Origin of the sequence: Azorhizobium sp. AG788, assembly GCF_004364705.1 — a bacterium.
In the GTDB taxonomy this organism is placed as follows: domain Bacteria; phylum Pseudomonadota; class Alphaproteobacteria; order Rhizobiales; family Xanthobacteraceae; genus Azorhizobium; species Azorhizobium caulinodans.
In genome coordinates, this window is the sequence record NZ_SOBM01000002.1 from 731,751 (window position 1) to 783,244 (window position 51,494).

Consider the following 51,494-nt stretch of genomic DNA (forward strand, 5'->3'; position numbering starts at 1 on the left):
GCTTCAAGCTGCGCCTCGACTGGCTGCCCCTCGGCGAAGCCAACCTGCGGGCGGCGGAGTTCATCAAGCAGTCGCTCCAGCGGGTGGGCATCGACATCACCATCCGCTCCTCCGACCTGCCGACTTACCTCAAGACGATCTATGGCGATTATGATTACGACCTAAACGTCTTCCTCTATGCGCCCATCTTCGACCCCTCCATGGGCCTCCAACGCTTCTACTGGTCGAAGGCGGCGAAGCCGGGCTCACCCTTCGTGATCGCCAGCGGCTATTCCAGCCCGGAGATGGACAAGATTCTGGAGAGCGCCTCGACCGAGATGGACCCGGCGAAGCGCAAGGCGCTGTTCCACGACTTCCAGCGCCTCGCCATGACCGACCTCCCCGTGCTGCCGCTGCTCGATCTCGATTACACCGCGATCATCAGCAAGCGGGTGCATGGCGTCATGGACATGCCGGAGGGCATCCGCGGCAGCTTCGAGAACGTCTGGCTCTCGGCCTGAGGACGTTTCCCGGACGGGATGCGCCAGCGCGTATCCCGTCGGGCCGCCTAAGAGGCCGCGGGAAAATCTAACCGCGGACCCGTGCCCGGCGTGGTGCCGCCGCATCGCTCCTTGCGGCCGCCGGAAGGCTCTGAACGGTGGGCATGCCCGGGCCGGCAAACCCCGCCGCAATGAAAGCAACGAGCTCGCGGACGATGGCTTCATCGTCCTGCGTGTCGCAAAGCCCGTCGGACTGGCGCTTGAGGCGCAGGGAGGTGGGATCGGCGTCGGTCAGGACCTGCATCACCGCGCCGATGGAGAAATTGTAGCGCCAGTAGATGTCCACCCGCGACAGATGCGGGGCGGCATCCTGAATGACCCGGACAAAGCGGTGCACCAGCGGGTCCACCCGGTCCACGAAGACGCGGATCGTGTCCTCGCTCGGTCGCGCGCGGACCTGCAACAGCAAGCGGATGAGCGAGCGTCCGCCATTGTCATCGCGGCTCAGTTCGACGATGGGCCGGACCATCACCTCAATGATCTCGGCGATCTTCAGCGCCTTTCCGCCAGCTGCCGCGACCAGCGCCTCGAGCGCGGCGGCGCGGGCGGCGGTATAGGGGGTCATGCGCCGGTCGAGGACCTGCCTGACGAGCTCATCCTTGGAGCTGAAATAATAGTTCACTGCGGCGATGTTCACGCCCGCGGCTTCTGTGATCTCGCGCAGGGTGGCGGCATCGAATCCGCGCGTGGCGAACACGGCTTCGGCGGCGGCGAGAATGCGCAGCCTCGGTTCCCCGTCGCGTTCCTCGCGTGGAGCGGCGGCAGCGCGACGTGGCTTCGGCAGGCGCGGCCGGGCGACCTCGCTCTTCTGCTCCGCCGGATCGGACGCGCTCATCCCTTCCTCGCTGATGCCCTCGCTTGCAAGGACTTAAGCAGGATCATCCGGTTGGGGCAACCGACACGGCGTCCTCCGCGGCCGCCTCGCCGATAACGCCCGGCGGCTGTGCGGCTTCCCCACCCCCGCGTGAGGGGATTGCGGAACGCACTCAGGCAAGATGCCGGGTGAAAAAGGCCTGCAGCGTCCTGCTGGACATGTCGTACATGCGAGGTTCAGGCGAGCGAGCACATTAATTCGATAAATTTGATTGATTAAATCTTAGAGACTGGCAAACTCCCTCTCCCGCGCCGATCCGCTCGTGATCGCCAGGGCCAAGGAAGCGTTCGCCATGCCTCACCCTCTGTTCGCCCTCGATGCCGCAAACCCTCACCTCGCCAAGGCCATCGCGCTGCGCGAGATCTTCGCGCGCGATGCGGTGGAGCGCGATCAGGAGGGCGGGCGGCCGGAGGCGCAGATTCGCCTGCTGAAGGAGAGCGGCCTGCTCAACGCGCTGATTCCGAAGGAATATGGCGGCGCTGGCGAGCCCTGGTCCACGGCGCTGAAGATCGCCCGGGAATTTGCCAAGGTGGATGGCTCGCTGGGCCACATCTATGCCTACCACTTCAACTCCGTGCACGCCGCCTATGTGCGCGGCACGCCGGAGCAGGCGGCCGATTTCTATCGCCGCTCGGCCGCAGGCAACTGGTTCTGGGGCAATACGGCCAACAGCTTCTCCCGCAGCCTGTTCGGGCGGCGGGATGGGGCGGACTGGATCCTCGACGGCTATCGTCCCTTCACCTCCGGCTCCCATGTGGCCGATTACATTCAGGTGGCCTTCGAGGACGAGGCCACCAACGAACGCCACTTCGCCGCCATCCCCTCAAACAGGGAGGGGCTGACCATCGAGAATGACTGGAACGGCATCGGCCAGCGCCAGACCGGCAGCGGGCGCGTGACCTATACCGGCGTGCGCATCCGGGCGGATGAGATCTTCGATTTCCGCGCCAATGAGGCCAGGCCCTTCCAGACGCTGACGCCGTTCCAGCAGCAGAGCGTGCTGCTCAACGTCTTCGTCGGCAGCGCGCAGGGTGCGCTCATCGCGGCGCGGGACTATACGCGCGAGAATTCCCGCCCCTGGCTGCATTCCGGCGTCGAGCGCCACATCGACGATCCGTGGGTGAAGCGGGTCTATGGGGATCTCTACATCAAAACCAAGGCGGCGACCGCCCTCGCCGATGAAGCCGCCGAGGCGCTCGATGCGGTGTGGGCGCGTGGCCGTGACCTGACCGAGGAAGAGCGCGGCGCCGCCGCCGTGAAGATCGCGGCCGCCAACGTCTATGCCGGCAATGTGGCGCTGGAAGTCACAAGCCAGATCTTCGAGGTGATGGGCGCGCGCTCAGCCACCACCGCTCACGGGTTCGACCGGTTCTGGCGCAACGTGCGCACCCACACGCTGCACAATCCGGGGGAATACAAGACCCGCAACGTGGGCGCCTGGGTGCTCACCGGCGAGCCGCCGGCCCCCAGCACGTTCCAATAGGCCGCAGTTCCGGCCCCGCTCCACTCTCCCCCAGCCTTATCCGAGGAAATTCACCGCCATGTCGGGTCCCTTTGTCGACCGCCGTTCTTTCTCCCTCGGCCTTGCCGCTTCCCTTGGCCTCGCACCCCTCGCTGGCCGTGCCGCGTTCGCGGCCGGCGCGGATGCAGGCGGCACGCCTGTGCGTGGCGGGGTGCTGCGCTTTCTCGTGGAGCAGGAACCGACGACGCTCGTCACCATCGCCCACACCGCCGGCCCCTCCACCCGCGTCTCGCCCAAGGTGACGGAGGGCCTGCTGCAATATGGATTCGACTATGAGCCGAAACCCCAGCTCGCAACCGAGTGGAGCGTGAGCCCGGACGGCCTCACCTATGTCTTCAAGCTGCGTCCCAACGTGAAATGGCATGACGGCAAGGATTTCACCTCCGCCGACGTCGCCTATTCCATCAAGCTGCTCAAGGAAAACCACCCGCGCGGGCGCGCCACCTTCTCGTCCGTCACCGTGGTGGAGACGCCCGATCCGCTCACCGCCATCATCCGCCTGTCGAAGCCGGCGCCCTATCTGCTGGTAGCGCTCGATGCCTCCGAATCCCCCATCGTGCCCAAGCACCTTTATGAGGGCACCGATCCGCTGACCAACAGGAACGCCAGCGCCCCCGTGGGCACAGGGCCGTTCGTGTTCCGTGAATGGGTGAAGGGCAGCCACATCATTCTCGACCGCAATCCCAATTACTGGGACCCCGGCAAGCCATATCTCGACCGCGTCGTGGTCCGCTTCATCGCCGACCAGAGCGCCCGTTCGGCCGCCTTCGAGACCGGCGAACTGGATCTCGGCGGCGGGCCGCCGGTGCCGCGTTCCGATCTCGCCCGCATTCAGGCCCTGCCGAACATCGGTTCGGACACCCGGGGCTATGAATACAACGGCAACATGACCCAACTCTTCTTCAACTTCGACACGCCGGTGCTGAAGGACAAGAAGGTGCGCCTCGCCATCGCCAAGGCCATCGACCACAAGAAACTGCTGGACGTGGTGTATTTCGGCTACGGCACCATCGCGCCCTCGCCGCTCGGCGTCGATGTGAAGAAGTTCATCGACCCGAACATCAAGACCTACGGCTTCGATCTGGCCGCCGCCAACAAGCTGCTGGACGAGGCCGGCTATCCGCGCAAGGCCGATGACACGCGCTTTCCGCTGCGCCTCTATGCCAACCCCTACAACTCCCAGGCCTCCGGCGATTTCGTGAAGCAGGCGCTGGCGCGTATCGGCATTCCGGTGGATTTCCAGTTCTTCGATTTCTCCACCTATCTTCAGAAGGCCTACACGGCCCGCGACTTCGACCTGACGCTGGAAGCCCTCTCCACCACCTTCGACCCGACGCCCGGCGTGCAGCGCGTCTACTGGTCCAAGAACTTCAAGATCGGCCTGCCCTTCTCCAACGCCTCCCATTACGACAATCCGGAGGTGGATGCCCTGCTGGAAGCCGCCGCCGTGGAAGCGGACGAGGAGAAGCGCATCGCCATCTGGCGCAAGTTCCAGCAGGTGACCCATGACGACGTGGCGGCCGTGAACCTCATCTCGCCGGCGGGCGTCACCCTCTTCAGCAAGAAGGTGAAGAACCACACGCTGGGCGTGACGGGCGTGAACGCCAGCTTCGCCGACGTCTATATCGAGAAGTGATCCGGCTTTCAGGAGAGACATCCATGTCCGGATCGCTGCGCGTCGCAAAGGCGCTCCGCCGCACCGCCCTCCAGGCGGTGCCGACGGTCCTCATCATCGTCATCCTGAATTTCTTCCTGCTGCGCCTCGCCCCCGGCGACGCAGCGGAGGTGATGGCGGGGGAGGCGGGCTCGGCCACCGCCGAGACGCTTGCCGCCCTGCGCAACCGCTTCGGACTCGATCTGCCGGTGCTGCAGCAACTGGCGGATTATCTCTGGACGCTCGCCCATTTCAGCCTCGGGGACTCCCCGCGCTACAACATGCCGGTGGCCGCCCTCATCGGCCAGCGGCTGCCCAACACGCTGGCGCTCATGGCGCTGGCGCTGGGCCTCGCGCTCGTCATCGGCATCGCGCTGGGCGCCCTCATGGCGAGCTTCGTCGGCCGCCTGCCGGACCGCGTGCTCTCGGTGCTGGCGCTGCTCTTCTATTCCATCCCCAGCTTCTGGATCGGCCTCATGCTGATCGTGCTGTTCTCCGTGAAGCTCGGCTGGCTGCCCAGCGGCGGGGCGGAAAGCATCGGCGCCGGCTATACGGGCTGGGAGGCCTTCGTTGATCGCCTGCGTTTCATGGTGCTGCCGGGCCTGTCGCTGGCCCTGTTCTATGTGGCCATCTATGCCCGCCTGACGCGCGGCGACATGCTGGAGGTGCGGGCGCAGGATTATGTGCGCACCGCGCAGGCCAAGGGCCTGCCGCCCTTCGCCGTCACCACCCGCCATGTCCTGCGTAATGCGCTGCTGCCCGTCACAACCATGGCCGGCATCCATCTCGGCGGCCTCATGGGCGGCGCAGTGGTGGTGGAGACGGTCTATAGCTGGCCGGGCCTCGGCCGCCTCGCCTATGAGGCGGTGATGGGCCGCGACTTCAACGTGCTGCTCGGCATCCTCCTCCTCTCGTCCCTGCTGGTGGTCGCGGTCAATGCGTCGATCGACCTCTTCCAGGCCTGGCTCGACCCGCGGATCGAGGTGCGCTGATGACCAAGAGCCAGGCCCTGCCCGCCCCCGCCACACTGGAGCATCCGTCCTCCGGCCCCGCCACTCTCCCGGCGGCCGGCACCGGCGATCTCGCCAACTGGCCCAATGTGCACGCTCCCGATGCGGCACGGGCCACCGAACAGGCGGTGGAGCGGCTCCCCCCCTCCGGCCGCCACCGCGCCCTTCGGGCCTTTCTCACCAATCCCAACGCCGTGGCGGGCAGCCTCATTCTCCTTGCCGTGCTGGCCGCAGCGCTGGCTGCCCCCATTCTCTATCCGGACGATCCGCTGGAGATGGCGGGCCGTCCGCTGATCTGGCCGGGGCAGTCGCCGGAGTTTCCCCTCGGCACCGATGCCCTCGGGCGTGACGTGGCGGCCGGGGTGTTCCATGGCGCGCGGGTGAGCCTGCTCGTGGGCGCGGCGGCAACCATCGTCAGCCTGCTGGCGGGCACGCTGGTGGGGGCGCTCGCCGGCTATTTCGGCGGCCGGACGGATGATGTGCTGGTGAAGCTCATCGAGGTCTTCCAGACCATTCCGGGCTTCATCCTGCTCATCGTGCTGGTGGCCATCGCCCAGCCCTCCATTCCCGCCATCACGCTGGCCATCGGCCTCGTCTCCTGGCCCTCGGTGGCCCGGCTCGTGCGGGCGCAGTTCCGCTCGCTGCGGGAGAAGGAATTCGTCATGGCCGCGCGTGGGCTCGGCTACGGCCACGGGCGCATCATCTTTCGCGAAATCCTGCCCAACGCCCTGCCGCCGGTCATCGTCATGGCCTCGGTGACGGTGGCCACCGCCATCCTCATGGAAAGCGCCCTCTCCTTCATGGGGCTGGGCGATCCGAACGTGGTGAGCTGGGGCTCCATGATCGGCGCCGGGCGCGAGATGCTGCGCACCGCCTGGTATCTCAGCGCCGTGCCGGGGCTTGCCATCGTCTTCACCGTGCTCTCGCTCAACCTCATCGGCGACGGGCTCAACGACGCGCTGAACCCGCGCCTGTCCGGGGAGCGCCGCTGATGGCCCCGCTGCTCGACGTGCGCGATCTCTCCATCGCATTCCCGCGCGCCACGCCCGTGCGCGGCCTCTCGCTCACAGTAGAGGAAGGCGAAACCGTGGCGCTGGTGGGCGAGAGCGGCTCAGGAAAGTCGCTCACCGCGCTGGCGCTGCTGCGCCTTCTGCCGGCGGGCGCCCGCATCGCCAGCGGCGAGGTGCGCTTCCGGGGCGAGGTGCTCTCCAGCCTGTCACCCCGCGCCCTGCGGCAGGTGCGCGGGCGCGACATCGCCATGATCTTTCAGGAGCCGATGACCTCGCTCAATCCGGTGGTCACCGTGGGCCAGCAGATCATCGAGGTAGTGCGCCTGCATCAGGGCCTCGGCCGGGCGGCGGCGCGGGCGCGGGCCATCGAACTGCTGGATCTGGTGCGCATTCCGGAACCCCAACGGCGGGTGGACGAATATCCCCATCAGCTCTCCGGCGGGATGCGCCAGCGGGTGATGATCGCCATCGCGGTGGCCTGTTCCCCGAAGCTGCTCATCGCGGACGAACCCACCACGGCCCTGGACGTGACCATTCAGGCGCAGGTGCTGGACCTGCTGGACCGGCTGCGCCGCGAGCTCAACATGGCGCTCCTCCTCATCACCCATGACCTCGGCGTGGTGGCCGAGTGGGCGGACCGGGTGGTGGTCATGTATGCCGGCCGCAAGGTGGAGGAGGCGCCCTTCGAGACGCTGTTCGGCACGCCGCTCCATCCCTATACGCGCGGCCTGCTCCACGCCTCGCCGCGCCTTGAGACCGGCCTGCACTACACCTCCGGCCGGCTCACCGAGATCCCCGGCAGCATCACAACGGCCGCTGGCGAGACCGGCTGCGCCTTCGCGCCCCGCTGCGCGCTGGCACGGCCCTCCTGCCGGGTCGTGCCGCCGGATATCCGGCCCGTCGCTGCCGGCCATCTCGTCGCCTGCCCCGTCACCACATCGCGCGAGGTGGATCATGCCGCTGCTGTCGGTTGATGACCTGAAGACCCATTACGACGCCGGCGGCGGCCTGCTGAAGGCGGTGGACGGCGTGTCCTTCGCCATCGCTCCGGGCGAGACGGTCGGCCTCGTGGGCGAGAGCGGCTGCGGCAAGTCCACTCTGGGCAAGACGCTGCTGCGCCTCGTGCAGCCCACCTCGGGACGCATCGTCTTCGACGGGGTGGACGTGGGCGCGCTAGGGCAGCAGGAACTTCGCGCCTATCGCCGCAAGGTGCAGATGGTGTTTCAGGACCCCTTCGGCTCGCTCAATCCGCGCCATACGGTGGAGGAGATCCTCTCCGGGCCCCTCGCCGTTCACGGCATCGGCAACCGGGTGGACCGGCGGCAGCGGGTGCTGGAGGCGTTGGAAGGCGTCGGCCTGCCGCGCGATGCCCTGAAGCGCTATCCGCACGAATTCTCAGGCGGCCAGCGCCAGCGCCTCGGCATCGCCCGCGCGCTCATTCTTGAACCGCGCCTCATCATCTGCGACGAGCCGGTCTCGGCGCTCGATCTGTCCATCCAGGCGCAGATCCTGAACCTGCTGGCGGACACGAAGGCGCGGCTCGGCCTCTCCTTCCTGTTCATCTCCCATGACCTGTCGGTGGTGCGCTATTTCGCGGACCGGGTGCTGGTCATGTATCTCGGCCGCATCGTGGAAAGCGGCTCCTGGCAGAGCCTTTGGGAGCGCCCGCTGCATCCCTACACGCGGGCGCTGATGGAGGCGGTGCCGACCCCCGGCCGGCGGCGCCATGCGCCTTCCCTCGGCGGCGACCTGCCGAGCCCGCGCAACGTCCCTACCGGCTGCCGCTTCCATCCACGCTGCCCGCTCGCCAGCGCCCGCTGCGTGGCGGAGGAGCCGGCCCTGCGCGCCGCATCCTCCGGCCATGCGGTGGCCTGCCACCACGCGGACGTGCCCCCGCTTCACTGATCCCTCAAGGAGACCCCATGGTCCAGTATCGCTATCTCGGCCGCAGTGCCCTCAAGGTGTCCCCGCTCGCGCTGGGCACCATGATGTTCGGCGGCCCCACTGACGAGCCCACCGCCCACCGCATCATCGCCAAGGCGAAGGATCAGGGCTTCAATTTCATCGACACCGCCGATGGCTACCAGAAGGGACAGTCGGAAGTGGTGGTGGGCAATGCCATCCGATCAGACCGCGATTACTGGGTGCTGGCCACCAAGTTCGCCAACAACCACGGCATCGGCCCGAACCGGGGCGGCATCTCGCGCAAGTGGATCACCGAGACGGTGGAGAACAGCCTGCGCCGGCTCGGTACGGACTATATCGACATCCTCTATTTTCACCGCTCGCCCTTCGAGCAGCCGCTGGGCGAAGCGGTGCGCGCCATCGCCGACCTGATCCGCGCCGGCAAGCTGCGCTATTTCGGCGTGTCCAACTTCCGCGGCTGGCGCATCGCGGAAGTGGCCAATCTGGCGGATGAATTCGGCATCGACCGCCCGGTGGCGAGCCAGCCGCTCTACAATATCGTCAACCGCTCGGCGGAAGCCGAGGAACTGCCCGCCGCCGCCCATTATGGCCTCGGCATCGTGCCCTATTCGCCGCTGGCGCGGGGCGTGCTTACCGGCAAATACGCCCCTGACGCCGCCCCGGACGCCGACAGCCGCGCCGGGCGGAACGACAAGCGCATCTATGAGACCGAATGGCGGCCGGAATCGCTGGCCGTCGCCGCCGAGATCAGGCGCCATGCGGAAGCGCGAGGGATTTCTGCCGCGGATTTCGCCCTTGCGTGGGTGCTCAACAACAAGCTGGTGACCGCGCCCATCGCCGGCCCGCGCACCGAAGCGCACTGGAACAACTACGTCCGCGCCCTCGACTATCGCTTCACCGCCGAGGACGAGGCGCTGGTGGATCGCCTCGTGCGCGAGGGTCATCCCTCGACGCCCGGTTTCACCGACCCGAGCCATCCCATCGAAGGCCGCGTGCCCTGGACAGGCGGCGTTCCTGCCGCCGCCAAGGTCGAGGCACGCGCGCCCGTGGTGCTGGCGAAGGCCGGCTGAAAGCCGCCGCCGGCATGAACCGGGGGCAATTGCCGGCAGCGGCCCCCTTTCCCCGATCCCGTCCGTTTCAAAGGAATGCCGTCATGAGCCTCGTCCTAACCGAAAGGCCGGAGGTCACACCCGATGCGCTGGTGCTGCGGGGGCCGCTCGACTTTCCCGACAGCCCCCTCTCCCGCTCAACGCGGCAGCCTCTGATGCTCGGCCTGTTCCTGAATCTCCAGGACATCCGCATCTCCAGCCTGCCCACGTCCAACAGCTGGACCTATGACTACAACGTGGAGATCGTGAAGAAGGCGGATGCGCTCGGTTTTGATCTCGCCTTCAGCCGCACCCAGTGGCTGCCCAAGGGCGGATATGACGGGGAAGCTTCCCTCGACAGCTTCGTGGCGCTGGGGGCGATGGCGGCGGTAACGCAGAACATCCTGCTCGTCTCCACCCTGCATGTGCTCTACGGTCCCTGGCACCCGCTGCACATCGCCAAGATCGGCTCGACCTTCGACCATATCGCCAAGGGCCGCTGGGGCATCAACATCGTCACCGGCCACCGGGCCATCGAGCATGAGATGTTCGGCTGGAACCGCATCGAGCACGACCAGCGCTATGAGATGACGGCCGAGCTGTTCGAGGTGCTGCACCGCCTGTGGACGGACACGGAGAACTATTCCCATGTCGGCCGCCTCAATCCGTGGCGGGTGCACAATGGCTATATCACGCCCAAGCCCTCCTACGGCCGTCCCATCCTCGTCACCGCCACGGGCTCGCCCGCCGGTATCGACTTCGCCGCGAACCATTCGGACCTGCTGTTCGTCACCTCACCGGGCGGAGCGCATATCGACAGCGCGCTGGAAACGCTGCCGGCCCACATCGCCACCATCAAGGCCCGCGCCCGGGCGCTCGGCCGTGAGGTGAAAACCATCATCAATCCCGTGGTGGTGAGCCGCGCGACCGAACAGGCAAGCTGGGCGCATGCGCGCGCCATCGCCGAGAACAAGCCCGGCACCGACCGGGCGCAGTTCTTCCAGAACAACAATTACGACAGCGATGCCGTGGCCTGGCAGGGCCGGAAGGACGCCCGCAACAAGCAGGGACTGGGGCTCGGCGGCAATATCGAGGTGATCGGCACGCCGGAACAGGTGGTGGAGCAGTTCGCCGCCCTGAAAGTCGCCGGCATCGACGGCGTGCAGTTGAGCTTCTATGACTTCCGCGAGGATTTCGACCACTTCACCCGCGAGATCCTGCCCCTGCTCAAGGAGGCCGGCCTGCGACTTTGAACCGGCTGGCGATTGCATCACGCCCCCGGTCGCCCTTCGCGATCGGGGCCACTCCATGTGACCCACGGTTGAGATGGCAGCGCCCCCCGGGCGCCACTGTCATCTCACGCCTCGGCGACGGACGACAAACCGCCGCCCGACCGGCCACGGGTTGGTCTCAGGCGAACATGACATCCTGATAGGTGGCGTGGATGCTGATCACCACGTCCTGGAAATCGTTATCGGCGATGGCGCTCGGCAGATCCTCGAAGCCGATCTCAAGAATGTCGCCGCCGGTTTCCGTCCCCGAGAGCACATGGATGTCATGGCCCGGATTCAGTTCGTCGTAGGAGTGGAAGACCGTGGCGCCCGTCAGAACGCCGCGGCTGGCGCTGACGAGGATGGGCGCCGCACCTGAATCCACATTCGCGACGCCCGAGCCGGCGGCCGAGACGAACATCAGGTCGTCGGGCAGATCGCCGAAGATATTGTGCCCGTTCTGCACGAGGAAGAAGCCGATGTGCTGATCCGGCCCCGGCGTGCCAAGGGCGATGGCCTTCTGGGCGTTTCCAGACGCAAGGGTATTCGTATAGGCGAGATGGACGTTGGAGATCCTGCCGTCGTCGCCGACGAAATAGTAACCCAGCGTATTGGCATAGGCCGAGCCGGCGCTTTCCATGTGCATGGTGAAGGACGCGTCGCCATCGCCCATGAGGAAATCCTCGTCCGCGATGCCGTTGACGGCGCCCTTGGCCACCGGCGAGCCCTCGGACAGCGACGGCGTATAATTGACGAAGCTGATGTCCATGTGCGTGGTTCCACCCACCTTGCGCACCGGGGACATGAAGTCACCGCCCGTATAGTCGCCCTTCAGCTCGAAAGACACGCTGCCGATGGTCAGCATCGCGCCATCCGCCGTCTTGGTGGAATGGACGGCCGCGGGGTCGTAGCGGGCATCCAGAATGTCGAGCGTGCCAGTCTTGCCGAAGCCATAGACGGTGTCGCCCTGCAGATCGGCGAGCTTGTCGCGCAGGATGTTTCGGCCGGAGCCGAAGATGATCGTATCGGCACCGGCGCCGCCGCTGATGATGTCGTTGCCGTTGCCGCCGCTGATCCAGTCGTTTCCGGCGCCGGCGCTGATGACGTTGTTGCCGTCGTTTCCGGTGATCTTGTCGTTGCCGTTGCCGGTGATGATGTTGCTGATCAGCGAGCGCGCATCGCCATGATAGAGCAGCGCGTTGTAGATGTTGCCCTGGGCCTGGTACTGGGCCGTTCCGGCCGCCGCTTCGTTGTTGAGATCGGCGATCTGCGCTTTAGAAAAGGTCAGCCACTGACCGGGACGCAGGTCGTCGACCTGATCCTCATTGAAGGCGCTGAGGTCATAGGTGGCCGTCGCACCTGCCGTCCAGACGGTGGAGAATATCTTGCCGGTGCTTGACGCGCCCGTGTTGGGCGCGGGGATGCCATTGATGGTCTCCTGTCCGGTGACCGGATCCCATTTGTAAACCGCTGTGGTTCCCAACCGTCCGAAATTGGCCCCGTAGAGCTCCTGCAAGGCGGCGATGTCGAACATCATGTAGCTTTGGGGCGAAGAGCCGGCGATGGCTTCGGTGGAGCCTGCAGTATTCGCGCCGAAATAGCTCGCATAGCTCATGACAGAGAATTCGTTGTCATTGAACTGCGGTGCGAGGGCGCCGTTGAAGCTGCCGTCGTGCCCGTGCTTCAGGCCGAACGCATGTCCCATCTCATGCATGATGGTGTTGAGAGCGTCCGTGCCGAAATAGGCAGCGGGCGCCTTGCCGTTCCCGCCCAGCCACGTATCACCCGCAACGCGGCTGTCAGAAATGGCATAGGGGCCGCCATTGGCCGGAAAGCGGGATTCCGAGCCCTTATCTGTATACTGAGCAAAACGTAGCGTGGCGTCGCTGGCGAGACCTGACGCCACCTCATTGAACACAAGATTGGTATAGGACGCCACAAGGCCAAGCGCCGTGCGGACCGCGTTCATCTGGGCCTGGGTGACGGGCGCGAACTGGTCGAGTTCCTGGGTGTCCGGATAGCCTCCGGCAATGGAGGAATAGTCCGCCGCCGATGTGGGGAATGCGTAGGTCATGACCGTCGCGGGCTGCGAACCGTTGAAGCTCGTGGTCCAGCGATAATCCATCAGTTCGGACTTCACATTGGGGTCCAGCCCCACTGTGCTGATACTGCCACTATAGAGCCCGCCCTTCGGCTGATCGAAGATCGTGGACGTGAAGTTTTCCTGCGTATCGGCCATCGCAACATCCCACCGGCAAATCGCGCGCAATCCCCCACGCGATCATGGTGAAGACATGCCCTGCCCTTGTGGACTGTCAAGCTGGCGGCGGGTCCCCGATCCGCGCCTGCGGCCGCAATACAGCTGCCGCAGCATTGTCAGAAACCACCACGCAGCAAGGCCTTGGCGGATCTCATCTGATCCGCCAAGGCCCCGAGCACTTCAATGGCCGTTGATGAAACGCGCCAGCCGGCGCACAGGCTCATTCGCCCGGCTGGAGCGTATGGGACACCTCCGGGTGCGGCACGGCGGCGTCCCCGTGCTGCGTCAACGGCCGGTTGCCCGAGAGCGCCCGCAGCAGCACGTAGAAGACTGGTGTCAACACGATGCCGAAGACCGTCACGCCGATCATGCCGGAGAACACCGCGATGCCCATGGCCTGCCGCATCTCTGCTCCGGCCCCGATGGAGGTGACCAGAGGCACCACGCCCATGATGAAGGCGAGCGAGGTCATGAGGATCGGCCGCAGCCGCAGCCGGCTGGCCTCGATGGCGGCCGCCACGGGCTTGCGGCCGGCGAACTCCAGCTCGCGGGCGAACTCGACGATCAGGATGGCGTTCTTGGCCGAGAGCCCCACCAGCACCACGAGGCCGATCTGGGTGAAGACATTGTTGTCGCCCCCCGAGAGCCACACACCGGTGAGCGCGGCCAGCAGGCCCATCGGCACGATCAGGATGATGGCAAGCGGCAGCATCAGGCTCTCATATTGGGCCGCCAGCACGAGGAAGACGAGGAAGATGGCCAGCGGGAACACCCAGACGGCAGAGTTGCCGGCGAGGATGTCCTGATAGGTGAGCTCAGTCCATTCGAAGGAGAAGCCCTTGGGCAGGGTTTCCCGTGCGATGCGCTCCACCGCCGCCTGCGCCTCGCCGGAGGAGAAGCCGGGCGCCGCCCCGCCGTTCACATCCGCCGAGAGGAAGCCGTTGTAGCGCATGGCACGCTCGGGTCCCGCCGCGCTCTGCACTTTGAGGAGCGCCGAGAGCGGGATCATCTCGCCCGACTGCGAGCGCACCTTCAGAGTGCCGATGTCCTCCGGCCGGGCGCGGAAGGGCGCGTCCGCCTGCACCCGCACCGTATAGGTGCGGCCGAAAGCATTGAAGTCGTTCACATAAGCCGAGCCGAGATAGATCTGCATGGTCTCGAACACGTCGGTGACGGCAACGCCCAGCTGGCGGGCCTTCACGCGGTCGATGTCGGCGAAGAGCTGCGGCACGTTCACCTGATAGGAGGAGAACAGGCCGGTCAGCTCCGGAGCCTTCATGGCGGCGGCGAGGAAGGCCTTGGTCGCCTCATCGAGCGCCGCATAGCCCCGGCCTGCGCGGTCCTCGATCTGCAGCTTGAAGCCGCCGATGGTGCCGAGCCCCTGCACCGGCGGGGGCGGGAACATGGCGATCATGGCGTCTGGAATGGCCGCATATTGCTGGTTCAGCGCCAGCGCCAACGCGTTGCCCGAGAGGTTCGGTGTACGGCGCTCCTCGAAGGGCTTCAGGCTCACGAAGACGATGCCGGAGTTGGACGAATTGGTGAAGCCGTTGATGGAAAGGCCGGGAAAGGCGATGGCGGATTCAACGCCAGGCGTCTTGAGGGCGATGTCGCTCATCTTGCGGATCACCTCTTCCGTCCGGTCGAGCGTGGCGCCGTCCGGCAGTTGGGCGAAGCCGACGAGATACTGTTTGTCCTGCCCCGGCACGAAGCCCGGAGGCACGGCCCGGAACAGCACGCCCGTGAGGCCGAGCAGCACCACATAGACCACCATCATCAGCGCCTTGTGGCTCACCGCCCGCTTCACCACCGAGCCATAGCCATTGGCACCGCGCACGAAAGCGACATTGAAGCGGCGGAAGAACCAGCCGAGGCCGGCATCCATGATGCGCGTCAGCCGATCCTTCGGCGCGTCATGGCCCTTCAGCAGCAGGGCCGACAGGGCGGGCGACAGGGTGAGCGAGTTGATGGCCGAGATCACCGTCGAGATGGCGATGGTGAGGGCGAACTGCTTGTAGAACTGGCCCGTGAGGCCGGTGATGAAGGCGAGCGGCACGAACACCGCCACCAGCACGAGGGCAATGGCGATGATGGGTCCGGAGACCTCCTGCATGGCCTTGTAGGTGGCCGCCCGCGGCTCCAGCCCCTCCTCGATGTTGCGCTCCACATTCTCCACCACCACGATGGCGTCATCCACCACGATGCCGATGGCCAGCACGAGGCCAAACAGGGTCAGCGCATTCACCGAGAAGCCGAAGAGATGCATCACCGCAAAGGTGCCCACGATCGACACCGGCACCGCCAGCAGCGGGATGATGGAAGCCCGCCAGGTCTGGAGGAAAACGATCACCACGATCACCACCAGCAGCACGGCTTCCAGCAGCGTATGCACCACAGCATCGATGGAGGCGCGCACGAACTGGGTCGTGTCATAGACGATGGAGTAGTCCACGCCCTCGGGCATGTTCTCCTTGATCTCGGACATCACCCGGCGCACGTCGTCCGCGATCCGGATGGCGTTGGAGCCGGGCGCCTGGAACACCGGCACGGCCACCGCCTGCGTGTTGTTGAGCAGCGAACGCAATGCATATTCGGACGCGCCAAGCTCGATGCGCGCCACGTCCTTCAGCAGTACGATCTCGCCATTGGCGCCGCTCTTCACCACGATGCGACCGAACTCCTCGGCGCTCGCAAGGCGGCCCTGGGCATTCACCGAGAGCTGGAGGTCAAGACCGTTCGCGCCCGGCGAGGCGCCCACCACGCCAGCCGCCGCCTGCACGTTCTGCGCCTGGATCTCGCGCACGATGTCGGCGGCGGAGAGGCCGTGCTCGGCCACCTTCTGGGGGTCGAGCCAGATGCGCATGGAATAGTCGCCCGCGCCGAACAACTGCACCTGCCCCACGCCGTCGATACGGGCGAGGCGGTCCTTCACGTTCAGCACGGCGTAGTTGCGCAGATAGGTGGTGTCGTAGCGGTTATTCGGGGAAATGAGATGCACAACCATCGTCAAGTCCGGCGAAGACTTGACCGTGGTCACGCCGAGGCGCCGCACCTCTTCAGGCAGGCGCGGTTCGGCCTGCGAGATGCGGTTCTGCACCAACTGTTGCGCCTTGTCGGGATCCGTGCCGAGCTTGAAGGTGACGGTCAGCGTCATCAGCCCGTCGGTCGTGGCCTGGCTCGACATGTAGAGCATGCCCTCGACGCCGTTGATCGCCTCCTCCAGAGGCGTCGAAACGGTCTCGGCGATCACCTTGGGATTGGCGCCCGCATAAGTGGCGCGGACAACCACCTGCGGCGGCACCACCTCCGGATATTCCGAGATGGGCATGGCGAGCATGCTGATGAGGCCGCCGAGGAAAATCAGGACCGACAACACACCCGCGAAGATCGGGCGATCAATGAAGAATCTGGACAGGTTCACGGGACCCTCCCGGGCCGGCAGGCGGACATGCGTCATCGCGCGGCCGCCGCGGGCTGCGGCGCCGGATCTGCGATGGGTTGGCGAATGACAAAAAGTTAGGGCTGCGCCGTGCGTCGGGGGCGGTTGACGCCCGGCGCAGCCCGCTCCCATCCCCGCTTGCGGACGGGGGTGGGAAACCTGTGATCGGTGCCGGGCCGGAGCCGTACGGCCTGCGTCGGCGGCACCTTCAGCCTTGCCGGCGGACCGGGTCCGCCGGATCAGGATCTCAGTTGGCGGCGGCCGAGCGGCTTGTCGCCTCAGTCACCTGCATGGGTGCGGTCTCAGGTGTCACCGCAGCGCCGGGGCGGACGCGGTGCAGGCCGTTGACCACCACCCGCTCTCCGGCCGAGAGGCCCCGCGTGACAACGCGCAGGCCGTCCACCGGTGCGCCGAGCGTCACCTCGCGCCATACCGCCTTGTTGTCGGCATCCACCACGAAGACGAACTTCTTGTCCTGATCGGTGCCCACGGCCCTTTCGCTCACGAGCACGGCGGGCGCCGATTGCGGCTGGCCCATCTCGAGGCGGGCGAACTGGCCCGGCAGAAGATGTCCGTCCGGATTGGCGAAGCGGGCACGCACGCGGACCGTACCGGTGCGCGGGTCGACCTGATTGTCCACCAGTTGCATGACGCCATTCACCGGCGGATTGCCGCCCGCCGTCATCCGCACCGGAATGCGGTCCAGCCGCTCGGTCACGTCGGCGTCGGTGCCGAGGGCGGCGAGGGCCTGGGCGACCGTCGCCTCATCCGCGTTGAAGCTGGCATAGATGGGATCGACGGAAACCAAGGAGGTCAAGAGCTGCGCGCCGGGCCCGGCCGCAATGAGATTGCCGACCGTGATCTCCGACTTGCCGACCCGGCCGGCAACCGGCGCGCGGACCTGCGTGTAAGACAGGTTCAGCCGCGCCACCGTGCGCCGGGCTTCCGCCGCCCGCAGGGCGGCCTGGGCGGCCCGCTGCGTATTGAGACGCTCGTCGAGGTCGCGCTGGGACAGGGTGCGGCTCGTGAACAGGCGCTCACCGCGCTCCAGTTCGTTGCGCGCGAGTTCGAGCTGGGCCTCTGCCGAGGCCACCTGCGCATCCGCCTCATCGAGGGCGGCCTGATAGGGCTCGGGGTCGATGGTCACGAGGAGGTCGCCGGCCTTCACCAGTGCGCCCTCGCGGAAATGAACAGCCTTGATGGCACCGGCCACCCGCGAGCGCACCTCCACCCTCTCCACCGCCTCCAGACGGCCGGAGAAGCTCTCGTAAAGGCGCGTATCGCGCGCCTCCACGGTCGCAACCGCCACGGGCACGGGGGGCGGGCTTCCCGGGGCTGCGGCAGACGCCACACCCCCCGCCGGCTTGAGCGCCGAGGGCACGACATAGATGCCGGCGCCGATGGCGACCAGCACCACTGCACCAAGCAGCAGGCGCCGGCGCCACGGGGAAGAGGACCGGGTGGATGGGGACGGATCAGACACGCCGGTCACAGCCGGCTCGGACGGGGATACGGAAGCGGTCATCGGGGGTAATCCTGAAAGCGGGGCGGTTCAGGGAACAGACGGCGAGGCGACCGGCCGGGCGCGACCCGTCGTCTCGAAAAAGCGGGCAAACATCGCTCTGAGCGCCCCCGCCCACTGGGGCGGACAGGCGGATCGGGATTGCACCGTCGCGGCATCTGCCGGAAGCGCATCCAAGGGATGGGCGAGAGCGTCGGGCCATTCGGTCGGCGCCGGCAGCAAATTCATCTCGGCGGGCACGCCGGCCGCGTCCAGCGCGGCCGCATAGCGCACGCTGTCGTCGCGCAGCAGGCAATCCTCCGCGCTCACCACGAGCGCGGGCGGCAAGCCCTTGAGCCGCCGGGCCGCAAGAGGGGCGGCATAAGGATGGTCCGCGGCCTGCGGCGAGCCCAGATAGGCTTGCCAGCCGTCCGCATATTTGCATCCGCACGCCCCCGCCTCGGCCTCGCGTATCGAGGCCGTGCCGAGGCACGGATCCAGCATCGGTGACACAAGGATCTGGCCGGCGAGAACCGGAGACTTCTGGTCGCGTGCCATCATGGCGAGACCGGCCGCGAGATTGCCCCCCGCCTCCTCGCCCGCCACATAGAGCGGCGCGCCCCGACCGGCGAGCGCAGCCCGACGACCGGCGAGCGCGGTGAGAACACCCAGCGCGGCGGTGAGCGCGAAGGGAAAGGGATGGTCGATGGCCAACGGATAGTCCGCCGAAACCACGACCGCACCGGCTTCCGCCAGCAGGGCCGCGATGAAGGCGCCGCACTCCGGCGTGCCGCCGATGAAGGCGCCGCCGTGCAGATGCAGGACGAGCGGCACGTGACCCCGGCCCGCGCGCCGGCCATAGAGCCGCGCCGGCACGGCGCCGGTTCCGGTCTCGATGGAGATGTCCCGCCAGGGCGTCCCAGCGGCAGCGGCAGCGGTCATGGTCGGTGGTCCCGTCAGCCGCATCGACGCGGCCTTGTGCGATGCGAAGACCCTATTTTATCCTTGCACCGTTGATAAACAGGCCAATCGGGAACTCATTGTTCACGTCAGGAGACAATGAGCCCCAAAGAGGACGCGGCACATGGACCAGTTGGCGGCAATGCGCGCCTTCGTGCGGGTGGTGGAGAGCGGCAGCTTCACCCGCGCGGCGGACATTCTGGCCCTGCCCAAGGCCACGCTCTCGAAACAGATCCAGCAGTTGGAGACGCATCTCTCGACGCGCCTGCTCCATCGCACCACGCGCCAGGTGACGGTGACGCCAGACGGCGCCGCTTATTATGAACGCGCGCTCGCCATCCTCACGGACGTCGACGAACTGGATGGCTCACTGTCCACCAACCTGACCTGCCCGCGCGGACGCCTGCGCATCGACATTTCGCCCTCGCTCGCCACTGGCATCCTGATGCCGGCGCTGCCCGACTTCTTCGCCCGCTATCCGGAGATTCACATCGACATCGGCTGCACCGACCGGCCGGTGGACCTGGTGGGCGAAAATGTCGACTGCGTGATCCGGGTCGGCGAAATCCGCAACTCCAGCCTGATCGCGCGGCGGATCGGGGAACTCAATTTCGCCGCTGCGGCCGCGCCATCCTATATCGCGCGTCACGGGGAAATCCAGCACCCGAAGGATTTTGAGAAAGACCATGTGATGGTGCGCTATTTCAGCGCCACGACCGCCCATTATTATGCCTTCGACTTCATTCGCGGCGCGGAGGAGGTCGAGGTTCTGGGGCGCTACAGTGTGGCCCTGAACGACGGCAATGCCTACATATCGGCTGGTCTTGCCGGCCTTGGGGTGATCCTGTGCCCCATCTTCATGATGCAGGAGCATCTCGACGCCAGGACGCTGGTGCGCGTGCTGCCCGAATGGCACACGCAGCCGATGCCCATCCACGTGGTCTACCCGCCCAGCCGGCACATCTCGAACCGCCTGCGCGTGTTCGTGGACTGGGTGGCGGAACTGTTCGCTCGCTCGACACGCGCCCGTGCAGCGACCTGAAAGAAGCGGGTGCCGTATCCGATCGCTTACGGGTTCAGGTGCTCCACCAGCATGTCGCGGAACTTCTTGGCCGCCGGAGACAGCCGCGAGGTGCGGCGCTCCACGAGCCCGATGGTGCGCCGCACGACCGGCGCCTTGATGGGCTTGGTAACGATGACCGGGTGATCACTGGGGGTCGCCATCTTCGGAAGCACCGAGACGCCGAGGCCGCGCTCCACCAGCCCGAGCGAAGTCGCGAGATGGTTCACCTCATACTGGAAATCGAGCTGCACCTTCGCCCCGGCCAGCGCATTCTCGAGCGTCAGCCGGTTGCCGCTTGCCCGGCTCACGCCGATCAGAGGCTCACCCTGCAAGTCCTTCCATGAGACCGAAGTCAGCTTGGCCAAGCGGTGGTCGGAGCGACAGGCCAGCACGAAGGGATCCTCGATCAGCGGCGTGAAGGTGAGATCGGGGTCGGAACTGCCCACCAGATTGATGCCGAACTCCGCCTCGCCCGTGCGCACCGCCTCCAGCCCGTCATTGGCGGAGAGGTCCAGGATGCGGAAGCGGATGCGCGGAAATTCGGCGGCGAAGCGCTCGATGGCTTCGGGCAGGAAGTAGACCACCGCCGTGGGCACGCAGGCGAGCGTGATCTGGCCGCCCTGCCGCCCGCCAACCCCGGCGATGCCGAGCAGCGATTCCTCCAGATCCCCGATGAGCCGGCGGGCGAGCGGCGCGAAGGAACGGCCAGCCGAGGTGAGTGCCACGCGTCGGGTCGTGCGCTCCAGCAGCGGGACACCGACCGTCGCCTCCAGCGCCTGCACCCGCCGGGTTAGCGCCGGTTGGGAGAGGTTCAGCACCTCGGCCGCGCGGTGAAAACCGCCGTGGTCAATCACCGCCAGGAAGGCGCGCAGGTCCAGCAACTCGAAATTGATGCGCATCTCACATCAAACCTGGAAATCTTTGCATTTAACGGAACGCCCGATTTTGTGAAGGATAGCATCAATCAAGCCCACTGATACGCCTTTCGGAGAGAGTCCATGCCCTCAATTCGGGTGCCATGCGTTCTGATGCGGGGCGGCACATCACGCGGTCCGTTCTTCCTTTCGAGCGATCTGCCCACCGACGTTGAGCTGCGGGACGCAATCCTGCTCTCGGCGCTCGGTGCCGGCCATGAGCTTCAGGTGGACGGCATCGGCGGCGGCAACCCGCTCACCAGCAAGGTCGCCATCGTCGGCCCCTCGACCCGCCCCGGTGCGCAGGTGGACTATCTCTTCGCCCAGGTGAAGGTGTCCGAGCGGGTGGTCGATACCTCGCCCAACTGCGGCAACATGCTGTCTGCCGTGGTGCCCTTCGCCATCGAGCAGGGCCTGATCGCGGCGACGCCCGGCACGACGACGGCGCGCGTGCACAATGTGAACACCGGCAAGCTGATCGACGTGACGGTCTCTACGCCGGGCGGCCGCGTGACCTATGAGGGCGATGCGGTCATCGACGGCGTTCCGGGGTCGGCGGCGCCCATCCTCATGACTTTCCTCGACGTGGCCGGCGCCAAGACCGGGCGCCTGCTGCCGACGGGTCAGGCGCAGGACGAAATTGACGGCCTGCCCGTGAGTTGCGTCGATGCCGGCATGCCGCTCGTCATCCTGCGGGCCGCCGATCTCGGCAAGACAGCGCTCGAAGCCCCGGTCGATCTCGACCGGGACCGTCCTTTCATGGACCGACTGAACGCCATCCGCATCGAGGCCGGCCGCCGGATGGGGCTTGGCGATGTCTCGGGCCTCGTGATCCCGAAGCCCGTCATCCTGTCACCCTTCGCGGCGGAGACACCGGCGCTCGCCGCCCGCTATTTCATGCCGCACAGCTGCCACAAGGCCTTCGCGGTGACCGGCGGCATCGGCCTCGCCATGGCCGCCGCAACGCCCGGAACGGTTGCGGCCGAGGCGATCGGCGCGCAGTCTCCAGCGTCGCTGTCCATCCGCCACCCTGCCGGCCGTCTCGATCTGCGCATCGAGCAATCGCTGGGCGATACGCCTCGCATCTCTGTCCTCAGGACGGCGCGGCGGCTGTTCGAAGGGGCGGTTTTCGCGCGCATCGACCAAGATGAGGGCGCCCGCGCCGCCGCCTGACGGCGCAGCGCCCTCGCAGAACAAGCAAAAGAAGACCAACGGAGGAAAGTTCATGCCGGCCCATGCAGAGCCACAGCCCCTCGCCGGGCGAAAGCCGAAGCGCTTCTACGAGCAGCTTTATGTCCAGGTGCTGATCGGCGTCGCCGCCGGCATCGCGCTCGGGCACTTCTACCCGCAGATCGCGCCCATGGCGAAGCCCCTGGGCGATGGCTTCATCAAGCTCGTGAAGATGATGATCGTGCCGATCGTCTTCTGCACCATCGTGGTGGGCGTGGCCGGCGTGCATGCGGACCGCAAGATCGGCGCCTCGCTGCTCAAGACCATGCTCTTGTTCTACGGCCTCACCATCATCGGCCTGATGACCGGCCTGATCGCGGTCGAGACCATCCAGCCCGGCGCCGGCATGCACATGGACGTGCATGCCATCGACGCCAAGGAAGCCGCCCGCTACGCTGCGGGCGCCAAGAAGCTCGATACGGTGGACGTGCTGCTGCACATCATCCCGCCCAGCTTCTTCACGCCCTTCGCGGAGGGCGAGGTCCTGCCGGTGCTGTTCATCGCCCTCATCACCGGCTTCGGCCTGCGCAAGGCGGGCGTGTCCGGCGAGCCGTTCCTGCGCGGCGTCGAAGCCTTCTCCCGCGCCCTGTTCGCCGCTTTCGGCTACATGATGCGGCTTGCCCCCATCGGCGCCTTCGGAGCCATCGCCTTCATCGTCGCCAAGAGCGGCCTGAAGACCATCGGCAACCTCGGCCTGCTGATTTTCACGCTCTATGTGGCCTGCGGTTTCTTCGTCTTCGTCGTCCTCTGGGGACTGGCGCGGTTCCACGGATTCAGCCTCTTCCGGCTGCTGCGGTACTTCCGCGAGGAACTGCTGATCGTGCTCGGCACCTCGTCCACCGAGCCCGTGCTTCCCGCTGTGCTCTACAAGCTGGAACGCCTCGGCTGCTCCAAGGGCTCGGTCGGCCTCACCCTGCCGCTCGGCTATTCCTTCAATCTCGACGGCACGGCCATCTATCTGACGCTCGCCTCGCTGTTCCTGGCGCAGGCCATGGATATCCATCTGAGCGCCTGGCAGGTCGGCTCCATGATCTTCGTGATGCTGCTGACGTCCAAGGGCGCCGCTGGTGTCACGGGCAGCGGCTTCGCCGCCCTCGTGGCGACGCTGGCGGCGATGCCGGACACGGTGCCCGTGGCGGGCGTGGTGATTATCGCCGGCATCGACCGCTTCATGTCGGAAGCCCGGGCCCTGACCAGCCTTGTGAGCAACATGGTCGCCTGTATCGTCATCGCCATCTGGGACGGCGAATGCGACCGCTCCGTCCTCCTCGCCGAACTGGCGCAGGGCAAGCCCACGGAGCGTCCGGCGGTCGAAAGCACCGGCGCCGTTGCGGAACTGCCCCAGACCGTCTGATCGACGACCGGTTTCCTTCCCTCCCTTCCTGCCGCGGGATGCGGGGCGCTTCGGAAACGGAGCGCCCCGCAGTCTGTGGCAGTCTTGTTTTGTGGCGCTGTACGCTGCGCCAGAAGGGATGCATTCTGCGCACGAAGTGTATACGGTCTGGTTCTCCTAGACCGAAGACACAGCGCCATGGCTCTCTACGATACCATCATTTCCGGCGGCACCGTCGTCACCGCCTCGGACCGCATTCTCTGCGACGTCGCCATCAAGGACGGCAAGATCGTCGCCCTCGGCTCCGGCCTCACCGGCGCGGATGAGGTGATCGACGCGACCGGCAAGCTCGTGCTGCCCGGCGGCGTCGACGCCCATGTCCACATCGCCCAGCCCTCCGGCGAGGGCATCGTGATGGCGGATGACTTCGAAAGCGGCACCCGCTCCGCGGCCCTCGGCGGCACCACCACGGTGATGCCCTTCTGCCTCCAGGAGAAGGGCCAGGGCCTACGCGCTGCGTTGAAGGATTACCACGCCAAGGCCGATGGCGAATGCCATGTGGACGTGAGCTTCCACCTCATCATTTCCGACCCCACCGAGCAGGTGCTGGGCCAGGAACTGCCGGCACTGGTGGAGGACGGCTACACCTCCTTCAAGATCTTCATGACCTATGAGGGCCTTGCCCTGAAGGACCGCGAGATTCTCGACGTGATGTCGGTGGCCCGCGACACCGGCGCTCTCGTCATGGTCCACGCGGAAAATTACGACGCCATCCGCTTCCTGACTGAACAGTTGGAAAAGCGCGGCCAGACGGCGCCCCGCTTCCACGCCACCTCGCGCCCCATCGCGGTGGAGCGCGAAGCGACCCATCGTGCCATCTCGCTTGCGGAGCTGGTGGACGTGCCGGTGATGATCGTCCACGTCTCCAATCGCGAGGCCATGGAGCAGATCCGCTGGGCGCAGAACAAGGGCCTCACCGTGCTCGGCGAGACCTGCACGCAGTATCTGGTGCTCACCGAGAAGGATCTCGACGGCCTCGGCATGGAAGGCGCGAAATACGTCTGCTCGCCGCCGCCGCGCGACACCGAGAGCCAGGAGGCCTGCTGGGAAGGCCTGCGCACGGGCGTGTTCACCATTTTCTCCTCCGACCATTGCCCGTTCCGCTATGACGACCCGCAGGGCAAGCTCACGCCCAAGGGCCGCACCTCCTTCCGCTGGGTGCCGAATGGCATTCCCGGCGTCGGCGCCCGCCTGCCAGTTCTGTTCTCGGAAGGCGTGATGAAGGGGCGGATCGATCTGGAGCGCTTCGTCGCCGTCACCGCCACCAATCCGGCGAAGACCTATGGCCTCTACCCCCGCAAAGGCACCATTGCGGTGGGTGCCGACGCGGACATCGCCATCTGGGATCCGACGAAGACGCAGACCCTGACCCACGATCTCATCCGCGACGGCGCCGATTACACCCCTTACGAGGGGATCGAGATCACCGGCTGGCCCGTGCACACGCTGCTGCGGGGCAAGACGGTGGCCCGCGACGGAGAAGTGGTGGGCCAGAAGGGCCTCGGCCAGCACCTTTCGCGTGCCAAGTCGCCCTTCGCGGTCCAGCGCGATCCCGTAGCCTCGTGACGCAGGAACGCCTAGCATGAGCGACACCGGCACAGACGAGGTTCAGGGCCGCGAGGGCGGGCGGATTGTTGGGATCAACCTCTCCAATCTCGCCTATAACGCGGTCTCCGAGATGATCCGCCACCGCCGCCTGCGCGGGGGCGAGGTCATCGTTGAGCAGCGTCTGGCCGAAACACTGGGCATCTCCCGCACGCCGCTGCGGGAGGCCTTGCAGCGCCTCGAAGGCGAGGGTCTCGTGATCAAGGGCACGGGCCGCTCCTTCCTGGTGCGGCACGTGGACCTCAAGGAATATCTCCAGAGCCTCAAGGTCCGCGAGATTCTCGAGCCCGAGGCGGCGGCGCTCGCCGCCGGCCGCATCCCGCTCGGGGAACTCGCCAGCGTGCGCGCAGAGATCAACGCCCTGCGTACCGCCGTGCCCTACCACACGGACGCCCACTGGCGTTCGGACGACAATCTGCACGAGCTTTATGCGCGCAACTGCGGCAATCAGGTGCTGGCGGGCTTGATCCGGACCCTGCGCGTCACCACGCGCCTGTTCGAGATTTCGAGCCTCGCGGACCGGCTGGAGGCCGATTCGGCCGAACATCTCCAGATCGTCGAAGCGCTGGAGCAGGATGACGCCAAGGCCGCCCGCCGCACGGTCGCCCACCATCTGCGCAGCCTCGGCAAGCACACCATCGACACGGTGCGATAGCTTCGCACCTCGCCGGCTTTTCAGATGGCGCCACAGTGGGTGCGAGAAAACGCGGATCGTCCTTCAGTCAAAACCTTTATCTACCGGGGCTTTCGGCCCGCCGACCCGATAAAATTTGACTTGTGCGGCCTCGGCGTCCATCATGAGTCGTGTCGATAGACGGTCAGACGACTTGGCTTTGCGCCCCCACATGTGGCGCGCCGCTGACGATATCCCTCCGAAAATCATCCTTCGACGGCCACGCAACTTGCGTGGCGTGACGTTCTATTCTTTCTGGAAAGGGTTTCCCATGACTACGGGAACCGTCAAATGGTTCAACCCCGAGAAGGGCTTCGGCTTCATCGCTCCCGATGACGGCGGCGCGGATGCCTTCGTCCACATCAGCGCGGTTGAGCGCGCCGGCCTGCCGCCCCTGCGCGAAGGCCAGAAGGTCAATTATGACCTCGTCGCCGACAAGCGCAGCGGCAAGAGCTCGGCCTCGAACCTCACGCTCGTTCCCTGACGAGCGCTTCGGATCACACCAGGCTCCTGCCGATCGCGGATGCGCGGACGGCCGAAGCGCGGTGAACCGGACCCAAGAGCCCCGCCCCCGCCGTGGAGGCGGGGCTTTTCTTTGACGAAAGGCCGCGCCCCTTGTGCGGCCCCTCTCCTCCTGCGCGGCCAAGTGCCGGAAACGAGGTCATCCTTCATGCAAGTTCTGGTGCGCGACAACAATATCGACCAAGCCCTGCGGGTGCTGAAGAAGAAGATGCAGCGCGAAGGCATCTTCCGCGAGATGAAGCAGCGCAAGGCCTATGAGAAGCCGTCCGAGCGCCGCACCCGCGAGATGGCGGAAGCCGTTCGCCGCGCCCGCAAGGCGGCGCGCAAGACGGCCCAGCGCGAGGGCCTTGCCCCGAAGCGCCGCGGCAAGCCCAAGGAAGCCGCCGGACGTGGTGGCCGCCCCGCTGCCCCCGGCGCCGCGCCGACGACGGCGAGCTGAGTTCAGATGGCTTCCGGTGCCCTGCGCCGGAGGCCCTCAGCGCAGGCGGCTGAAGCGCACCACGCCGATTCCGCTTGCCGCGACCACAAGACCGCCGACGATGGAGCTCATGGACGGCACCTCGTCGAACAGCACGAAGCCGAGCAGCATCGCCCACACGATCTGCGAATAGACGAGCGGCGAGACGACCGCCGTCGAAGCCCGGCGGAAGGCACCCGCCATGAGCAACTGGCCACAGGTGCCGAGCAGGCCCGCCAGACCCAGCAGCAGCCACGTCCTGAGCGCCATGGGCTGGAAGGCCATAAGGCCGACGGCACTGACGGTGAGCGCCCCGACGCCCGCCCACAGGACCAGGGCCAACGCCCCCTCCCGTCGCCCGGCATAGCGCGTCAGCACATAGAACACCGCGTTCGCCGCCGCCTGCGCCAGCGGCAGCAGAAGGGCCAGCGACAGGGCAGCGGACGGGTCAAGGGCGATAAGCACCCCCGCAAAACCCGCCGCCATGCAAGCCCACTGGGCCGCCTTCGGCCGCTCCCCGAGAAACACCAGCGCCAGCAGGGTCGCCATCAGCGGCGCTGAAAAAGTCAGCGCATAGGTCTGTGCCATGGGCAGGTGCGTGAGCGCGAGGGTGATGAGCACCGTCGTCGCAAAGAGGCACGCCCCACGGGAGAGGTGAAGGCCGAGCTGGGGTGTACGCAGCGCTTCCGGAGCCGCCGCCCGCGCCACCATGAGCAGCACGCTCACCTGCACCAGATTGCGGAAGAAGACGAGCGGGCCCACGGGGTTCGTGGCCGCGAGGTGCTTGAGCAGCGAATCGAGCAGCGTCAGGCACAGCATGGCGCCGAGCATCATCGGCACCGCCACCCAGGATGTCGCCACGGGTACCGGCGCCGCTTCCGCCTGCGCCATGGTCAGTGGCGCAGGATCTTGGAGACGAAATCCCGAGTCCGGGCCTCAGCCGGAGCATCGAAGATCTGGGCGGGTGCGCCGGTTTCGACAATGCGACCGCCCGCCATGAACACCACCCGTGAGGCGACCTCCCGGATGAAGGCCATTTCGTGCGACACGATGAGCATCGTCATGCCCTCCTTCGCCAGGAGACGGATGGTGTCGAGCACCTCCGACACCAGCTCCGGATCGAGCGCCGCCGTCACCTCATCCAGCAACAGGATTTCAGGATGCAGCGCCAGCGCGCGCACGATGGCGACGCGCTGCTGCTGGCCGCCGGACAGCTCATCCGGATAGCGCTTCAGCTTGTCGCCGAGCCCGACCTTGGCGAGGAGTTCGCGGGCTTCTTCCTCCACCTCCTTGCGGGGGCGCTTCTTGATCTTGATGGGCGCAACGCAGACGTTTTCCAGCACGCTCATGTTCTGGAACAGGTTGTACTGCTGGAACACGATGGCGATGCGGTCCCGCAGGCGGCGCACCTGCCCGGCGTCCGCATAGTTCACCGCCTCGCCATCGAGCTTCACCGTGCCCCCCACCGGCGGCAGCAGGCCCATCAGCACGCGCAGGATGGTGCTCTTGCCCGAGCCGGACGGGCCAATGAGGCCGATGACATCCGCCCGGCCGACGGTCATGTCGATGCCGGAAAGGACGGTGTGTTCGCCGTAGCGGGCCTCAAGCCCGGCGATGTCGAGATGATGCAAGACGCGCCTCCAGATGCGCGCCGAGGCGCGACAGCGGGTAGGAAATGAGGAAGTAGACGATGAGGATCACGCCGAAGCTGAGCGCGGCGGAGAAGCCCTTGTTGTTCAGGACCTTGCCCACATAGGTCAGCTCGATGACGCCGATCTGCGAGGCCAGTGCCGTGTCCTTGATGAACATGACGAAGAAGCCGAAGGCCGGCGGCAGCACGATGCGCCACGCCTGCGGCAGCACCACGAGGCGGATGGTGTCGATGAGCGAGAAGTTCATCGTCTCCGCCGCTTCCCATTGATTCCGGTGCACGGAATTGAAGCCGCCGCGGATGATCTCGCCGAGGAAGGCGCCGGCGATCATCGTCACCGAAACCGCCGCCACCACAAACAGGGGAATGTCGTAGCCCGTCGCCTGGAAGGCGAAGAAGCAGAGCATGAGCGTGACGAGGAACGGCACGCGGCGGAACACCTCGGTGAACACCAGCGTGACGAGGCGCAGCGGCAGCAGCCATCGCGCCCGCGTCACCCGCGTCACCGCGAGCCCAAGGCCGATGAGGCTGCCGAGGATGCAGCCCAGCGCGGACAGTGCGAGCGTAGTCCCTGCCGCCTTGGCGATGAAGATGAGGTTGTAATAGGTGGCGAAGCGCGGCCACTCTTCGACGATCTGGCTCCACATCAGATCAGCTCCGTGCGGGCGCGGAAGAAGGTGCGGCCTGCAAAGGCGAGCAGCAGCGAGGCAGCCAGCGTCAGCACCACATAGATGCCGGCCGTGACGGAGAAGATCTCGATGGAGCGGAAGGTCTGGGAATTGATGTTGAAGGCCTCGCCGGTCAGTTCCTCGACCCCGAAGACGGCGGCCATGGAGGTGCCGAGCGTCACGATGATGAACTGGTTGGAGAGCGGCGGAAACAGCACCCGCGCCACATGCGGCAGGATCACGTATCGGATCTGCTGGAGGCGCGAGAAGCCCATCACCTCGGCCGCCTCCATCTCCGAGACGCGGCGGCTCTCGAAGCCTGCGCGCTGGATCTCGGTGAGATAGGCCCCGGCGTTCAGCGTCATGCCGATCACGACGGCAGCGAAGGAGGAGAGCAGGATGCCGCTGTCCGGCAAGGCGAAATAGAGGAAATAGATCTGCACCAGTTGCGGGGTGTTGGTGAAGAACACCACATAGACGCCGACGATGCGCGCGAGCCAGCGCGGCCCGAACGAGCGGATCGCCGCGCACAGCGTGCCGATGAAGAGACCGCCGCAGAAAGCGAGCACCGCGATCTGCAGCGAGATCACGGCGCCTTCCAGCAGGCGAGGGAGATAAGGCCATATCTGGCCGAACTGCAGCGTATAGGACATGGAACCGCGTCGGCAGGATGAAGGGCCAGCGCAAGGCGCTGGCCCGGGACGGGAGAGCGGTCAGATCAGAAGAACGGCTGGGCGCCCACGGGCTTGATCATGTCCATGCCGAACCACTTCTTCCAGAGCGCCTCGGTCTTGCCCTTGCGATATAGGTCGAAAATCGCAACGTTCAGCCAGTCCTTGAGGCCCGTGGAGCCCTTCGCGACGCCGAGGCTGCAGTAATAGACGTCGATGGGCGTCTCCACGATGCGCCAGTCCACCTTGTGCTTGGACATGTGCTCGCCCATGAAGTCGATCACGTCGATCATCGCCGTCCCACGGCCCTGCGCCAGCGCGCGCACCGCGTCGGGATAGTTGTCCAGCAGGGTCACCTTGGCCTTGGGCAGGTTCTCCTCGATGAACTTCACCGGGGTCGAGCCGCGCACCTGCACGAAGGTGACGGACGGATCATCGAACTGCCGCCAATCGGTAAAGGTATTGGCCTTGGTGGTGAGCACGCCCAGCACCTCGGTGTGCACCGGAACGGTGAAGTCGATCACCTTGGCGCGGTCGGTGTTGCGCGTCATGGCGCCCATGACGAAGTCGATCTTGCCGGCGGTGACGAAGGGAATGCGGTCGGGCGAGCCCACCTGCACCACTTCAAGCTTCACGCCGAGCAGCTTGGCGATCTCGCCCGCATAATCCACGTCGAAACCGACGATCTCGTTCTTGTCGTCGAACTTGCCGAGCGGCGGCAAGGTCGGATTGACGCCGACGCGGATGACGCCGGACTTCATGATCTCATCGAGCGTGCGCGCCTCGGCCGCCTTCGGCACCAGCGCCCCGGCGAGCGCCACCGCGATCGCGCCGGCAGCGAGCAAAGACTTCAGCATGCGTGTTCTCCAACCTCTGGGTCCCGGCCGGCGTCGCCTGTTTTGCGACTTCCCGTTGCCAAACGGTGGACAATTTGTATACAAACTCGCTGTCTGTAAAGTCCAAATCACCACCTCCCGACGGGATCGGTGGATGGGAACGAACACCTCATGACGGCAGCAACACTGGGCGGTGTAAGCGATGCGCGTGCCACGGTGACGATCACCGTGGACGGCGCGGCGCTGCGCGCCCGCGAGGGCGAGATGCTGACAACGGCGCTCGCCCGCCACGGCCTCCTGCGCCTGCGCCAGAGCCCTCATGCGGGCGGCGTGCGCGGCGCCTTCTGCCATATGGGCGTGTGCCAGGAATGCGCGCTGCATGTGGATGGCGTGCTGCGCCAGGCCTGCCTGACGCCGGTGCGTCCCGGCATGGCCGTCGAGCGGCGGGGCGTGCTGTGAGCCACGACGTCATCATTCTCGGTGCCGGCCCGGCCGGTGCCAATGCGGCGCTCGCCGCCGCCGAATCCGGTCTCAGGGTGGCGCTGTTCGACCAGCAGCCGGAGGCCGGCGGACAGGTCTGGCGGGCGCCTTTACCGGGCCTGAGCATGCCGTCCTCGCCGGAGCTTTCGAGCGGCGATGCGTTGCGCGCGCGGCTCGCCGCCTCGGCGGTGGAGTGCCGCCTCGGCCGCACCGTCTGGTCCGTCGGCAGTCATTTCCGTGTCGATGCGGTGGGACCGGACGGTAACGAGCATGTGGAGGCACCGCGCCTCATCGCCGCCACCGGCGCGCATGAGCGCGTGGTGCCCTTTCCGGGATGGATGCTGCCCGGCGTGATCGGTCTTGCGGCCGCGACGGTGCTTCTGAAGTCCCACGGTGTCCTGCCCGGTCAGCGGGTGGTGATCGCCGGTTGCGGGCCGCTGCTGGCGGCCGTCGCCGCGGGCGTGCTCAAGGGGGGCGGCACCATTGCCGCCATCGCCGACCTCGCCGGTCCTTCCGACTGGCTGCGCGCCCTCCCAGCCCTCGCCTCGCAGCCGCGCCTTCTGGCGCGCGGTGCAGGCTGGGCGCTGAAGATCGGGGGCGCACGCGTGCCTGTGCTCTTCCGCCATGGCGTACGCGCAGCCGAAGGCGATGACGCCCTCTCCCGCGTCCGCCTCGCGCCCGTGGATGCAGAGGGCGCCTTTATCGCCGGGCCGGAACGGGTGATGGAGGCCGATGCCCTCTGCGTCGGCCACGGCCTTGTGCCCGGTGCCGAGGTGCCACGCCTCTTCCGGGTGGCGCAGGCCTTCGACTGGCAGCGGGGCGGCTTCGTGCCGAAACTCGATGCGGAGGGCCGCACCAGCCTGAACGGCCTCTATGCCTGCGGCGACGGCGTGGGCCTGCGCGGCGCGCTCGTGGCGGAAGCAGCCGGCCGGCTCGCCGGCCTTGCCTGCGCGCACGATGCGGGCGCGCTGTCCCCCGCCGCCTTCGCCAGCGCTGCGGCCCCGACGCGCGAGGCCATCGCCAAGGCCCGCGCTTTCTCCGACGCCATGGCCGACATGATGGCCCTGCGCCCGGCGCAGGTGGCTGCCATCCCTCCGGAGACAACCGTCTGCCGCTGCGAGGACGTGACCCGCGCCGACATCGAGTCCGCTTATGCGGACGGCGCGCATGACATGAACCAGCTCAAGCAATTCACCCGCTGCGGCATGGGCCCCTGCCAGGGCCGCTTCTGCGGCGATGTGGCGGCGGAGATTCTCGCGGCAAAGGTGGGCTCGCGGGAAGAGGTGGGCACCTTCACCGCCCGCCCGCCCCTACGGCCAGTGCCGCTCGCCGACCTGCTCGGCAGCTTCGATTATTCCGATATCCCGATCCCGCCCCCGGCCCCCCTATGATGCACGATCTCGCAGTCATCGGCGGCGGTGTCCACGGCTCCACCGTCGCTCTCTTCGCCGCCCGTGGGGGCATGAAGGTCACGCTCATCGAGCGCGGCCCGCTCTGCCGCGAGGCCTCCGGCGTCAATGCCGGCACGCTGACCATGCAGATGACCCGCGTGGCGCTCATCCCTTATGCCCTGCAAGCCCATGCCATGTGGGCAAGCGCCCGCGAATGGCTGGGGCACGATGTGGGCGTCGTGGTCTGCGACGGCCTCTCGCTGGCCTTCACCGAGCAGGAGGAGGAACTCCTCTCTTTCCGGGCTGGCAAGCGCCGGGAAGCGGGCGCGCCCATCGAACTCATCAGCGGCGCAAGGGCGCTGGCGGTGGAGCCCGGCGTCTCGGACAAGGTGCGGGTTGCCGGCTATTGCAAGGTGGACGGCTATGCCAATGCCTACCTGACCGGCCTTGCCTTCCGCCGCGCCCTGATCGAGGCGGGCGTGGACCTGAAGGAGAACACCCCCGCCTCCGGCATCACGCGGGAGGATGGCGGCTTCGCGGTGCAGACGGCGCAGGGCGTCGTCCGTGCCAAGCGCATCGTGCTGGCGGGTGGGGTCTGGATCGAGCCCATGATGGCGTGGCTCGGCATCCGCCTGCCGATCAAGACGCTCATCAACCAGTTGGTGGTGACCGAGCGCGTGCGCCCGGTGATGCGCACGGTCGTCGGCATCGCCAACGGCCTGCTGTCGCTGAAGCAATATCCGCACGGCACGGTCGTGATCGGCGGCGGCTGGCAGGGCCTGGGCGATCGCGAACGTGGCGGCGTGGAACTGCTGCCGGACCGGATCGTCGGCAATGTCCGCCTCGCCTGCCACGCCATTCCGGACCTTAAGGCGGCCCGCGTTGCCCGCGCCTGGGCGGGGCTGGAGGCGGAGACGGCGGACGCGCTGCCCGCCGCCGGCCCCATCCCTGGCATTCCGGACGCCTATGTCTGCGGCAGTGTCCATTCCGGCTACACGAGCGGCCCCTACATCGCCCGCCTGCTGGCGGACCGCATTCTGGGTCGCGAACCCGCTTTGCCCTTGTTCCCCATCGATCGTTTGCTCGCGCCAAGCGCCATTTCCGAGGCCCGCAATGACTGAAACCTTCGTCCAGCGCCTGTCCGGCATTCATGCGGCCACCGTGGTGCCCATGCGCGCCGACTTTTCCATGGACGAGGATGCGCTCGCCGCCCACATCGGTGCCGTGACCCGCGTAAAGGGCATTCGTGGCCTGCTCATCAACGGCCATGCGGGCGAGAACTTCGTGCTGTCGCTGGCCGAGAAGCGCCGGGTGGTGGAAATCGCCCGCACGGTCGCCCCGAAGGACTGCCTGCTGGTCTCGGGCGTGAACCACGAATCGAGCCTGGAGGCCGCCCGCGAGGCAGCGGAGATGGCGGCGGCGGGGGCCGATGGCCTGCTGGTCTTCCCGCCCAACAGCTGGGCGCTCGGCCATGCGGACGAATGCACCCTGCTCCATCACCGCCTGATCGCGGATGCAACCAGCCTGCCGCTGATGCTTTATGGAGCGCCGGTGGGCGCGGGAGCCATGTCCTATTCCTCCGACGTGCTCTCCCGCCTCATCGACGATCCGCGCTTCGTCGCCATCAAAGATGGCAGCTGGGAAGTCGCGGCCTATGAGGAGAACCTGCGTCTCATCCAGTCGCGCCGCCCGGGCTTCGCGGTGCTCGGCTCGGGCGACGAGCACCTTCTGACCAGCTACGTGATCGGCAGCGCCGGCAGCCAGGTGAGCCTTGCGGCCGTCGTGCCCGAGTTGGTGGTCGCCCTGTGGGACGCCGCGGCGGCAGGCGACTGGGCCAAAGCGCGGCTGGTGCACGAGCAGCTCTATCCGCTCTCCGTCGCGATCTATCGCGACGCGCCGGGCGGTCGCGCCACCGCGCGGCTGAAGACCTGCCTCAAGCTGCTGGGCCGGCTCGGCAATGACCTGGTGCGCCCGCCGCAACCGCCCTGCGACGCGCGCGAGAGCGCGGCCCTATCGGCAGCGCTCCGGGCCGCGGGCGTCGAGGTGCCAGCTGCGGCCTGATGCGGCGGCTGTCCTGCACGAAGCCTCAGCCCTGCACCACCTCGACCGGGCCATGGTCGTCGCAATGATCCCCGTGGGGATAATGCAGATGGCCGTCCACAAGGTAGCAGATGTGGTCCCCATGCGGCACCGCCTCGTGGCCGCAGCCGGGGCCGTGCACATGGCCGGGCTCGTGGCCCGCGCAGTGATGATCGGGCGTGCAGCGGACCGGATTGGTCTCGCTCACCTCAATCACATGCTCGTCGACATGGTCGCCGTGCATGTGGTGCAGATGGCCGTCATGGAGATAGTCCACGTGGTCGCCGTGGCGGATGCCGGTGTGGCCGCAGCCGGGACCATGCTGGTGGGGATGATCGTGATGAACCTTGCACTCGGACATGGTTTCTCTCCCTGCGCGTGTCAGTGATCCTCGCACGCATGATCGACCGCGCTCCGGACGAGCGCGAGCACATGATCATCCGCGAGGTGGTACAGAATGGACTTGCCCACCCGCCTGCGCCCCACGAGACGCGCCGTGTGGAGGACCTTCAGGCGGGCGGAGATGGTGGTCATCCGGTCGCCCAGCGCACTGGTGAGCTCCGAAACCGAAGCCTCCCCCTGCGCCAGATGGACGAGAAGCGCCAGCCGCGCCGGATCTGCCAGCGCTGCGAACATGGTCGCGGCGGCGGCCATCTGCGCCTCCGTCAACTCCCGAAGCACGTGACTGAACCCCTTGCTGAACTAAACGATCCATAGATCGTTGGATTGTTTGAGTCAATCGCAAGCTTAGCCATATTGGAGGTTTCCGACGCAAGGAGCTCATCAGCCGCCGTGGAGCAAGCGCTCGAGCAGGTCTGGCGTGCCCATCTGGCCGCCCTTCAACATCAGTTCGAGCCCATCAAGGGCTAGCGCGTCGCTGTGCACGCGGCAGAAGGCGACGCCGGGCGCGGGCGCCGAGAGATAGCTGAGGCCCCAGAGGTCCAGCGCCTGCACCGCTCGGCTGGACGTGTCGCCCCCCGCGATGCCCAGCCGCTTCACCGGGTGCTGCGCAAGCACGGCGTTGAGAAACGCCGCCGTCGCAGCCGCCACCTGCGCGGGCGGCAGGTTCGCTTCCAACGCCTCGCCCTCCGGCGCCGTGGTCCCGAGTACCGAGACGCCGGCGCGCAGATGCGCACCGATGGCCTGGGCCTGCGCGGCCACATAGCCCGGATCGTCGGCGAGCCGCGCCGCGTCGAGCTGAACCTTGCGATATGAAGCCGCCAACTCGCGCTGCCGGCGCGTGACGGGCGACAGGCTGCCCGCCAGAACGAACACCGGCCCCTCGGCCGGCCGCAGCGGGGCGGATGGCATCGGGTCGGCGCCCCAATGGGCGCAAACCGCCTGCGCGACGGAACTGGCGCCCACCGCCAGAAGCGGCTGGTGCTCGGCTGCCTGCCAGATCAGCCGCCCCACCGGGGCGAGGTCTTCTAGACCGGAAATGTCGCACAACACGGCATCGGGCGTTTCGTCGAGAAGCGCCGCGAGGCGGGCGTCGAGGGAGGCTTCATCTTCGCCATAGGCCGGATGGTGCAGGCCGGCCACCGTCAGCCCCTGCGCCCGCAGATGCTGGCGGAGATCGCCCTCGCCCATCGGCGTCACAGGGTGCACGCTCATGGTGGGGTGGCGGTCGATGCGGAACACCTCGCCCCCCGTCCCCGCCGCCGCGAAGAGGTTGGAGAAGACGCAATAGCGCCCGATGTTCGGCTGGCCGCCGACAATCGGCCGGAAGACATTGGGAAAGGCCGGCGCCAGCACGGAGACCGCACGGCCGATGCTGCCCACGTGCGGCGCGCTGTCGAAGGTGGAGCAGCATTTGTAGTGCATCACCCGCACGCCGAGGGCGGCGAAGAAGGCCCCCACGGGCGCCAGTTCCGTTGTCATCTCGGCGGGGGCCATGGCGCGCGAGGCCCCGGCGATGCCCACCGCATCGAGAGGCCCCGCCCGCTCAAGCTGGGCGGCTGTCGGAAGGCCGCGAAACAGCAGCGCCTTCTGCCCGCGCTGGGCCAGCACGGCGAGCGTGTCACTGGCCCCCGTGAAATCGTCGCCATACCAGCCGTAGCGCGGCGCCATCGGCTTCAGGCTCCAGAGCCGAAGAAGGCGAGCGCCTTGGCGAGCGCGGGAGCGCGCGGCGCCGCCTCGGGCAACCCCTCCCCGGCCATGACAGCTTCCCAGGCCTCGCGGATGCTCGCGACGCCCGCAGAAGGCCCATCCGGATGGGCCATGATGCCGCCGCCGGCCATGAAGAGCAGGTCCGCATGGCCGGTGGCCGCATAAGTGGCGGGCACGGTGCCGGCCCACTGGCCGGAGGAGAAAGCGGGCATCACCCGATCGTCCTCGGTGGAAGAGAGGGGCGTCACGCAGTCCCGCGCGCTCTCGATCACCTCGGCGTCTTCCTGCGCGAATTTCCCCTTGAGCCCATGCACATGCATGTGATCCACGCCCGCGAGACGCCAGAGCACCTGATAGGCCTGAAAACCAACGCCCAGCAGAGGCGCGCGGGAGAGCGCGCCATAGCCGTTGCGGTGCCCGTGCAGGGCCAGATCCGTGCTCCGCCGCAGGGTCTGGATGGCGGAGAAGCCGCACCAGTTGAGGCTCGCCATCACGCAGGTGCCGCCTTCGCGCGCCACGAGGTCCGCATGGCGGCGCATAGCGTCCGTCTCATCGGTGATGTTGAAGGCCACCATCACCTTCTTGCCCGTGCGCTCGGCGTGATCGCGCACCCGCCGCATCACCGCCGGCACGCGCTCGGCCAAGGGCGCATGGGAGGGGTTGGCGCAGATTTCGTCATCCTTGATGAAATCGAGCCCCGCCGCACACAATTGGCCGGCGAGTTCGCCTGTCTCCTCGGCGGAGAGGCCGACGTTCGGCTTGATGATGGAGCCCACCAGCGGGCCAGTCTCCACGCCGGTGAGCGCGCGGGTGCCGGCCAGCCCCTGCCGGGGCATGTCGAAGGCGCGGCGATAGGCGTCCGGCAGGCTCAGGCTCTCCAGCCGCAGCCCCGTCACCTCGCCGAGATCGAACAGGTTGCCCGCCGCAGTCGCCGCCAGCGTCGGCAGGTTCGCGCCCACATTCGCCACCGGAAAGGCGAGGCGGATGCGCGCGCGCCGGTAGGGGCCCGCGACGCCGCGACGCTCAAGATAGGCATTGGGCAGGCTCGGCGTGTCACTGGTGCCGAGATCGACCACCGACAGCACCTCGGCCCGCGAGCGGGCGCGCAGTTCGTCCGTCTCGCCATGCACGCGGGTGAAGGTGCCGCTGGACTGCTCGCCCGCCATCACCTCCGCCACCTTCGCCGGGTCGAGCGGCGTCTCGATGAGGTAGCTCGCCTCGAAGCGCTGCATCACCGCCTCACAGGGTGGAGAGATCGGGGAAGGGCCGCACGGGATCGGTGCCATCCCAGCCCTCGGAGGCTTCGCGGATCATCTTGAACAGCTTGCCCTTCGGCCCCGCCACCTCGGACAGTTCGATGACCGTGCCGGGATGATACTCGGTGTCAAAATAGATGAAGCGCCCCTTCTCGCCCACCTCGCCGCCCATCACCGGCTTGAAGCCCTGCGCGATGAGGCGGGCGAGGTCCGCGTCATAATTTTCCGTCCAGTAAGCGACGTGCTGAAGGCCGGTGTTCCCCGCCTGCAGGAAGTCGCGATACATGGAGGGGGCGTCGTTGCGGCACTGGATGAGTTCCATCTGCAACGGGCCGGAATTGGCGAGGGCGACGGAATTGTGCACCTCGTAGCGCTCACCGCGATAGGTGTAGTTCACGATGGGAACGCGCGGATTATAGAACCACGGCCCGATGCCGAGCACCCGGCTCCAGTAATCCATCGCCGCTTCGATATCCTTCACCACATATCCGGCCTGCCGGATATCGCCGAAAAACCGGCTCATGACGCACCTCTATTGATCGGAAGATTACAGGAAGCCGATGGACAGCCACGGAATGGCCGCGACGAGGACGAGGCCGACGAGCAGCGCCGCCACATAGCCCCAGATGTGCTTGAGGCCTTCGTCCGGCTGGATCTTGGAGATGGCGCAGGCGCCGTAATAGCCAACGCCGAAGGGTGGAGCGAAGAGGCCGATGCCCATGGCGAAGATGACCACCATCGCATAGTGCACCTCATGCACCCCCGCCGCCTTGGCGATGGGGAACAGCAGCGGGCCGAACAGTACGATGGCCGGAATGCCCTCCAGCACGCTGCCGAGGATGATGAAGGCCACGATGGAGACGGCGAGGAAGCCATAGGCGCCGCCCGGGATCCCCGCCATGGCCTGCGCCAGATTGCGGGAGAAGCCGGACTGGGTGAGGCCCCAGGCCATGGCTGTGGCGCAGCCGACGATGAAGATGATGGCGCCGGTCAGCGAGGCCGTCTCGATGAGCATCGGCCGGATGCGCCGCCAGTCGAAGCGCCGGTAGATGAGGAGGCCCGCCAGCACCGCATAGACGATGCCGATGGTGGAGACCTCGGTGGCCGTTGCCACCCCCTCCACCACCGCCGCGCGGATGACGAAGGGCAAGGCGATGGCCGGCAGAGCGACGATGGCGAGCTTGCCAATCTCCCGCCACGCGGACTTGCGGATGTGGCTCAGATCCTCGTTGCGGTAGCGCCGCCACACCACCGTGCACAGGCACAGGCCGAGCACGAGGGCCGGCACCATCCCGCCGGTGAACAGCGCGGCGATGGAGACGCCCGTGACCGAGCCGATGGTGATGAGCACGATGGAGGGCGGGATCGTCTCCGTCTGCGCCCCCGTGGCGGAGAGCAGGGCCACGAGATCGCCTTCCTTCGCCCCGCGCGCCTTCATCTCCGGGAAGAGAATGGGAGCGATGGCGGCCATGTCGGCGATCTTGGAGCCGGAGATGCCCGAGACCAGATACATGGCGCCGATGAGCACGTAAGAGAGGCCGCCGCGCACATGGCCGAGGAGGCTGGCGAGAAAGGCGATCATGGCCTTGGCCATGCCCGTCATCTCGATGAGCGCGCCGAGGAAGATGAACAGCGGCACAGCCAGCAGGATGAGGTGGCTCATGCCCTCGTCGAGCCGCCCCACCATCACCAGCATGGGCGTGCGTGTGGTGAGCGCCAGATAGCCGAAGGTAGCGAGCGCGAAGGCAAAGGCGATGGGCACGCCGGCGAAGACGCAGAGCGCCACCACGCCGACGAAAAAGATGATGAGGTTGATCTGGCCGAGCGGCTTCAGCACCGGCCCGAGCAGATAGAAGGCCACCATCAGGCCCGCCGTCAGACCCAGCGCGATCACCACCGCCTTGAAGGACGCCGCGCGGGCGAGGCGCGCAAGGCACGCCAGCACCATGAGGCTGAGCCCCACCGGAATGGCCGCCGCCCGCCAGACATTGCTGATCTCCAGCGCGGGCGTGACGATGAAGCGCTCTTCCGACGCATAGTCCAGCGCCGGATGCAGCACGAGGCCGAGGAAGCCCAGCGGCACGAGAATGGCGAGCGCTTCCAGCACGGCCCGCGTCTGCGGCCCCGCAAGGCCGAGGCAGCCGGTCATGCGCATGTGCTCGCCCCGGCGCAGCGCCACCACCGCGCCGAGCATGGAGAGCCAAAGGAAGAGGATGGAGGCGAGTTCGTCGGACCAGACGAGCGGCGCGTGGAAGACGTAGCGCGCCACGACGCCCGCGAACAGGACACCCACCTCCACGAGGACGATGGCCGCCGCCACGTGCTCGATGAGGCCGAAGAAGGCCGCGTCCAGCCGCCCGAAGCCGGACGCAGCCGACCGGGCGGCTGCCGCGTTCTCGGCAGCCGTTGGGGACAAGGAGCCGGACATGGCGCCTCCGATCAAACGTCAGGTCAAAGGGAACTCAGGCGAGCTTGCCGACGGCGCCTTCCAGAAGGCCCCACACCTCGTCTCCGAAGCGGCCCTTCCACTCCACATAGAAGCCGCTCTCCCGCAGCTTGGCGCGGAAGGTGTCGGGGCTGGTGCTGTTGAAGACGAGGCCGTTCTTCTCAAGGTCCGCCTGCACGCCCTCGTTCAGCTTCTTGATGTCGGCGCGCTGGGACAGGCCCGCATCATTGATGGCGGTGGCGATGACCTTCTGGAGGTTCTCCGGGATCTCGCGCCACGCCCGGCCGTTGGCGATGAACCAGTAGCCGTCCCAGATGTGGTTGGTGAGCGAGGCGTATTTCTGCACCTCATAGAGCTTCGCCACCTGGATGATGGGCAGCGGATTTTCCTGCGCATCCACGATCTTGGTCTGGAGCGCAGAATAGACTTCCGAGAACTGAAGGCTGGCGGGCGAAGCGCCGAGCGCCTTGAACATGGAGACCGACAGCGGGCTGACCGGCACGCGGATCTTGAGGCCGTCCATATCCTTGGCGGTCTGGATCGGCGCCTTGGAGGAGGTCATCTGGCGGAAGCCATTGTCCCACATCTTCTCGAAGGCGTAGAGGCCGACCTTGGAGATGGCGCCGCGCACATGGGCGCCGAGCGCGCCATCCATGGCCTTCCACACCTGATCATAATCGGCAAAGGCAAAGCCCACCGCATTGATGGCGGCGGAAGGCACCAGCGTCGCAATGACGAGCGCGGACGGGGTGAAGAAGGTGACGCCGCCGGAGCGCACCTGCGCCAGCATGTCGGTGTCGCCGCCGAGTTGGTTGTTGGGGAAGATCTGGATGGTCACCTGCCCCTTGGTCTCGGTCTCCACGCGCTTGGCGAATTCCTGCGCGCGGATGTTGAGCGGGTGCGTCATGGGCAGGTTGTTGGCGTATTTCAGCTCATACTCCGCCGCCCGCGCGAGGCCCGGCATTCCCATGAGACCGGCTGCGGAAGCAGCACCGGCGGCGGCAACGAACTGGCGGCGCGACAGCGTCGGCATGGCATCCTCCCTTGATGTTTTTTGATGTATTTTTCTTGATCCTGAGAGAGGATAAAAATCTAAACCGCGCCCGGCAATTTCAAATAATGATGTAATTTGATGTCTTCCGATGTCCTCGCATCAGCTCTTTCGTCCGCGACCGCGCCGGCGGACGCGGAGCATCCGGCCCACGCCCGCCTGCCGGATGTGGCGCGCCGCGCCGGCGTTTCCACGGCAACGGTGGACCGCGTCCTCAACAAGAGGCCGGGGGTGCGCCCCGTCACCATCCAAAGGGTGCTGAGGGCGGCGGCCGAGCTCAATTACATCCTCGAGAGCGATTTCGCCCCGCCCGTCGCGCCGCTGCGACTGGTCTTCTTGCTGCCAGCGGGCACCAACCGCTTCCTCGGACTGCTCGGCCGGCTCATCGCGGCGAGTTCCGCCACGCTTGCCGAGCGGCAGATCCAGGCGCGGGTTGAATATATCAAGAGCTTCAATCCGGACCTTCTGGCCCGCGCCCTGCTCCAGCATGGCAAGAGCGCGGATGGCATCGCCTTCATGGCTCTGGAGCATCCGGCGGTACGCGAGGCAGTGAACACGCTCGCCGCCCGCGGCGTGCCCACGGTCACGCTCATTTCCGATATTGCCGGCACGCGCCGCGTGGCGAGCGTCGGGCTCGACAACCGCTCGGCCGGGCGCACGGCGGGCTATCTCATCGCCCGCTTCATCGGCGCCCGCAAGGCAAAGGTGGCGATGATCGCGGGCTCCCTCTCCTATCGCGCCCATGAGGAGCGCGAGATGGGCTTCCTGCATCTGTTCGAGGAGATGTTTCCGCAGATCGAGGTGGTCGGCCTGCGCGAGGGGCAGGACGACGAGGCGCAGAATTATCGCCAGACCCGACAGTTCCTCGCCCAGCATCCGGACCTTGCCGGCCTCTACAACATCGGCGGCGGCGCGGCCGGCGTCGGCAAGGCGCTGCGGGACATGCGCCGCTCTGACGTGGTGTTCGTCGGCCACGGCCTCACGCCGGATACGCGTGCCCTGCTGCTCGACGGCACCATGGATGCGGTCATCACGCAGAATCCGGAGAACGCCATCCAGAGCGTGATTGGCGTCTTCTCCAACCTGCGGGCCGGACGGGAGGCGACAGAGGGCATCGTGACGCCCCGCATCGAGATCGTACTGCGGGAGAATTTGCCTTAAGCGCCTTTTCCGATTGGTCCGGCGAAGGAGCGCCCCATTGGATCTATCCGCGATCCATTTCCGCGACCATCTTCCGCGCCGCTTGTTCCCGCGCCATCGCGCGCGCCCAGTCCGGTGCTCCTCATGACCTCGCCTGCCTCCCCCTTCCACGGTCTCTCCGCTTTCCCCATCACCCCTTCGGACCCGCAGGGGCGCGTGGACACGGCAGCGCTGGAAATCCTTCTGACGCGCCTCGTGTTGGCGGGGGTCGATTCCATCGGCCTCCTCGGCAGCACCGGCACCTATGCCTATCTCTCCCGTACCGAGCGGCGGCGGGCGGTCGAGGCGGCTTCCGCGCTCGTGGCGAAGCGCATTCCCATCGTCGTGGGCATCGGGGCCCTGCGCACGGACGAGGCCGTGGATCTGGCACGCGACGCGGCCGAAGCGGGCGCCGATGGCCTCCTGCTCGCGCCCGTGTCCTATACGCCCCTCACCGAGGACGAGGTGTTCGCGCATTTCGCCGCCGTGGCCGGGGCCACCGATCTGCCGCTCTGCGTCTACAACAATCCCGGCACCACCCACTTCACCTTCACGCCCGCCCTTGTCGCCCGTCTCGCCACCCTGCCGAACGTGGTGGCGCTGAAGAACCCCGCCGCCGCGCCAGTGGATGCCCCGACCCTGCACGCCAACCTGCGCGCCGCCGTGCCGGAGGCCTTCGCCATCGGCTATAGCGCCGACTGGAACGTGACCGAGGCCATCCTCGCCGGCGGGCAGGCTTGGTACAGCGTCTGCGGCGGCCTGCTGCCGGAGCCGACGCTGAAGCTGATGCGCGCCGCGCAGGCCCATGACATGGCGCAGGTGGGACTGTGGAAGGCGCGCTTCGAGCCGCTCTGGGCGCTGTTCCGGGAGCTGACCAGCCTGCGCGTCACCTATGCGGCGGCGAACATTCTGGGGCTGTCAACGGCGCTGCCGCCCCGCCCCATCCTGCCGCTTGCGCCCGAGCATTATCCGCGCATCGCGGCGGCGCTGGAGCCTTTGCTCCAGCCCACCTGAGCGCCCCGTTCAGGCGAGCTTCGGCCAGTTGGTGATCGGCCCGCGCCAGCCCTCATAGAGATGGGCCACGCGCAACACCGCGTGGTCCGCGAAACGCGGGCCGACAATCTGGAGGCCGATGGGCATGCCCGCTTGGGTGAAGCCGCAGTTGATGGAGATGGCCGGCTGCTCGGACATGTTCCACGGCACGGTGAAGCAGATGTGCTCGAAGGGCTTAGCCGGATCATTGATGGGGGAAGCCCATTCGGCGGGGAAGGCCGAGACATTGTTGGTGGGCGTCAGCAGATAATCGAGGCCGTGGAAGAGCGTGGCGCAGGCCTGGCGCATCTTCATGGTCTGGTTGAAGCCGCGTACCGCGCGCGGGCCGTCCACATGGGCGCCGCCTGCCGCCCAGTCCACGATATAGGGCAGCACCTTAGCCCGCTTCTCCGGCGGCAGCGCACTGATGTCGTCCCACGAGCGGGCGCGCCAGAAATCATCGAGCCCGTCCAGCATCGCGCGGGTGAGGACGCCGGGGACAGGCACGATCTCCGCGCCCTCCGCCTCGAAGCGCCGCGCCGCCGCCTCCACGGCCGTGCGCACCTCGTCCTCCACCTCCATGCCGCAGCCCGCCTCCAGCATAAGGCCGATGCGCAGGCCCTTCACGCTGCCCCCCTCAAGGTCCATCCAGTCGATGTCCTCGGGCGGCAGGCTGGTGGCATCGCGCCAGTCGGGCTTCGCGAGGAACTGCATCATCAGCGCGCTCTCGGCCACCGTGCGCGTCATGGGGCCGGCGCAGCGGCCCACATAATAGGGGTCGATGGGAATGCGCCCGAGGCTCGGCTTGAAGCCGACAAGGCCGCACCAACCGGCCGGCAGGCGCACGGAGCCGCCGATGTCCGTGCCCACATGCAGCGGCCCATAGCCCGCCGCCCCCGCCGCCGCAGCCCCCGCGCTGGAGCCGCCTGGGTTGCAGGCGAGGTTCCAGGGATTGCGGGCCAGCGTGTGGAAGCTGGAGAGGCCGGAGGAGAGCATGCCGTAATCCGGCACGGTGGTCTTGGCGAGCAGGATCGCCCCCGCCTCCTTCATGCGCGCCGCGGGCGGCGCATCGGCGGTGGCGGGCACGAGATCGGTGGCAGCGGTGCCGAGCGGCACCGGCACCCCTTCCGTTGCGATGAGTTCCTTCAGCGTGACAGGCACACCATCCAGCGGCCCGTTGGGCTCGCCCTCTGCCCAACGCTCAGTTGAGGCCGCAGCTTCGGCGCCCACCCGCTCGGGCTCGAACGCATAGAGCGCGCCGAGCTTGGGCTCGCTCGCCGCCACATAGGGCAGCAAGGCGTCGAAATATTCGCTGGGCGAGAGCCTGCGGGCGCGGAAGGCGGCCACGAGTTCGATGGCAGAAAGGTCCAGAGGGGACGACATTGCAACAACGCTCCTGAGGCGCGCCGGTCGGGGCCGCTTAAGGGACAAGAGAAGGGGAAAGGTCTTCGGCGTGATGGCAGGCGCTGGCGCGCCCATCCGCGATCGCGCGCAGCGGCGGCGCCTCGGCCGCGCAGCGCTCGGTGGCGCGGGGACAGCGCGGCAGGAAGGCACAGCCCTGGCCTGGGATGGCCGACACCTTGGGCACGGTGGCCGAGCGCGGCGGGCGGGCGCCGCGACCGATCTGGTCGAGGCTGGGTTCGGCGGCAATGAGCAGTTGCGTATAGGGATGCAGCGGCCGGTCGAACACCGCGCGCGCCGGCCCCCGCTCCACGATGCGGCCGCGATACATCACCGCCACATGGTCGGCCACGCAATCGATGACCGCCAGATTGTGCGAGATGAACAGCACCGTGATGCCGCGCCTGTCCCGCAGCGCGCGCAGGAGGTTCAGCACCTGCGCCTGCACGGACAGATCGAGCGCCGAGACCGCCTCGTCCGCCACCACCAGCTTTGGTTCCGTGATCAGGGCGCGGGCAATGGCGATGCGCTGGCGCTGGCCGCCGGAGAATTCGTGCGGAAAGCGGGTGGCGTCCGCCGCCTTGAGGCCGACGCTTTCCAGCGCCCGTCCCACCAGCTCCGTCCGCGCCTTGCCGCGCGGTGCGTCGGGCACCACGTGCAGCGGCTCGGCAATGGTGCGCCCGATGCGGCTGCGTGGGTCGAGCGAGCCGTAGGGATCCTGAAACACCATCTGAAAATCCCGCCGCTTCGCGGCAAGGCGTGCTGGCGGCAGGAGGAAGAGATCGTCCCCATCGAACAGCACATTGCCGGAGGTGGGCCGGTCCAGCGCCATGACGATGCGGGCGAGCGTGGACTTGCCGCAACCGCTCTCCCCCACGATGCCGAAGATGCTGCCCTGCGGCACCTGAAGGTCGATGCCATCCAGCGCCCGGACGGTGGCCCGGCGGCCGAACAGCGAGGCCGGCCCGGCAGGATAGTCACGGATGAGGTTGCACACCTCCAAGAGGGCCGGCGCGCTCATGCGGCCACCTCGTCCGCATGGATGCAGCGGATGCCGGCACCGGCTTCGCCAGACCACACGGGCTCCGCCGCCCGGCAGGCGTCGTCCACGCGGGCGCAACGATTGGCAAAGCGACAGCCCGGCGGCAAGGCGGTCAGCGAAGGCACCGTGCCGGGAATGGTCGGCAGATCGCCGCTCCTCCCGCCGCCCCGGCGGGGCATCGCTGCCAGAAGGCCCTGCGTATAGGGATGGTGCGGGTGGCGCAGCACATCCCCAGTCGGTCCCGCCTCCATGCGGGTGCCCGCATACATGACCAGTGTCTCGTCCGCGATGCGCCCCACCACGCCGAGATCATGGCTGACGAGGATGAGCGCGACGCCCAGCTCGCGCACCATCTCGTCGAAGATGTCGAGGATTTCCGCCTGCACGGTCACATCGAGCGCCGTCGTCGGCTCGTCAGCGATCAGCAGGCCCGGCCGCATGGCAAGCGCGATGGCGATGCCCACCCGCTGGCGCTGGCCGCCGGACATTTCATGCGGATAGGTATCGAGCCTGCGCGCCGCATCCGGGATACGCACGCGCTCCAGCCATTCCAGTGCCTCCCGCCGGGCCTCCACGCGAGAGATGGCCCGGTGCCAGCGAATGCCTTCGGCGATCTGGTCGCCAATGCGCTGGGCTGGATTGAGCGCCGTCATGGGCTCCTGAAAGATCATGCCGATGCGCCGCCCGCGCACCGCGCACATCTGCGCCTCGCTTAGGGTAAGCAGGTTCTCGCCATCGAGGATGATCTTCCCACCCGCCCGCATGGGGCCGGGCAGAAGGCCGATGAGGGCCTTGAGCAGCATAGATTTGCCCGAGCCGGATTCGCCCACGATGCCAAGCGTCCGCCCCCGCTCAAGGGCGAAGGACACGTCGTTCACCAGCCGCAGCCGTTCGCCGTCCGGCCGGGCGAGGTCAATGGAGAGATCGCGCACGTCCAGCATCACCCGCCGAGCCTCCTGCGCGGGTCGATGAGATCGCGCAGGCCATCCCCCAGAAGGTTGAAGCCCAGCACGCTCAGCGCAATCGCAATGCCGGGCACCAGCGCGAGATGCGGCGCCGCCGAGAGATAGGTCTGTGCGTCCGCCAGCATCCGCCCCCAGGAGGGCGCGGGCGGCGCGATGCCGAGGCCGAGAAAGCTCAGGCCCGCCTCGGTGAGGATGGCAAGGCCGAGCTGGATGGTGGCCTGCACGATAATCTGGCTGGCGATATTGGGCAGCACATGCTCCAGCGTGATGCGCGCCTGCCCCTTCCCGGCCGCCCGTGCAGCCAGCACATAATCCCGTGCCCACACCTGCGCTGCGGCCCCGCGCGTGACGCGGGCAAACACCGGGATCATGAACACGCCGATGGCGATGACGGCCGTGAACGCTCCCGGCCCCATCAGCGCGCCGAGCACGATGGCGGAGAGCACGGCGGGAAAGGCAAAGAGAATGTCGCACAGGCGCATGATGGCGCCCTCCAGAAGCCCGCCCCGCGCCGCCGCCGAAACACCCAGAAGCGTGCCGAGGCTCGCGCCCACAGCCACCGCCAGCACGCCGATGGAGAGAGAGTTCCAGGCCCCCACCATGAGCATGGAGGTGAGATCCCGGCCGAAATGGTCGGTGCCCAGCAGCCCCTGCACAAGCGGACCCTTGAGCTTCAGCGCGAAGCGCATCCGCGTCGGCACTTCCGGCGTCCAGAACTGGGAGAGGATGGCAATGCCGACGATGGCAGCGGTGAGAACGGCGCCCACCAGAAGCTGCCTCCGCCCGGCGATCCGACGCAGGAGAGGCGCGCTCATCCCCGCCTCCTGAGGCGCGGGTCGAGGGCGAGATAGGCCATGTCCACGAGAAAGTTCACCACCACCACGAGCCCGGCGAACAGGAGCACCACATCGCGGATCACCAGCAGGTCGCGCTGGGCGAGGGCCTGAAAGGCGAGGCGCCCGAGGCCGGGGAGCACGAACACATTCTCCACCAGCACCGCCCCTGCGATGAGGAAAGAGAATTGCAGGCCGAGGATCGTCACCACTGGCACCAGTGCATTGGGCACCACATGCCGCCACAGCGCCGCCCGGCGGGTGAGACCTTTGGCGCGGGCGGTGGCGACGAAATCCTCATTCAGCACATCGAGCACGGCGGAGCGGGTGACGCGGGCGAGGATGGCGGACTGCGGAAGCGCCAGAGCAATGGCCGGCAGGAGCAGCGCCTTCAAGCCGGCTCCTATGCCCGCGCTCCAGCCGGGAAAGCCGCCGGCGGGGAACCAGCCGAGCTGCGTGGAGAAGAACAGGATGAGCAGAAGGCCGATCCAGAAATTCGGCACCGCTACGCACACCTGCGCAAAAAGGCTCGCGCCATAATCCACCGCCGAGCCGCTGCGCGCCGCCGCCATCACGCCCAGCGGCAGCGCGATGAGGGTGGAGAGCGCGATGGCCATCAGCGCCAAGGGCACCGTCACCGCCAGCCGCTCCGCGATGAGACCGGCCACCGGCACGCCATAGGTAAAGGAGGTTCCGAAATCGCCACGGGCCATGCCGGCCATCCAGGCGAGGTAACGCACCACGGCCGGCTGATCGAGCCCCATGCTCTGGCGCAGGGCCGCCAGCGTATCGGGCCTCGCGGAGGTGCCGAGCTGAATGGCCGCCGGATCGCCCGGCAGCACATCCATGATGAGGAAGATCGCGGCGGACATGACCGCCAGCGTCAGCACCAGCCCGAGAAAGCGTCGCACGGCGAAAGCCAGCATGGAGCGCGCCTCAGCTCGCGTGCACCGGGCCGGGCTCAGTCACGCCAGCGCACCTCGGTCACGTCATTGGAGGGCACGGGCTCGCTCTCCCACAGGCCCTCCACCTTGGCGTTCCAGACACCGAGCTTGGGCATGACGAACAGGAACAGCGCCGGCACCTCGTCCGCAAGGATGCGCTGGGCCTCGCCAATAGCCTTGGTGCGAGCGGCGTCGTCCGTGGCCGTAGCGGCGGCCGTGTAGGCCGCGTTGAAGTGGGGGCTGTTGTAATTGAAATAATAATTGGGGCGCGCGTAGATATCTATGTCGAGTGGCTCCGCATGGGTCATGACGGTCATGTCATAGGCCTTGTCCTTGAAGACCTCCTGCACCCATTTGGCCGGAAATTCCGTGGGCTCGATCTTCACCGTCACGCCCACATCCGCCAGCATGGCCTGAAGCACTTCCCCCGAGCGCGACAGATAAGCCATCTGCGGCGTCTTCAGAGTGAAGGTGAAGCCGTTCGGATAGCCCGCCTGCGCCAGCAGCGCCTTGGCCTTGGCGGAATCATAGGGCAGCACACCCGTCGTATCGACAAAACCGGGATCGTTCGGCGTGTAGTGGCTGCCGATGGGCGTGCCGAAACCGGACCACGCGCCCTCCACCAGCGCCTTGCGATCCACCGCCATCATCAGCGCCTGGCGCACGCGCACATCGTCGAAGGGCTTGCGGGCATTGTTCATGCCGGCAACCATCTTCAGCTCGGTATTGCCCACGACGGTGCTGAATTTCTTGTCCTTCTGGAAATCCGTATAAATCTCGGGCGCGCTGAACTCGGGGAAGGCGTCCACGTCCCCGGCCCGAAGGGCCGCCGCCTGCGCCTGCGGATCGGCGAGGAAGCGGAAGGTCACCTGCGCCAGAGCCGGCGCATGGGCCTTGTCCCAATAATCGGCGAAGCGCTCCAGTTCCACCCGATCACCCTTCGCCCAGGCCTTGAACCGGAAGGGCCCGGTGCCCACGGGGGTCGTGCGGTTGGCGTCCGCGGAATTCGACGCGACCATCACCGCCGCGGGCATTCCGAGACGATAGGTCAGATCGCTGACCGGCCGCTTAAGGGTGACCACCAGCGTCTTCGCGTCCGGCGCGTCTACGGATGCGATCGGCTCGAAATAGGGTTTCTGGGGATTGGTCGAATCCGCGCCGCGCGCCCGGTCGAGGCTGAACTTGGCAGCGGCGGCGTTGAAGGGCGTGCCGTCGTGAAAGGCCACGCCATCCCGCAAGGTGAAGGTGTAGACGAGGCCATCGGGCGATACCGTCCAGCCCGACGCGAGTTGCGGCTGGACCTTACCGTTGCGGTCCACGCGGGTCAGGCCCTGATAGACATTCTGCCAGGTGACCTGCCCGATGGACACGGGCGCCGCCACCGTCGGGTCAAGGCCGGCGGGCTCGACGGGCATGCCCACGACCAGTCGGTCCTTCGCCGCTTCGGCGGTGCCGCCCAGTCCCAACACAGCGGCAGCGACCAGCAGCCCCCGACCCAGCCGCGCCGCGTGAAATCCTGTCCGCCTGCCCGTCCGGGATGCCATCGCCATTCCTCACCAACCCTGAATGCCCATCGACTCGGCACAACGCCGGACTGCCTAGAAACACTGCAAGCCGGCACGGCCATCGTCAACGACCTTTGGGCGAGCGCCCAACATCATGGGGGCATGGAGGCTGATCGGAGGCTCATGATACCCCCCGAGGGACGGAACTGAGAAACGCGCCGTAAGATCGGCTCTCGACCGATCGGCCAACAAAAAACCACGCCCCCTTGCGGGAGCGTGGTCGAAGGGCGCCGGCAGTTACGCGCCGGCCAGTGTGGAAAATACCCACCACACCTGTTCCCGGCCGTTGACCTTCACCCGGCGGCGTCTGGCCCGCGATTGCGGAGCCGTCAGCCGCCGGAGCGGATCTCAACGGAAGAGGGTCATGATGTTGGAGGTCGAGTTGTTCGCGATCGAGAGCGACTGCACCGCCAGCTGCTGCTGGGTCTGCAGGGCCTTCAGCTTCGTGGACTCTTCTTCCATGTTGGCATCGACCAGCGAGCCGATCGACGACGTGTTGATGTCGATCAGGGACTGGGCGAAGTTCTGCTGCGAGGTCAGGCGGGTCTGGGTGGTGCCCAGAGCCGTCGAACCGGCCTGCAGGCCGTCGATCGTGGCGGACACGATCTTCATGTAGGAGGAGAGCTTCGCCAGGTCGACATCGCTGCTGGTGAGCGAGGAGATGTCGATGTTGGCGATGGACGCCGTGAACGCCGCGACCGTGGTGCCGTTGACGGTACCGCTGATCGAGTAGGTGGTGTCCATGAAACCCTTGAGCTGGCCGGCGCCAGTGCCGACGGCGACGGTGAGGGCACCGGTGCCGGAGGACGCGCTGGTGGCAACCGCAGTCACGGCCGTGTCGATCGTGGAGCTGCTGCCCGTGGCCGTACCGTTGGTCTTCGCGTCATAGACGGCGAAGGCGCCGGTATCGAGCGTGGTGGTGCCGACCGTCACGACGCCGCTGGCGCGCGAGAAGTTGGCGAGCAGGCTCTTGTTGGCGTTGAA

The 51,494-nt window shown here is 67.1% G+C and carries 47 protein-coding genes (1 of these 47 only partly in view); 22 read left to right on the plus strand and 25 right to left on the minus strand.

Annotated features, from left to right (window positions below; all coding sequences use genetic code 11):
- Positions 1–500 carry the end of an ABC transporter substrate-binding protein gene (locus DFO45_RS07505; protein WP_133864362.1) on the plus strand. 1,135 nt of this gene lie to the left of the window's left edge, so only the last 500 of its 1,635 coding nucleotides appear in the window; the start codon falls outside the window, past its left edge; it ends in the stop codon at positions 498–500.
- A 67-nt stretch (positions 501–567) separates the two neighbouring features.
- Here DFO45_RS07505 and DFO45_RS07510 read toward each other — a convergent pair whose 3' ends face one another.
- Positions 568–1,374 carry a TetR/AcrR family transcriptional regulator gene (locus DFO45_RS07510; protein WP_133864363.1) on the minus strand — a complete coding sequence of 269 codons (807 nt, stop codon included), beginning with the start codon at positions 1,372–1,374 and terminating at the stop codon, positions 568–570.
- A 331-nt stretch (positions 1,375–1,705) separates the two neighbouring features.
- Between DFO45_RS07510 and DFO45_RS07515 the strand changes: the two genes are divergently transcribed.
- The 8 genes from DFO45_RS07515 (at position 1,706) to DFO45_RS07550 (ending at position 10,876) form a co-directional block, all read left to right on the plus strand.
- Positions 1,706–2,896: an acyl-CoA dehydrogenase family protein gene (locus DFO45_RS07515; protein ID WP_133864364.1), complete on the plus strand. Its 1,191-nt coding sequence runs from the start codon at positions 1,706–1,708 to the stop codon at positions 2,894–2,896.
- A 58-nt stretch (positions 2,897–2,954) separates the two neighbouring features.
- Positions 2,955–4,571: an ABC transporter substrate-binding protein gene (locus tag DFO45_RS07520; protein ID WP_133864365.1), complete on the plus strand. Its 1,617-nt coding sequence runs from the start codon at positions 2,955–2,957 to the stop codon at positions 4,569–4,571.
- Positions 4,572–4,594: 23 nt separating this feature from the next.
- Entirely contained in the window at positions 4,595–5,581 is a 987-nt protein-coding gene (locus tag DFO45_RS07525; protein ID WP_133864366.1) for an ABC transporter permease, read from the plus strand.
- Positions 5,581–6,591 (plus strand): ABC transporter permease, encoded by a 1,011-nt coding sequence (locus DFO45_RS07530; RefSeq protein WP_133864367.1) that lies wholly within the window; start codon positions 5,581–5,583, stop codon positions 6,589–6,591. Before DFO45_RS07525 ends, DFO45_RS07530 begins: the two co-directional genes overlap by 1 nt.
- Entirely contained in the window at positions 6,591–7,583 is a 993-nt protein-coding gene (locus DFO45_RS07535) for an ABC transporter ATP-binding protein (protein ID WP_133864368.1), read from the plus strand. Before DFO45_RS07530 ends, DFO45_RS07535 begins: the two co-directional genes overlap by 1 nt.
- The gene (locus DFO45_RS07540) at positions 7,564–8,514 is read left to right on the plus strand and encodes an oligopeptide/dipeptide ABC transporter ATP-binding protein (protein WP_133864369.1); all 951 of its coding nucleotides are present in this window, start codon (positions 7,564–7,566) and stop codon (positions 8,512–8,514) included. The genes DFO45_RS07535 and DFO45_RS07540 overlap by 20 nt, the downstream gene beginning before the upstream one ends.
- A 17-nt stretch (positions 8,515–8,531) precedes the next feature.
- A complete protein-coding gene (locus tag DFO45_RS07545) occupies positions 8,532–9,605 on the plus strand; it encodes an aldo/keto reductase (protein WP_133864370.1) in 1,074 nt (357 codons plus the stop codon).
- Between the two features lie 83 nt (positions 9,606–9,688).
- Positions 9,689–10,876 (plus strand): LLM class flavin-dependent oxidoreductase, encoded by a 1,188-nt coding sequence (locus DFO45_RS07550; RefSeq protein WP_133864371.1) that lies wholly within the window; start codon positions 9,689–9,691, stop codon positions 10,874–10,876.
- Positions 10,877–11,033: 157 nt separating this feature from the next.
- On the opposite strand, the gene DFO45_RS07555 is transcribed toward DFO45_RS07550, so the two are convergent.
- From DFO45_RS07555 to DFO45_RS07570, 4 genes are all read right to left on the minus strand, one after another.
- Complete coding sequence (locus DFO45_RS07555; protein WP_133864372.1) at positions 11,034–13,133, minus strand: M10 family metallopeptidase; 2,100 nt, start codon at positions 13,131–13,133, stop codon at positions 11,034–11,036.
- Between the two features lie 241 nt (positions 13,134–13,374).
- Positions 13,375–16,575: a multidrug efflux RND transporter permease subunit gene (locus DFO45_RS07560; protein WP_133864373.1), complete on the minus strand. Its 3,201-nt coding sequence runs from the start codon at positions 16,573–16,575 to the stop codon at positions 13,375–13,377.
- A gap of 265 nt (positions 16,576–16,840) precedes the next feature.
- Complete coding sequence (locus DFO45_RS07565) at positions 16,841–18,118, minus strand: efflux RND transporter periplasmic adaptor subunit (protein WP_133864374.1); 1,278 nt, start codon at positions 18,116–18,118, stop codon at positions 16,841–16,843.
- 27 nt (positions 18,119–18,145) lie between these two features.
- A complete protein-coding gene (locus tag DFO45_RS07570; protein WP_245517976.1) occupies positions 18,146–19,036 on the minus strand; it encodes an alpha/beta hydrolase in 891 nt (296 codons plus the stop codon).
- A gap of 142 nt (positions 19,037–19,178) precedes the next feature.
- Here DFO45_RS07570 and DFO45_RS07575 point away from each other — a divergent pair, with 142 nt between their 5' ends.
- Positions 19,179–20,096 carry a LysR family transcriptional regulator gene (locus tag DFO45_RS07575; protein ID WP_133864376.1) on the plus strand — a complete coding sequence of 306 codons (918 nt, stop codon included), beginning with the start codon at positions 19,179–19,181 and terminating at the stop codon, positions 20,094–20,096.
- A 26-nt stretch (positions 20,097–20,122) separates the two neighbouring features.
- Here DFO45_RS07575 and DFO45_RS07580 read toward each other — a convergent pair whose 3' ends face one another.
- On the minus strand, positions 20,123–21,016 hold the full coding sequence (locus DFO45_RS07580) for a LysR family transcriptional regulator (RefSeq protein WP_012171195.1): 894 nt from the start codon (positions 21,014–21,016) through the stop codon (positions 20,123–20,125).
- A 99-nt stretch (positions 21,017–21,115) separates the two neighbouring features.
- On the opposite strand from DFO45_RS07580, the gene DFO45_RS07585 reads away from it, so the two are divergent.
- From DFO45_RS07585 to rpsU, 6 genes are all read left to right on the plus strand, one after another.
- The gene (locus DFO45_RS07585) at positions 21,116–22,204 is read left to right on the plus strand and encodes a 4-oxalomesaconate tautomerase (protein WP_133864377.1); all 1,089 of its coding nucleotides are present in this window, start codon (positions 21,116–21,118) and stop codon (positions 22,202–22,204) included.
- A 52-nt stretch (positions 22,205–22,256) separates the two neighbouring features.
- Complete coding sequence (locus DFO45_RS07590) at positions 22,257–23,615, plus strand: cation:dicarboxylase symporter family transporter (RefSeq protein WP_133864378.1); 1,359 nt, start codon at positions 22,257–22,259, stop codon at positions 23,613–23,615.
- Positions 23,616–23,792: 177 nt separating this feature from the next.
- Entirely contained in the window at positions 23,793–25,220 is a 1,428-nt protein-coding gene (gene hydA / locus DFO45_RS07595; protein ID WP_043879364.1) for a dihydropyrimidinase, read from the plus strand.
- 16 nt (positions 25,221–25,236) lie between these two features.
- Positions 25,237–25,914 (plus strand): GntR family transcriptional regulator, encoded by a 678-nt coding sequence (locus DFO45_RS07600; protein ID WP_133864379.1) that lies wholly within the window; start codon positions 25,237–25,239, stop codon positions 25,912–25,914.
- A 289-nt stretch (positions 25,915–26,203) separates the two neighbouring features.
- A complete protein-coding gene (locus DFO45_RS07605; protein WP_043879365.1) occupies positions 26,204–26,416 on the plus strand; it encodes a cold-shock protein in 213 nt (70 codons plus the stop codon).
- A 186-nt stretch (positions 26,417–26,602) separates the two neighbouring features.
- Positions 26,603–26,893, plus strand: a complete 291-nt coding sequence (rpsU, locus tag DFO45_RS07610; RefSeq protein ID WP_012171201.1) for a 30S ribosomal protein S21 — start codon at positions 26,603–26,605, stop codon at positions 26,891–26,893.
- A gap of 36 nt (positions 26,894–26,929) precedes the next feature.
- On the opposite strand, the gene DFO45_RS07615 is transcribed toward rpsU, so the two are convergent.
- From DFO45_RS07615 to DFO45_RS07635, 5 genes are all read right to left on the minus strand, one after another.
- Complete coding sequence (locus tag DFO45_RS07615) at positions 26,930–27,772, minus strand: DMT family transporter (RefSeq protein ID WP_166657070.1); 843 nt, start codon at positions 27,770–27,772, stop codon at positions 26,930–26,932.
- A 32-nt stretch (positions 27,773–27,804) separates the two neighbouring features.
- Complete coding sequence (locus DFO45_RS07620; protein WP_043879366.1) at positions 27,805–28,542, minus strand: amino acid ABC transporter ATP-binding protein; 738 nt, start codon at positions 28,540–28,542, stop codon at positions 27,805–27,807.
- Entirely contained in the window at positions 28,514–29,209 is a 696-nt protein-coding gene (locus DFO45_RS07625) for an amino acid ABC transporter permease (RefSeq protein WP_133864381.1), read from the minus strand. The genes DFO45_RS07620 and DFO45_RS07625 overlap by 29 nt, the downstream gene beginning before the upstream one ends.
- Entirely contained in the window at positions 29,209–29,883 is a 675-nt protein-coding gene (locus DFO45_RS07630; protein ID WP_012171205.1) for an amino acid ABC transporter permease, read from the minus strand. Before DFO45_RS07630 ends, DFO45_RS07625 begins: the two co-directional genes overlap by 1 nt.
- 65 nt (positions 29,884–29,948) lie before the next feature.
- A complete protein-coding gene (locus tag DFO45_RS07635; protein ID WP_012171206.1) occupies positions 29,949–30,758 on the minus strand; it encodes a transporter substrate-binding domain-containing protein in 810 nt (269 codons plus the stop codon).
- A 150-nt stretch (positions 30,759–30,908) separates the two neighbouring features.
- On the opposite strand from DFO45_RS07635, the gene DFO45_RS07640 reads away from it, so the two are divergent.
- Genes DFO45_RS07640 through DFO45_RS07655 form a run of 4 tightly spaced genes read left to right on the plus strand, consistent with a single transcriptional unit; the run spans position 30,909 to position 34,669 of the window.
- Positions 30,909–31,196: a (2Fe-2S)-binding protein gene (locus DFO45_RS07640; RefSeq protein ID WP_133864382.1), complete on the plus strand. Its 288-nt coding sequence runs from the start codon at positions 30,909–30,911 to the stop codon at positions 31,194–31,196.
- Entirely contained in the window at positions 31,193–32,608 is a 1,416-nt protein-coding gene (locus DFO45_RS07645; protein ID WP_245517977.1) for an FAD-dependent oxidoreductase, read from the plus strand. The genes DFO45_RS07640 and DFO45_RS07645 overlap by 4 nt, the downstream gene beginning before the upstream one ends.
- Positions 32,608–33,729, plus strand: coding sequence for an FAD-dependent oxidoreductase (locus DFO45_RS07650; protein ID WP_245517978.1), 1,122 nt, complete (start codon positions 32,608–32,610; stop codon positions 33,727–33,729). Before DFO45_RS07645 ends, DFO45_RS07650 begins: the two co-directional genes overlap by 1 nt.
- Positions 33,722–34,669: a dihydrodipicolinate synthase family protein gene (locus DFO45_RS07655; protein WP_133864385.1), complete on the plus strand. Its 948-nt coding sequence runs from the start codon at positions 33,722–33,724 to the stop codon at positions 34,667–34,669. The genes DFO45_RS07650 and DFO45_RS07655 overlap by 8 nt, the downstream gene beginning before the upstream one ends.
- A 25-nt stretch (positions 34,670–34,694) precedes the next feature.
- On the opposite strand, the gene DFO45_RS25180 is transcribed toward DFO45_RS07655, so the two are convergent.
- The 7 genes from DFO45_RS25180 to DFO45_RS07685 all read right to left on the minus strand — a co-directional run bounded on the left by DFO45_RS25180 (position 34,695) and on the right by DFO45_RS07685 (position 41,531).
- On the minus strand, positions 34,695–35,048 hold the full coding sequence (locus DFO45_RS25180) for a hypothetical protein (RefSeq protein WP_245517979.1): 354 nt from the start codon (positions 35,046–35,048) through the stop codon (positions 34,695–34,697).
- A gap of 20 nt (positions 35,049–35,068) precedes the next feature.
- Positions 35,069–35,341, minus strand: coding sequence for a metalloregulator ArsR/SmtB family transcription factor (locus DFO45_RS25185; RefSeq protein ID WP_245517980.1), 273 nt, complete (start codon positions 35,339–35,341; stop codon positions 35,069–35,071).
- A 129-nt stretch (positions 35,342–35,470) separates the two neighbouring features.
- Positions 35,471–36,757 carry a four-carbon acid sugar kinase family protein gene (locus tag DFO45_RS07665; protein WP_133864386.1) on the minus strand — a complete coding sequence of 429 codons (1,287 nt, stop codon included), beginning with the start codon at positions 36,755–36,757 and terminating at the stop codon, positions 35,471–35,473.
- Positions 36,758–36,762: 5 nt separating this feature from the next.
- Positions 36,763–38,028: a ribulose-bisphosphate carboxylase large subunit family protein gene (locus tag DFO45_RS07670; RefSeq protein ID WP_133864387.1), complete on the minus strand. Its 1,266-nt coding sequence runs from the start codon at positions 38,026–38,028 to the stop codon at positions 36,763–36,765.
- Positions 38,029–38,035: 7 nt separating this feature from the next.
- The gene (locus tag DFO45_RS07675; protein WP_133864388.1) at positions 38,036–38,575 is read right to left on the minus strand and encodes a VOC family protein; all 540 of its coding nucleotides are present in this window, start codon (positions 38,573–38,575) and stop codon (positions 38,036–38,038) included.
- 24 nt (positions 38,576–38,599) lie between these two features.
- Positions 38,600–40,480, minus strand: coding sequence for a TRAP transporter large permease subunit (locus tag DFO45_RS07680; RefSeq protein WP_133864389.1), 1,881 nt, complete (start codon positions 40,478–40,480; stop codon positions 38,600–38,602).
- A gap of 34 nt (positions 40,481–40,514) precedes the next feature.
- Entirely contained in the window at positions 40,515–41,531 is a 1,017-nt protein-coding gene (locus tag DFO45_RS07685) for a TRAP transporter substrate-binding protein (protein WP_133864390.1), read from the minus strand.
- Positions 41,532–41,630: 99 nt separating this feature from the next.
- Between DFO45_RS07685 and DFO45_RS07690 the strand changes: the two genes are divergently transcribed.
- Both DFO45_RS07690 and DFO45_RS07695 read left to right on the plus strand, forming a co-directional pair.
- Entirely contained in the window at positions 41,631–42,710 is a 1,080-nt protein-coding gene (locus DFO45_RS07690) for a LacI family DNA-binding transcriptional regulator (protein ID WP_133864391.1), read from the plus strand.
- 123 nt (positions 42,711–42,833) lie between these two features.
- Positions 42,834–43,742 (plus strand): dihydrodipicolinate synthase family protein, encoded by a 909-nt coding sequence (locus DFO45_RS07695; RefSeq protein WP_133864392.1) that lies wholly within the window; start codon positions 42,834–42,836, stop codon positions 43,740–43,742.
- Positions 43,743–43,751: 9 nt separating this feature from the next.
- On the opposite strand, the gene DFO45_RS07700 is transcribed toward DFO45_RS07695, so the two are convergent.
- From DFO45_RS07700 to DFO45_RS07730, 7 genes are all read right to left on the minus strand, one after another.
- Positions 43,752–45,143 (minus strand): amidase, encoded by a 1,392-nt coding sequence (locus DFO45_RS07700; RefSeq protein ID WP_133864393.1) that lies wholly within the window; start codon positions 45,141–45,143, stop codon positions 43,752–43,754.
- A gap of 37 nt (positions 45,144–45,180) precedes the next feature.
- Entirely contained in the window at positions 45,181–46,182 is a 1,002-nt protein-coding gene (locus DFO45_RS07705) for an oligopeptide/dipeptide ABC transporter ATP-binding protein (protein WP_133864394.1), read from the minus strand.
- On the minus strand, positions 46,179–47,144 hold the full coding sequence (locus tag DFO45_RS07710; protein ID WP_208299753.1) for an ABC transporter ATP-binding protein: 966 nt from the start codon (positions 47,142–47,144) through the stop codon (positions 46,179–46,181). Before DFO45_RS07710 ends, DFO45_RS07705 begins: the two co-directional genes overlap by 4 nt.
- Positions 47,144–47,983, minus strand: coding sequence for an ABC transporter permease (locus DFO45_RS07715; RefSeq protein ID WP_133864396.1), 840 nt, complete (start codon positions 47,981–47,983; stop codon positions 47,144–47,146). Before DFO45_RS07715 ends, DFO45_RS07710 begins: the two co-directional genes overlap by 1 nt.
- A complete protein-coding gene (locus tag DFO45_RS07720) occupies positions 47,980–48,927 on the minus strand; it encodes an ABC transporter permease (protein WP_133864397.1) in 948 nt (315 codons plus the stop codon). The genes DFO45_RS07715 and DFO45_RS07720 overlap by 4 nt, the downstream gene beginning before the upstream one ends.
- Positions 48,928–48,962: 35 nt before the next feature.
- The gene (locus tag DFO45_RS07725) at positions 48,963–50,360 is read right to left on the minus strand and encodes an ABC transporter substrate-binding protein (RefSeq protein ID WP_245517981.1); all 1,398 of its coding nucleotides are present in this window, start codon (positions 50,358–50,360) and stop codon (positions 48,963–48,965) included.
- 498 nt (positions 50,361–50,858) lie between these two features.
- On the minus strand, positions 50,859–51,494 hold a 636-nt coding region (locus DFO45_RS07730; protein WP_280960278.1), incomplete at its 5' end, for a flagellin.

Bases quoted from the DNA above. Each gene is read 5' to 3' on its own strand.
- DFO45_RS07575 (WP_133864376.1), top strand. From the start codon at position 19,179: ATGGACCAGTTGGCGGCAATGCGCGCCTTCGTGCGGGTGGTGGAGAGC.
- DFO45_RS07545 (WP_133864370.1), top strand. From the start codon at position 8,532: ATGGTCCAGTATCGCTATCTCGGCCGCAGTGCCCTCAAGGTGTCCCCG.
- DFO45_RS07515 (WP_133864364.1), top strand. From the start codon at position 1,706: ATGCCTCACCCTCTGTTCGCCCTCGATGCCGCAAACCCTCACCTCGCC.
- DFO45_RS07725 (WP_245517981.1), bottom strand. From the start codon at position 50,360: ATGCCCGTCGAGCCCGCCGGCCTTGACCCGACGGTGGCGGCGCCCGTG.
- DFO45_RS07600 (WP_133864379.1), top strand. From the start codon at position 25,237: ATGAGCGACACCGGCACAGACGAGGTTCAGGGCCGCGAGGGCGGGCGG.
- DFO45_RS07665 (WP_133864386.1), bottom strand. From the start codon at position 36,757: ATGGCGCCGCGCTACGGCTGGTATGGCGACGATTTCACGGGGGCCAGT.
- DFO45_RS07655 (WP_133864385.1), top strand. From the start codon at position 33,722: ATGACTGAAACCTTCGTCCAGCGCCTGTCCGGCATTCATGCGGCCACC.
- DFO45_RS07605 (WP_043879365.1), top strand. From the start codon at position 26,204: ATGACTACGGGAACCGTCAAATGGTTCAACCCCGAGAAGGGCTTCGGC.
- DFO45_RS07705 (WP_133864394.1), bottom strand. From the start codon at position 46,182: ATGAGCGCGCCGGCCCTCTTGGAGGTGTGCAACCTCATCCGTGACTAT.
- DFO45_RS07695 (WP_133864392.1), top strand. From the start codon at position 42,834: ATGACCTCGCCTGCCTCCCCCTTCCACGGTCTCTCCGCTTTCCCCATC.
- DFO45_RS07510 (WP_133864363.1), bottom strand. From the start codon at position 1,374: ATGAGCGCGTCCGATCCGGCGGAGCAGAAGAGCGAGGTCGCCCGGCCG.
- DFO45_RS07525 (WP_133864366.1), top strand. From the start codon at position 4,595: ATGTCCGGATCGCTGCGCGTCGCAAAGGCGCTCCGCCGCACCGCCCTC.
- DFO45_RS07550 (WP_133864371.1), top strand. From the start codon at position 9,689: ATGAGCCTCGTCCTAACCGAAAGGCCGGAGGTCACACCCGATGCGCTG.
- DFO45_RS07680 (WP_133864389.1), bottom strand. From the start codon at position 40,480: ATGTCCGGCTCCTTGTCCCCAACGGCTGCCGAGAACGCGGCAGCCGCC.
- DFO45_RS07715 (WP_133864396.1), bottom strand. From the start codon at position 47,983: ATGAGCGCGCCTCTCCTGCGTCGGATCGCCGGGCGGAGGCAGCTTCTG.
- DFO45_RS07520 (WP_133864365.1), top strand. From the start codon at position 2,955: ATGTCGGGTCCCTTTGTCGACCGCCGTTCTTTCTCCCTCGGCCTTGCC.
- DFO45_RS07670 (WP_133864387.1), bottom strand. From the start codon at position 38,028: ATGCAGCGCTTCGAGGCGAGCTACCTCATCGAGACGCCGCTCGACCCG.
- DFO45_RS07585 (WP_133864377.1), top strand. From the start codon at position 21,116: ATGCCCTCAATTCGGGTGCCATGCGTTCTGATGCGGGGCGGCACATCA.
- DFO45_RS07590 (WP_133864378.1), top strand. From the start codon at position 22,257: ATGCCGGCCCATGCAGAGCCACAGCCCCTCGCCGGGCGAAAGCCGAAG.
- DFO45_RS07580 (WP_012171195.1), bottom strand. From the start codon at position 21,016: ATGCGCATCAATTTCGAGTTGCTGGACCTGCGCGCCTTCCTGGCGGTG.
- DFO45_RS07685 (WP_133864390.1), bottom strand. From the start codon at position 41,531: ATGCCGACGCTGTCGCGCCGCCAGTTCGTTGCCGCCGCCGGTGCTGCT.
- hydA (WP_043879364.1), top strand. From the start codon at position 23,793: ATGGCTCTCTACGATACCATCATTTCCGGCGGCACCGTCGTCACCGCC.
- DFO45_RS07570 (WP_245517976.1), bottom strand. From the start codon at position 19,036: ATGACCGCTGCCGCTGCCGCTGGGACGCCCTGGCGGGACATCTCCATC.
- DFO45_RS07700 (WP_133864393.1), bottom strand. From the start codon at position 45,143: ATGTCGTCCCCTCTGGACCTTTCTGCCATCGAACTCGTGGCCGCCTTC.
- DFO45_RS07635 (WP_012171206.1), bottom strand. From the start codon at position 30,758: ATGCTGAAGTCTTTGCTCGCTGCCGGCGCGATCGCGGTGGCGCTCGCC.
- DFO45_RS07565 (WP_133864374.1), bottom strand. From the start codon at position 18,118: ATGACCGCTTCCGTATCCCCGTCCGAGCCGGCTGTGACCGGCGTGTCT.
- DFO45_RS25180 (WP_245517979.1), bottom strand. From the start codon at position 35,048: ATGTCCGAGTGCAAGGTTCATCACGATCATCCCCACCAGCATGGTCCC.
- DFO45_RS07555 (WP_133864372.1), bottom strand. From the start codon at position 13,133: ATGGCCGATACGCAGGAAAACTTCACGTCCACGATCTTCGATCAGCCG.
- DFO45_RS07625 (WP_133864381.1), bottom strand. From the start codon at position 29,209: ATGTGGAGCCAGATCGTCGAAGAGTGGCCGCGCTTCGCCACCTATTAC.
- DFO45_RS07535 (WP_133864368.1), top strand. From the start codon at position 6,591: ATGGCCCCGCTGCTCGACGTGCGCGATCTCTCCATCGCATTCCCGCGC.
- DFO45_RS07540 (WP_133864369.1), top strand. From the start codon at position 7,564: ATGCCGCTGCTGTCGGTTGATGACCTGAAGACCCATTACGACGCCGGC.
- DFO45_RS07650 (WP_245517978.1), top strand. From the start codon at position 32,608: ATGCACGATCTCGCAGTCATCGGCGGCGGTGTCCACGGCTCCACCGTC.
- DFO45_RS07675 (WP_133864388.1), bottom strand. From the start codon at position 38,575: ATGAGCCGGTTTTTCGGCGATATCCGGCAGGCCGGATATGTGGTGAAG.
- DFO45_RS07630 (WP_012171205.1), bottom strand. From the start codon at position 29,883: ATGTCCTATACGCTGCAGTTCGGCCAGATATGGCCTTATCTCCCTCGC.
- DFO45_RS07690 (WP_133864391.1), top strand. From the start codon at position 41,631: ATGTCTTCCGATGTCCTCGCATCAGCTCTTTCGTCCGCGACCGCGCCG.
- DFO45_RS07530 (WP_133864367.1), top strand. From the start codon at position 5,581: ATGACCAAGAGCCAGGCCCTGCCCGCCCCCGCCACACTGGAGCATCCG.
- DFO45_RS07710 (WP_208299753.1), bottom strand. From the start codon at position 47,144: ATGCTGGACGTGCGCGATCTCTCCATTGACCTCGCCCGGCCGGACGGC.
- rpsU (WP_012171201.1), top strand. From the start codon at position 26,603: ATGCAAGTTCTGGTGCGCGACAACAATATCGACCAAGCCCTGCGGGTG.
- DFO45_RS07720 (WP_133864397.1), bottom strand. From the start codon at position 48,927: ATGCTGGCTTTCGCCGTGCGACGCTTTCTCGGGCTGGTGCTGACGCTG.
- DFO45_RS07640 (WP_133864382.1), top strand. From the start codon at position 30,909: ATGACGGCAGCAACACTGGGCGGTGTAAGCGATGCGCGTGCCACGGTG.
- DFO45_RS25185 (WP_245517980.1), bottom strand. From the start codon at position 35,341: ATGGCCGCCGCCGCGACCATGTTCGCAGCGCTGGCAGATCCGGCGCGG.